The following is a 57,671-nucleotide window of genomic DNA, read 5'->3' on the forward strand; positions in this document are numbered from 1 at the left end:
TACTTTCTCCTCCACTACAACAATTTAGTTTTTAATGCTTCGGTATATTTCATAATCGCTTCGCGTAAAACGATTTTGGTGCCTTTTTCAAAAATTAAATCGTCCACGTTTGAAACTAATAAACATGTAGAAATCCCTAACTTTCGGACGATGATTAAGTCACAAGTTTTATGTTTCATTGCTTCATAATTTTCACGTAAAACTTGCAAGACCATTTTTCCTTCTTCTAAACTAATCTCTCCTGATTGTAGTAATTCTTCTAACATGTACACATAAAGAATGTCTACAAATTGAAACTCTGCTGTTTTATTCGTTTGTTCTATGAAAAATTGTAAAACTGGTTCTGATGCAATTCCCTTGCATAAAATGTCTTCCTTTGTTAAAAGAATTTCTCTCACACTCGGTGAAAACATGTTAGCTAGTTCATCAAGTGATAAATCCTCTTTCATCGTTTGGATTTTATCGATACGCTCTAATATCTTTTCTTTCGGAAAAAATGTCTCTTGACCTGTAAACGTTGATTTTCGTACAAACCAATCTTCCGGAATTAAATTTTTTCTTTTCCACCTATATAACTGTCCGTATGAAATACCAGTTAGTTCTAATAAATCTTTTTTTGAAATTAAATCTGTACTCAACTGTATAACACTCCTTCCTGATAACAATGTAACATAACACTGTTACGCTGTAAATAGACTTTTATCACAAGTAGCGTAACAATGTGTAAAACAAACCTATTCTCACATACAAAAAGGCTCTTACACATCTTATGAAAATGTGCAAAAGCCCTTATATATCAAGATTTAAACCAAATATTATAAAAATCAATCCAACCTTGTGAATTAATCATTATATTTTGAACTTTTTCATGTGTACTTACCTCTTGTTTATTACGATATAAAGGAATAATATGAATTTGACGTAACAAAGTATCCTCGATATCGCGTAACAGTGTAACTCTTTTCTCTAATTCTTCTTGTCTAAAATAAGGAGACAACTTTTCATGAAAGTCCATGCTGCTTTGTCCATGAATAAAACTATTTTTTGTAAGAAACATATATAATAAACTATCTTCTATTCGTTCACTTATTGTGGCACTATCATGCATCATATCGGCCTTTTGTATCGTACTTACTTCCAATAGCTCTTCTATCTCAAGAAAATTATTTTCTACACGAATCCCGTACTTCGCACACTCTTTTTGTATCCATTGTGCATCTTCAACATGATCTCGTCCTGTAAATGTGTAGAGTTGTAGCACTTCACTATGATAAGTACTCCTTTTAATTAAACTTTCGATATCTTCGTCAATATCTACTATGCTTTCATTTGCTAATATTAGTTTCTTTGCCACTTCTCCACGTTCTCCGCCGAGTTCTTGAACGATTGTATAACCATGAATGATGTTATATAACGCTTTCCGAAATAACGCATCTTGCATTGGTCCTTCTTTCGTAAGATTACATGTTATATATGTCACGTTCGACTCAAGCCGGGACAATTCTTTATTATGTTTTTCTTTATCTTTATACTGCGCCTTTACTAAAACATCGTATGTACTTACACCTTGTTCTACATTCCACAACTCAACACGATCTAAAAAAGGTCTTTCACGAAAATATAAAGGATGTCCTTCTAAAATGAACAGATTTTCATTACTTTTATATAATTGAAAAGGCCCGGTTCCAATTAGCCCTCCTGCTTCATCTTCATTCACGATAGAACACTGTTCTGCACTTAGCATATGTAAAAACATTCGATTTTCTGTATGTAATTGAATTTCGAAAACGTAGTCATCCACTGAACGGATACTTTCAACGTGTTGTAACATCCATGCGTGTGCATTATTTTCCAGCTTCATAAATCGATTCAACGAGTATATAACATCATGTGCAGTAAGTTGTTTTCCATTATGAAAGTGAACTCCTTTTCGTAAGTAAAACGTCCATATTTTTTCAGCGTCATTATATTCCCAGTGAAATGCAAGTCTTGGCTCTATAATGTTTGTATTACCGTCTACATACACGAGTGTGTCGAATATATGTTTTACCATATGGCATTCTGAGCGCATTGTAGCGTATACAGGATCTAATGTGATATCTAAATTCATTTGTACTTGCAACCGGAGTACATCTCTTCTCCCTTCAGATGTCATTTCAACCTTATGACCAAATATTGAATCCACCCAGGAATGATATTCTCCCTTTACCGATGGAAAATGTGAGCTATAGCGTTCCACAAATATACTTCCGCTTTTCACATCCCCTTTTTTCGTTATTTCTTTTCCTCTATCTAAAAGTAAAGATATCGGGTGCTTTTGAAATATTAACTTAGACCGATTTCCTCTGCCGCGACCTGGAAACCACTTAATCCAATTTAACTCATCTAATTTTTTTATAATTAATTTACTATTGCGCTCTGTACAAAATAATGTACCAGATATATTTTGCACTGTTACTTCCAATCGTTCTCCCTCTTTTTTTCCTTTTCCATAAGCAATCCATAGTTCAATGTATTGATCTAAAATAAACATCATACTCCCCCTAAAAGGTGAAAAATCCTCCCTATAGTTTCTACCCTTTTTCCAACTCTCCTTTCATCTTATCATTTCAATATAGAAAGGAGGAATTAATATTGAATTATCTCTTACTTCGTTACAATAAACCTATTTTTATTAGATTGTGTGGTGAATTATTAACCCGAACGACTGAATCTATGTTAGCTCTCATTATGATTATTTACGTCAATAAAATGTTAAACGGCAATGTAATAATAACTATGCTAATTTTCGGATTACAGCCACTTTCAGACATTTTATTTACACTTATTGCTGGAGGAATTACTGATAAATATGGCCGAAAAAAGATTATGTTACTCGGATTATTACTACAAGGTGTTGCAATCGGTAGTTTCGTTTTCGCTCAATCCGTTTTTATATTTGCACTGTTATATGTCATTAATGGTATTGGCCGTTCCTTATATATTCCAGCTCAACGTGCACAAATTGCTGATTTAACAAAACAAGAGCAGCAAGCAGAAATTTTTGCTCTCCTACAAACGATGGGAGCAATCGGATCCGTAGTCGGCCCTTTAATCGGTGCAAGTTTTTATAATACTCACCCAGAATATTTATTTATCGTGCAAAGTGTAACTCTTACGATATATGCCGTTGTTGTTTGGACCCAGCTCCCAGAAACTGTTCCACCTATAAGTAAGTCGAAACAAACAGTTGAGGCAAGTTCACCAAAGCAATTTGCTTTTAAACATTACGCCATATTCGGTCTTATGGTTTCTACACTTCCTATTAGCTTTTTTTATGCACAAACTGAGACGAATTATCGTATTTTTGCAGAACATGTATTTCCTAATCTCGTATTCATACTCGCATTTATTTCAACATGCAAAGCCATTTTGGAAATCATTCTACAAATCTTCCTCGTAAAATGGTCTGAACGATTTTCTATGGCGAAAATCATCCTTATTTCTTACGCCTGCTATACAATAGCTGCAGTTGGCTTTAGTTATTCAACGACGATATTGTCGTTATTCTTCACCTTACTCTTTTTAGTCATTGGAGAAAGTATTGCTCTAAACCATTTATTACGATTCGTTTCAGAAATTGCACCTCATGATAAACGTGGTTTATATTTTTCAATTTACGGTATACACTGGGATATATCTCGAACGTGTGGACCAATTATTGGTGCAGTTATATTAAGTAAGTTAAATGGAAGTATACTGTTTTATATTTGTGCTAGCTTCTTATTAGTTGGAGGTATTGTTCAAGCGCTATTTGTTCAAAGTTTGGAACGTAAAAAAATCGTGAACCATCCTACACATAATTTATAGGTTACTACTTTTTCAGTAGATCAATATTTCTTATTGGATGAATATTAAAAAACAAAAGTGAAGTATTTTGCATATGAAAGTATGTTTTATATGACAGGAGACGTTCCTTGTTTACAACTAAAAACACCTCACTTCAAGAAAGTGAGGTGTTTTTGAAATCACTTAATTTCTTATCCTGCCATTTTATTAATACTATCCTCTGGCGAAAATACGGAAATATGATCGACCTTACCAGTCGATTTTGGAATGACAAATTTCAATTCATACTGGTTATTTACTTTGTATACATATATTTTATCTTCACCATTCTCTTTAACTGAAGATGGTTTTCCTAATGCTTTTTCAATTTCTTGTAATGTAATCAATTTTAGTTCTGCATGATATGAGCGTACATCAAAAACTTGTGACCCTTTATTAAATCCGAAAACAACATTTTTATTTGTAAAAGTTGCGTACATTCCATTCCCTGCATATTCGGTTTTATTTGCTTTCCCCCACGCTTTTTCAATTTCTTCAATATCCCCTGTATGGGCTCCAAATGGCACATTAGGTACCTTTCCTTCTTTTGCTAGTTCAAACAAATCTTTAACGTGGTTAATTGATTTTTGATTAAGTGTTCTATCTTTCGAATCTTGCTCAGCTGATGGTTTTATTGTTTTTTCATTACTTGGTTTTGCTTCAAGATTTTTCTTTTCTTCTGAAGAATTGCTTTGTTCATTTTTATTATTTTCCGAGGCTGGATTTGCTTCCTTTTTTTCGTCTGTCCCTTTACATGCTGCTAATGCAAATGTGCATGTAAAAGTAAGAAATAACATAACTATTTTCAAATATACCTTCATCATTTTTACCCCCTATTGTATTTTATTCATTTCGATAATCAACCGGATGCGAAGTATAGTATTAATTAAGGACTTCTAATTCTAAATCGTCACTTTCCCATAATTTTAAAAAACTTGGAATTATATTGTTAATCATCGTATTCATCTCCTTCTTTAAACCTTCTCTTCTCAATGATAATATCCTCTATCTATACTGTCACAACAGCTCCTTGAAACAAAAAAACCAGTAGGAAGTGATTACTCTTTTCCTACTGGTTGAAATGAAATTAAACGGTAAATCTTAGCTTCTTAAAAAATGTAGCGATAGTGTTTTTTACTGTTTCAAAATTATAAGCAAACGTGTTATCTCCACTTAATGATGAAATACATGTTAAACCTGCAGCTTTAATAAAAGCTTTTACATCTACAAGCATAGAATTAGCCTCCAAGAATTTAATTACAATCATTATAACAGGTGTTTTAAGACGCTAACATGAAAGTAATAAATAAATTTCTATTATTAATTTATCCCGCTATTTGCCGGGCAGTAAGATCCCCACCTCAAAATTCAGCGGAAACAAAGCAGTTAGGTGGGGGCCCTGCTGCCCGTAAAAGCTAAATTGGTGAGGGCTGATAATCAGTGGGAATGAACAAAACCCCCACTGATTAAAATTTCACCTTATTTAGCTTACAGTACACCATTTCAATGTCATATAAAAAAGCTGCCCAAAAAGAGCAGCTTCAAATATGTATATTACACTTCGATTGATTTACCATCTTCAACAATATGATAAAGTAAATGCGCTAAATGATGAATTGGACCGTATTCTTCCTCTTCCTCATCTGTTTCGCCTTGGAATTCAAGATCGTTTAAGTATAGTGCTAAAAATTGATAGTATAGTTTTAAATCAAATCCGTAGCATGCAGTTGGTTCTTCATGATCCCCTTCATATTGTAACATTAAGTATTGATCATTTCCTTCTGCATCTTCTGCATCAAAGAATACGAAGAAGCCAACGTTTGTATCTAAATCAAATAAATGACGAGTACCTTTTTCAGTTGCTTTATTGAAGTCCTCTTCACTTAATTTATGTACTGTTGTCGCTTTTGCATTATCTTCTTGATGGAAATTTACTGTAAATGATTTCAATGCTGACACCTCCTGATTGTATAATACTAGCATAACATATAAAAAGGACTGCTTACAAATGTAAACAGTCCTTACATTCATTTTCGCATTGCTCGTAATAAGAAGCTTACGATGAAAATTAAAATAATCGCACCGATTAAAGCTGGAATAATTGCATATCCGCCAATGACTGGACCAAAACTACCAAGTAATTTCGAACCAACCCAAGAACCGATAATACCAGCAATAATATTACCAATTACACCACCAGGTACGTCCTTTCCAGTAATTAAGCTCGCAAGCCATCCTAATATACCACCGACGATTAAAGACCAAATCATATAATAACCTCCTTTACATTTCACCAATCAAAATATAATTAGAAACAATTGCTTACCATTAGTTATGTGACATTTTTCATAAGTTATTCATGTTGTTCAACTTTAAGATTTTTGAGAATAATACACACAGATTAAACCTTTTTTTGAACTAACGATTTATCCGACTTGTTATTACACACATTAAGAACAATCTGGCTTCAATATTGTTCGCATAAACTCTTCTTTAAAAGCTGCATAGTTAAAACCAACAGCAATTCTTTGAATCGGCCGATCATCAAACCTTGTTGGCTCAGCTATTTTTCTAAAGTCTGCTACACTTTGGCCCCTAGTCACATCATTTGTCGTACTAATCCACACTGCCGATTTTTTATATTCGAAAATACTGTCATTTATAAACGAGATAAACGGTAGTAAATCGTGTATAGGACTTCCACCAATACCCGGATATTCTTTTTTATAGAAATTCTCATAATAAAAATCAATCATTGGTTTAATGAGTTTCGCCTGTCCAGTTCCTTGTTTATCTATTATATTGGCCATTTCAGGCGTAATAAGCGCGCCCTGTGTTACATTTAACGGGTATATGCTAGCGTTTTTCGCATATTTCATAACAATATTTGCTGCAATTGGATCACCATAAAAATTCGCTTCAGATACTGGTGTAACATTACCTGGAAATAGGAAAGCGCCGCCCATTATATAATACGAACAAATACGATCCATTATATTTGGATACAATAAAAATAACGTAGCAAGCGTCGTTAGTCTCCCTGTCGCCACAATTATAATATCTTCTGGACAAGGTTCGATTAATTTGATTAATTCACAAAAATTTTCTCGTTTACAAATTCTCATCTCAGGTGGAATAATAGGACCTAAACCGTGATCCCCGTGGATTTCAGGGAAAAACAAAGGCTCTTCAGCTGTCATCGGTCTACTCGCACCTTCAATAATTTTCACTTGTGTAGCATAGTACCTTTCTAAAAAATAAACATTTTCCGTAACGATATCTCGTGATACATTCCCGTACTCAGCAACAATACCTAGAATATCTAATTTACATGTTTTATTTGCATAAATTAACGCTACGGCGTCATCAATACCAAAATCTCCAAAAAAGATAATTTTCTTATTAACTATTCTCACCCCTCTTAAGCATAATCTACTATTATTATTATTATGTGAAAAAGACAAGGCGGTGAAACAGCGCAAACTAAAAAAGTCGCCTATTTATTGGCGACTTCAATCTTTTTATAAGACAAATATGCAAGTACATTTTTACTTGAATCGTATTTCGGGTTATTTCCTTTTCTCGGCTCTCTCATATGTGTCTTTTCAAATCCAGGAATGTCTGGCATTTTCCCCATAAATTCAAGCATTTCTTCCTCAGAACCTTCAATGCGTACACGAATCATTATAACTATTCCTCAATTCTCAGTTTCTCTGTACTAAGTATATCGTACTTCAGAAAGACTGCAACACATTTATCTTTTTAACGTTGTACTTTTTTTACATATAAACATAGCCATTTCAGTATAGAACGATTCTACTTTATTATTTTTAAATTGAATATTAAAATATCCCTTCATTTCGTTTGGTGCTTTCATCATACATTCTGTTAATTTTTCACGCTTTTGTAAAGGGACATCCATCATATTACACCACCAGTCAAAATCAAACTTCTTATCAAAAGTAAGACATGACTGCATTTGCAAACCGTTTTTTTCTAATAAAGTAAGCCATTCTGTCTTTTTTAGAGCTCGTTCATGACTTGGGTCTCGCTTTTTTTCTATAAAATTATAAAATGTATCATATTCATTATTTTCTGGCGAAACATTATCTGTTAAGATGAATAATCCATTATCCTTCAATGTACGATTTACTTCATAAATAAATTGAGCCGGATTCGTAAAATGATGGGCTGCAATCCGGCATGTGATTGTATCAAAAAAATGGTCTGCAAATGGTAAATCCTCTGCGTTTCCTGCTACAAAAGATACATTTTCATGCCCATTCTGCTTTATAAAAACTTTTGCTTTTTCTAACATCTGTTCTGTTAAATCAAGTGCAACTACTTCTTCAAACATGGGTGCTAACATATTTGCCACATGTCCGCCACCAGTAGCAACATCAAGAAGACGATTATTATGACGAGACTCAACTTGTTGAACTACATATTGTAAATCCAGTCCTTTAGCATGTATTTTACTATTTACATATTTATCTGCATTACTGCCAAACTGTTTTTTCACAAGCTCTTCTTTACTCATATTATCATCTTCTTTCTATTGTTATTTACATATACGACTCATATAATTATTACAATTCTCTTCATGTATTTTCAAATCCTCTTTTCATCTCACTTCTCATCACGTTCCCGTATAATCAAAATAATATGATTATACGTTATTTCATTAAACAAAAAAAGGCTACGGGAACTTGCCCCCTAACCTGACTAAATATTTACTACATTTTTATTTCTTCATATATATCTATATAATATAAATCCTCTTTCAACTTCATAATAACATCTACTTCGTTATAAGTAGCCTCACGAGCATGTAAACCAAATTGATCCATACCAATCCATATCCACCCAGGTGTAAGATATAAAACATCTATATTAAAATAATCTAACTTAGTAAGCTCCGATGTAATAAATTTATCTTTATTAGCGATTTGTTTATCTATTAAACCATATTCTTTTCCATTTTCAAATAGCGATATAAATTTCCCTACAATCGGATGTTCACGAACAATAAAATGATATTCTTTTTCCTCTATATTTACCACAATCAAACGAGAAACAGATAAATCAGGCCCTGAATTCGACATATTTGTTTATTCACCTCCTTATATAGGCTTCTTAAATATGATAACAAATGAATATTCGAATTAAGTTAATATAATGTAAAAAATAAAAAAGCTGAATCCCCTTTAGAAATCAGCCTTTATAATTCGATCAACTTTATTCTTTTACAAATTATTATAATGTTTCTTTTTCCTCATCATTTCCGGAAACTAAATTTCCTATAGCATCCGCTGTTACTTCCACTACAAACTCACAAATACCTGCTACAACTTCTCCAATTACTTCATCCATCTTTTTACCCCCTTATTTTATGTAACTTATTTGTAGTATAGAAGAAATTAGCGAATGTAAACTATCGAAAAAGGTGACATAAACCTTACAGAATTGTAAGCTCTTTCATCCCTCTGCTTATCCCCTTTGAAACTTCAAGTATTTTTAGCAGACATATAGGCCATCATAAATATGAAGCAAGTAATAATCTAGTGTCAGGAGGCGTTTAATATGTATTACGTAAAATTAATTAAAGGTCAATCTTTCTACGCTTTTGATCATCGTTTCTTGGTGTCTGAAGAAGAAGAGGTTTCAGAGAAAATTTATAATTACTTACGACGTAATGAATTTTTTGAAGTACGTAAAGAAGAATACTCTGCTTAATTACAAAAAGCATTAAGAAGCATATCATCTTATTGTGATATATTCTTAATGCTTTTATGTGAATTTCTTCTTTTCAATAATTGTTGTTGACTCTATTAAATAATCTAGTATTTGTCCAAGCTAATTCTTCACTATTTTCATATTCTAGTATATGAGGAGGTGAAGAATATGACTCATATCATTGATTACCAAGCTACTCAACCTATTAGTAAAACTGGTGAAACAACTTTTGCAATCCCAGCTTCTCCAAATAAAGCAATTTTAGCAAATTTGAAATTGAGAATTTCAAGTAGAGATTCACGTAATAATCGAGTAGAATTAATCGCTACAATTGGTGTAGAAGGTATAACTGAGACTTCACAAGTTTTATTCCGAATTTTCCGTGATAACATTGAAATTTTTAATGCGCAAGTAGGTATTGAATCTACAGATTCTGAACAATTCTACGTACAAACATTTCAAGCTATAGATCAAAACGTTAGCAGTGGAACACACGAATATTCATTAACTGTAGAAAACCTTACTAGTGGTGCAAGCGCAGAAGTTGTTGGCCAACTATCTTTTAGCGCTTTAGCTATTGGACAAGAGCGTAAATGTTGCTAAGTGAATCTAATATTTAATTTTGTACTTGAGAAAAGCGAGGCGTAGTTATACGTTCTTGCTTTTTTATATGTATCCTTACTTTCTATTAGCTTTAATCATAATTTTTTTACGTTTTGATTCACTTATTTCATCAATTAACACATCAAATTTTTGACCAATCAAAAAGATTGAAATCCAATTATGAAACACGTAATATAGACTCTGACTCTAAAAAAGTTCGTATGAAAAGAATACATAAATAAGGAGGTTTTATATACGAGTTTTTCATTTTAAAAGACGGAGAGGTTTTAATGTTATGTGGCGTAATAAAAACGTTTGGATTGTTTTAATTGGGGAGTTTATTGCAGGTCTAGGATTATGGCTTGGTATTCTTGGCAACCTTGAATTTATGCAAAAATATGTCCCTTCTGATTTCATGAAATCAGTTATATTATTTATCGGACTATTAGCCGGTGTTCTAGTTGGACCTATGGCTGGCCGTGTCATCGATCAGTATGAAAAGAAAAAAGTTCTTCTTTACGCTGGGTTTGGTCGAGTTTTAAGTGTTATTTTCATGTTTTTTGCTATTCAATTTGAAAGTATCGCATTTATGATCGCATTTATGGTTGCTCTTCAAATTTCAGCAGCATTTTATTTCCCTGCATTACAATCTGTAATTCCACTCATCGTACGTGAGCATGAGTTATTACAAATGAACGGTGTACATATGAATGTTGGTACAATTGCTCGTATTGCAGGCACTTCACTAGGTGGAATTCTTTTAGTTGTGATGAGTTTACAGTACATGTATGCCTTCTCAATGGCAGCATACGCCTTATTATTCCTCTCGACTTTCTTCCTACAATTCGAAGACAAGAAATCAACAACACCAAGTAAACAAGCTGCAAAAGATAATAGCTTTATGGAAGTATTTCGTATTTTAAAAGGAATTCCTATTGCTTTTACAGCACTTATATTAAGTATCATCCCTCTATTATTTATAGCTGGGTTTAATTTAATGGTTATTAACATTAGCGAAATGCAACATGATCCTACGATTAAAGGGTTCATATATACAATTGAAGGTGTCGCATTTATGTTAGGTGCCTTCGTAATTAAACGTCTATCTGATCATTTCAAACCTGAAAAATTACTATATTTCTTCGCAGTTTGTACTGCTTTTGCACATCTGTCATTGTTCTTTAGCGATATAAAATGGATGGCTCTTACATCATTTGGTTTGTTTGGGTTTAGTGTTGGCTGCTTCTTCCCTATTATGTCGACGATTTTCCAAACGAAAGTGGAAAAAAGTTATCACGGTCGCCTCTTCTCATTCCGTAATATGTTTGAGAGGGTTATGTTCCAAATCGTCTTACTTGGCACAGGCTTCTTCTTAGATACAATTGGGTTACAATATATGGTTCTCATCTTTGGAGTCGTTTCATTATTGATTATTTCTATTTCCCTTTCTAAGCAGAAACATTATGAAAAACAGCATTCGCAATCTGCAAATTTATAAAATAAACAAAGAAGTATGGGTCTAATATTGAATCCATACTTCTTTGTTTTATAATACGCCTATTTATTACGTTTATTGAAATTACCTAAAGGAGTATCCCCCTTTTATTTCGAATAGATTATAAAAAGTACTCTTTATAAAAGGAGTGGTAAAATGTCTGATGGCATCGAAGTATTTATTGTCCTGCTCTTTGCAATTGCTCTGTTTAGCATCCTAAACTTTTTAGCCATTTCCTTATCTGGACATAGTTTTAAAAAAAGAATCGTGGCAGGTTTCATATTTTTACTACTGACTCCCATTATTTTTTTGACTATCGCAACATTTGCTTCTATATTCGATAAAGCAGGATTTGGCGCAGGTACGTTAGCCTTTATGATCGCAAGCGTATATATATTAAATGGAATAGTGATTCTGCTTTCCTCTTTATTTATCCTCAAAAAAGACATAACATAGGCTATAGTACTAGCATGAATCTGACTTTACACTAGATTCATGCTTATTTAATTTCTCTTAAATTTTTATATGAAATTAAATAATTCTTTAAAAAAATTTAAACTTTATTTATTATAATATCCCTATCGTATTCGCACGTTTATTCAAATTTAAAAGAAAGGAGCACAAAATGAAAAAGGTTCTACTTACAATTCCTATACTAATCATCCTACTTAGTGGATGCAGCAATAACGATATATACGGTTCTTGGGAAGTCGTTGACAATAAAAAAGGTGAATGCCCTGTATATTATAAATTTGAAACAGTTGTCAAAAAAGAAAATAAAGAGGAAATTGTGCAAAATTTAGTAGAAATGCAGACAACAAAGAATAAAGACGATTTATATAAAGGCTCATTTGTCAAAAATTCTAATGTATATCACATTGATTATGGTAATTCATTTACATCGGACCAAACTTTAAAAGTTGCCGACGGTACATTAAATGTATACTTTTTGACAGCCGAAAAATTATGCACATATAAAAAGAAATGATTACATTTCAGAGGAGACGCAGAAAATATTTTCTGCGTTATTTCACTTTAGAAATCGGCCACAAAAATAGCCCTTGTTTTCGTATTCTTTTTCATTCAAAACATGAGAAATATACTTAATAAAAACTAGAAAATACCTTAAGTTATATAAAATGAATCCTATAATAGACATTTCAATTAACACATCTACGCTATTTACATCGATACTTTTCAAAATAGGCTAATCCTTCCTCTAAATTTGTCAATCGTTTTAATTTTCATAAAAAAATGATAAAATATAAACATGTGTTTTCAGAATAATTAAAAACGCAGAATGAAAGCACTGTTTTAGGAGGGGTTTTGATGACTTACACGTTAGCAACTAGAATGAAAGCATTCCAATCTTCTATATTTAGTGAATTAGGAGCCTATAAAAAAGAAAAAATTGCAGCAGGTCATAACATGATTGATTTGAGCATCGGAAATCCTGATATGCCGCCCGCTGATTTTGTAAGAGAAACAATGGTACATACAGCGAGTGAGAAAGAGAGCTACGGGTATACATTATCAGGTATTCAAGAATTTCACGAAGCTGTAACTGAATATTACAACAACACTCATAACGTTTTATTAAATGCGGATAAAGAAGTTTTATTATTAATGGGTTCACAAGACGGGCTCGTTCATTTACCTATGGTTTATGCAAATCCAGGTGATATTATATTAGTTCCTGATCCAGGATATACAGCTTATGAAACAGGTATTCAAATGGCTGGTGCAACATCTTACTACATGCCTTTAAAGAAAGAGAATGATTTCTTACCAGACTTAGAAGTCATCCCTAAAGAAATTGCCGATCAAGCAAAGATGATGATTTTAAACTTCCCAGGGAATCCCGTTCCAGCAATGGCTCATGAAGATTTCTTTAAAGAAGTAATCGCATTCGCGAAAAAGCATAATATTATCGTTGTCCATGATTTTGCTTATGCTGAATTTTATTTCGATGGTAATAAGCCAATTAGCTTCCTCTCTGTACCTGGTGCTAAAGAAGTTGGTGTAGAAATCAATTCTTTGTCAAAAAGTTATAGTTTAGCGGGTAGCCGTATTGGATATATGATTGGAAACGAAGAAATTGTTCGTGCACTTACTCAATTTAAATCTAATACCGATTACGGTGTATTTTTACCAATTCAAAAAGCGGCATCTGCAGCACTAAGAAATGGCGCTGCATTTTGTGAGAAAAACCGCAATATTTATCAAGAACGGAGAGATACTTTAGTCGATGGATTCCGAACATTTGGCTGGAATGTCGATAAGCCAGCTGGTAGTATGTTTGTCTGGGCAGAAATTCCACAAGGGTGGACTTCTCTAGACTTCGCTTATGCATTAATGGATCGTGCGAATGTCGTTGTTACACCTGGTCATGCATTTGGACCTCACGGAGAAGGCTTCGTACGTATTGCACTCGTTCAAGATAAAGAAGTGTTGCAACAAGTTGTTGAAAACATTAGAAATAGCGGCATTTTCGTTCTTGAAAAAGTAAATGAATTAGTTAAAAATTAATTCCGACTCCCCTGCTTAACTTTAGCAGGGGTATTATTAATTGGAGGTACTTTCATATGCATATTAAAGACACACTTCCCCATCGTTATCCATTTTTAATGATTGATAAAGTAACAAATGTAAAACAAGATGAATTCGTTACAGGATATAAACTCATTACAAATAACGAATGGTTTATAAATGATAGTCACAAACATATGCCTCATATGTTAATTGTAGAAGCACTTGCTCAGCTTAGTGCATTTGTACATACAAGTGATTCTGAAGGACTAGGATTCCTCTCCTCTTTAGATGGAATTGAATTCCACGGAAAAGCATATTCCGGTGATAAACTTGATTTACATTATGAGCTAACGCGCAATCGCCGAGGTTTTGTTCTTGGTAAAGGTATTGCAACTGTAAACGACCAGCCTATTGTAACTATAGAAAAACTATTAATATATCAAGCAGATTAAAATGTTCCTTATATCAGTTGGAAATATCTATTCTCAACCAATTAAGTAAATAGGAAAATATATTACGTAGTTAGGAGCAGGAAAATGGAACGTACTATCGGTATCGATGCTGGAGGCACATTAACGAAAATAGCTTATTTTAACAAAAAAAAGCTATTAACTTTTGAAAAATTTTATTCGCATGAACAACATAAAATAATAGATTGGATTAAAAACAACAATGGCATAAAACAAATATGTATTACGGGTGGTAAATCGAAACTATTACAGCAACTGCTTACAGGTTCATATAAAATAATAGAGCTAAGCGAATTTGAAGCTACTCTTGCAGGTGTCCAATTCATATTAAAAGAAGAACAACATACTATAAACAATTTTATTTTAACCAATATCGGTACAGGTACTTCTATCCATTATGTTTATAATGAACAATATATTCGCGCTGGTGGAACCGGAGTTGGCGGTGGGACTATTATGGGACTCTCAAAATTGTTAACAAATATAGATCATTTTGAAGATATAATACCTCTAACAAAAGTAGGATCTAGAAAAGAACTAGATATTACGGTTGGAGATATTTATGGTGGTATTCTTTCCCCTATCGATAATAACTTAACTGCTAGTAACTTCGGAAAAGCAGCCATTACAGAATCAAATAATAGTAGCTCCGATATACTAGCTACTGTACAAGGACTTGTCGGTGAAGTCGTTACTGCATTAAGCCTTCAATTCGCTGAAACAAAAAACATTGAACATATTATTTATATTGGTTCGACTTTATGTAATAACGTACAACTTCAACATATTATTAGTAGCTACACCGAATATCAAAATAAAACACCAATCTTTTTACAAGATGGTGGTAATAGCGGTGCAATTGGTGCATTACTTCATGCTACGAAATAAAAAGCTGACTTTTGTCAGCTTTTTAGAAATGGCACTTCAAATTCAATAATTGATTCCCCGTTCTCTCCAATTCGCTCCACGCTTATTCTATCAATCAAACAATTTAACTTCCCATGAAAACTAGGAATCTCCTTCACTACTTCAGCAGCTAATTCGGCACTTTCTTTTCTTCCGACTGTTACATGCGGGATGTACGGAATGTCTTCTTTCAAAAATTGTAATAAAGGTCCTGTATATAGAATATTATGTAGTTCCTCTATTTGTTCTTTCCCCTTTTCAACTCGTAAAAACAAATATTCTCTTTCACTTGTAATTTGATTCGTAAATTCAATTTCTATATTCTGTATCGGTTTTGATACATTTATAATATGTAATTTCAGCTCATCATTTGAAATCGAACTTTCAAATGGGAATACGATTGTTATATGCGGTGGAATTAATCCAACTAAAGGATCATGTTTATGTCTAATGTTCTCTATTTTATCGATGGACATGTTGTTTAGAAAAAATAAAATTGTACGCATTTTTATCCCCTCAACTTTTCCTCATTATAATATGTATCATATTCTATGATAGCCTGCCCTTCAACAACTTGTTTTGCTTACCTATAAAAATAAAAAAACTTCTCAAATGAGAAGTTTTCATATAGCATGATTATTATTTTCCCGCCAAACTTTTCTAAACTTATACTTTGAACTGTTCCACCACCGGGTAAATGATTAACAATTGCAACCACATCTGAATTATTACCAACGTATGTCCCAGTATATTTCTTAAAATCATCTGACCTAACATCATATATATCTTTTATTCTTTCTCCGTTAGAACAAGCCGCAATGAATAAAAAAATTGTTAGCATAACGATCATGTTATGATGCATATATTTCATTTAGCATCCCCCATTTTTATCGATATTTCGTTAATTACAATATTTACTTTCAAATCCCTTTTTTAATATACGCATTTTAATCAAAATTAAAAATTTTCATTTTTTATGTTTACAATTATCCATTAATTGTATATACTTACTAACGTAAGAAAAAAATTCTAAAAGGAGGTCGAAGGAAATGATGAAATTACAATTACATGCATTAACTTTAGCGTTAACTGCACCTGTGTTTTCTGGACAATTAAATATGAATTCGACCACCCTAATGGAGAATTGAAAATCGTACTTTATTTCATTTAATTCATAAATTCGCCACAGGAGGTCGTATACTTTCCTGTGGCTTTTTCACGCCCAGCCATAGGAGAACTGTATCTTCCTGTGGTTTTTTTGCGCGATTTTTTAGTCTCTTACATTATTTTTCTAAGAAAGGAGCAACATTCAATGACTATTAGCGTATTGTTTTTAAGTATTACGATTCAAAGAAATACAATTTCCAAAGATGAAATTCTTCATAATGAGCAAATTGAAAAAGCTATGAATGATGTTAAGGAGCGCCAAGCACTTTACTGTGATCACCTGTAATTCCTTTTCGAAAGGAGGAATTCATTTATGACTTTTCATATTTTCTTTTTTACGACTGCACTTCAAAAAAATACTTTATCTGAAACTGAAATCAATCGTAAACAACAGTTAAAACAACTGACTGATAAAATAACTGACATTAAAAGTTCATACTACACTCAAATGTATTAAAAATATATTTTAAAGGGGTAATATATTCATGAAATTTAAAGCATTCTTTTTAACAATCACTATTCAAAAACGTAAGCTCTCACAGAAAGAGATTTTACGTGAACAACACATTCAAAATATTATGGACGAAGTAAAAGAGCGTCAATCTTCTTATTACACTCGTCTTTTCTAAATCACTTATAAAGGGGTAATTATTTTATGAAATTTAAAGTATTCTTTTTAACCATTACCATTCAAAAAAATAAATTTTCCGAGTCTGAAATGCTTCATGAGCGACAAATTAATCAGGCTATGGATTCTGTAAAAGAAAGACAAAGTCATTACTGTAGTCACCTATAATTTCTTATTACACTCGTTTTTTCTAAATCATTTATAAAGGGGCAATTATTTTATGAAATTTAAAGTATTCTTTTTAACCATTACCATTCAAAGAAATAAATTTTCTGAGTCTGAAATGCTTCATGAACGACAAATTAATCAGGCTATGAATTCTGTAAAAGAAAGACAAAGTCATTACTGTAGTCATCTGTAATTCCAATTCGAAAGGAGGAATTCACATATGAAGTTTCACCTTTTCTTTTTAACGATTACGATTCAAAAAGAAACAATATCTCAAAATGAATTAAAACAAGAAAGACAATATAAACAAGTTATTGATGAAATTCGAGATCGTAGAAGCAAGTACTACACTCACCTTTAATCGTTTAACTATATAGAATTGAAAGGAGTCGATTATGATGTTGATAGCACGCTGTAAGGAAATGATTTGGATAGTTCAGAGGGATTCCACATAGTTTTATAGAGCTTATATCACACAAGTTTATCACTGAATTTGATGTATAAAAAATATATAATAAAATCAAATCAACCCGCTTTTAATTATTTATTTATAAACAAAAGATACACCACTTAAAAAGCGGTGTATCTTCCTCAGTTTTTACTATTTTCGGTTACTTCTCTTCGTCTTAAACAATCTCACTAAGTTCGAAACAACTGTTTTTGTTACTGCATAAACTGGTACTGCTAAAATCATTCCGATGATTCCAGCAAAGTTTCCTACCCCTAAAATTAGGATAATAATTGTTAATGGGTGGATGTTTAATTTCGAGCTCATAATACGTGGTGAAATAATATTACTTTCAAACTGTTGTACAATTGTTACGATAATAATTACGTATAAGGCTTGCATCGGAGATACGAACAGTCCTACAATAACAGCTGGTGCTGCCCCGATAAATGGACCTAAGTTAGGAATGATGTTTGTAAATGCTGCGATAATTCCTAAAACGAAAGCGTACGGTAAATCGATAATTAAATAACCGATAAAAGTAAACGCACCTACAAATATACAAACGAGCGCTTGCCCTTGAATATATGCAGATAATGTTTCGTTCGTTTCCTTAATGATACGAAGCCCCTCTTCACGGTAAGACTCTGGTAATAAACTTACCGCTTTTCCTGGAAAGGCATGTCCATCTTTAAACATGTAAAATAAAATGAACGGTACAGTAAATACAACTAATGCAACGTTCGTGATAATACCAAATAAAGCCGTTGCACTCGACGTAATTGTATTTGGTATATCTTTTAAGTATTCAATCGCATTTTTTTCAATTGTTTCAATGGAAACGTAGTTTTGTGTAGATAACCATTCAAACAACCTATGATGTGATAATTCTTGTATGTATACTTTTCCCTCTTTTATGTAGCCTGGCATATTTTTTACTAAGTCCATTAGCTGTTGTGAAATCGTAGGAACAACTACTCCAACGCCAACCGCAGTTAATGTTATGATAAAAAGATATAACAGCAATATCGCTAAATTTCTAGGTACTTTTTTATTCTCCAAAAAGATTAATACAGGATTAAATATGAAGTATAAAAAAAGCGCGATTAAGATTGGGAAAAATAATGTTGATATGAAGATACCAATCGGTTGAAATAAAAATGATATTTTTGTGCAAATAAATATGATTCCTACAACCATTAGCACTTCTAATGTCCAAAAGTGCACTTTTGATTTCAAAAAAATGGCCTCCTTTAAACTAGCACTTCTCTTCATTGTACCAAAATAAGTATGAATTTCACATAATATTTTCCTTTACAATATTCCAAAATACCGATAAATACACTACAATGAGATTACATACAAATTTGCAGGTAAAGGTGATAAAAATGACACAATGCATCATTTGCAGAAAAGATACGAAAGAACTTAGTGAACAATATGTCATTCCAGAAATATTATGTGGATATTATTTCACAAACTCAATTTGTGATACTTGTCATGAACAAATGACAACAAATATTGATCGTCCTTTAATTAGGCATAAATTGAGTCAATTTAAGATTGAACAAATGAAAAGACAAATTGATTCCCCACTCTATACGAATGAGCACGGTGAGGAACTTGCGGCTGCTGAGACTGATGTTGTCGAAGTAAGCGACGAAATTCTTTATTCTAATGCATTAATTATGAAACTATGTAAAAAGCACGATATTTCCTTACATAATGAAATTTGGAAAGAGGAACGTGTAACGAAAGTAGCGAGTTCTATTCAACGTGAATTACTATTAGATAACCGTAAATATAAAATGAGTATATTAAAAATGGCTTATACATTCGCTGTACAAGCAGTTGATGGCTACTTTGAAGATCAAGATGCAATTGATATTTCTACCATTCTCTCAAATGCAGATTTCGTGGAACTAAAAGAAAAAAGCATTGTACGTGATTTAAGCAAAAGTTCTTTATGGAATACGCTAAATACAAGTAGTGAAAATCATTACTTTATTTTACTTAGCGATAAAGACGGTCTGTTTTGCTTCATTCGCTTGTTTGACATCTTTGATGTTGTCGTTCATTTATCAGAAAAAAGATTTGACCTTCCATCACCCATTGTCGGTGTAAATAATGTGAATACACAGAAATTTTATGTCCAAAGTTTAAAACAGTATATGGATGGGCTGTTTAAAGAAAAAGCACCTACTATATAATAGTGACCAGAACATACGGTCTCCTTTCTTGATGAAAAGACACTGTGTTATAATGAGTATGAAAAGAACAATACAATCACATAAACCAATTATAAATTGTATATAAATAAAAAAGACTAGTGTGCGGCTACACACTAGTCCACGTAACTTAGCAGATTGGATTGTTCATTTATCCTATTTGTTTCTTACAAACAAAACAACCCACATTCTATAGGCATAGGTGGGTTGTTATTTTTTGAGCTTGTCTATTAAAACGACGACGAACGTTAACAATGCAACGAGAAACAGTCCACCTTGCAGTAGCAACGCTATTTCACTCACGTATTATCACCCCCCTCCTACTCGGAGAAGTGATAATTGAACAACCAACCGCACCTTAAGTTACCCTTTAATTTTACCATATTTTCTAATAATTTACGATGAAAACCCGCAAGCGAATAACTTGCGGATTTTTTATCCCGTATTAACAGGCAGTAAACAAAATGAAGCAATAAATAAGTGAAACTTTATTTCTCACTATCTTTTTAATGCATATGCATCAGCAATCATTTCACCAACAATTTTATTTTCTTCTTTCTTCTTGTCTTTCAATAATGGGAATAACAATTCTGCCACTTCATACGCTTCTTCTAAATGCGGATATCCTGATAAAACAAACGTATCAATTCCTAACGATTCATATTCTTTTATCCTTTCTGCTACTGTATGCGGATCGCCTACAAGTGCAGTACCTGCCCCACCTCTTACAAGTCCGATTCCAGCCCATAAATTAGGGCTTATCTCTAACGACTCTCTCGTACCTTTATTTAAATGTGTCATCCGTTTTTGACCAACCGAATCATATCTTGCAAATGTCTTTTGAGCAAGCTCAATTGTTTCATTATCCACATATTGAATTAAACGTTCGGCCTCTTCCCATGCTTCTTCTTCTGTCTCTCTTACAATTACGTGTAATCTAATGCCAAATCGTACTGTACGCCCCTTCTCTTCTGCAAGTTTTCTTACTTCTTCTATTTTCTCTTTCACTTGCTCTGGCGGCTCTCCCCACGTTAAATATACATCACTATGTTCAGCTGCTACTTCTTTTCCAGCAGCTGATGATCCTCCGAAATATATAGGAGGATATGGCGTTTGAACTGGTGGGAATACAACTTTACTATCTGTAACTTTAATATGTTTTCCTTCTAAAGAGATCGTTTTACTTTGCAATGTCGATTTCCAAACTTTTAAAAATTCATCCGCTGCTTCATATCTTTCATCATGATCAAGATATAATCCATCTCCTTGTAGTTCAACTGGATCTCCTCCAGCTACTACATTAATAAGCAATCTCCCATCTGAAATTCTATCAAATGTAGATGCCATCCTCGCTGCAACTGTAGGTGACATTAGTCCTGGCCTCACTGCTACTAAAAATTTTAGTTTTTCTGTTTCAGCAGCAAGAGCTGAAGCTAACACCCAAGGGTCTTCACATCCTTGACCAGTTGGAAGTAAAACACCCGTATATCCTAAATAATCAGCTGCCGCAGCAACTTGCTTATAATAACCATATTCAGCTGCTCTTCCTCGTTTTGTCGTTCCTAAATATCGACCATCTCCATAAGCCGGAATAAACCATAATAATTCCATACCTTTACACACCCCTTATTTATTTTGAAACGTATACTAACACATTCTATATAAATTACCCCTAATAATTTATATGTTAATTCCCAGTCTCACCTTTAAAATTATCTCGCCATCTTAAAAACTTCACTTCTAGTAAACGTACTAGAGAGTCAGAAAACTTCCCAACAAATGCAAAGATAATTATGCCGACAAATACGATATCTGTATTTGAAAATTGCCTTGCATCCATAATCATATAACCAATACCTTCTGTAGATCCCATAAGTTCTGCTACTACTAAACTCACCCATGCAACACCTAACGATAACCTTGCTCCTAGTAAAAGGTTAGGCAATGCAGATGGTAAGATGAGTTTCGTAATTAGTTTTCTTTTGCTAAACTCTAACACTCTCGCAACATCAAATAACTTTGAATCCACACCTCTAATACCTAAAAATGCGTTCACGTATAAAGGAAAAAATGCACCATCTGCAATTAATAACACTTTCGATGTTTCACCAAAACCGAACCATAATACGAAAAGTGGCGCAACAGCTAGATGAGGTACAGTTCTTAACATTTGCACAGATGGATCTAAATATTGCTCACTTCTCGTTGAAAATCCAACAATCGTTCCTAAAATGATTCCTAAGCCCCCACCAATAAAGAAACCAGCCGCAGCCCTGAATACACTAATACTTAAATGGCCGAATAACTCTCCTGTTTTAATAAGCTCTTGGAAAGCTAGAAAAATATCTAATGGTGTTGGTAAAACTGTTTTAGAAACAAGACCGAATACGCCAGCTAACTGCCAAATTATTAATATAATAACCGGTATAGTAATCGCCCTTACTAAAACTTTTACATTTAACTTTCGCACATTCTTAACGCTGTTTTTCTCAATCGTTATACTCGCTGGTTTCATAACAGCTTTCGTATTTTCCACTTTACAAAACCTCTTTTCACTTCGCTTTCAATGCTTTTTCTACGAAAGAATTATCTACAACTTTTTCCGCCTTAATTTCTTTCTTTATAGAACCGAGCTTATATTGAAAATCCGCTGTCTTTTGTTGTTCTGCTATTATTTCCTTCGTTACCGGAACTAAAATTGGTTTGTCGTGATTAAACACTTCTTTTACGATCTCCGCATCTATCTTTTTTACAGAAGTATATACTTTTATTGCTTCATCTAAGTTAGCATCTTGCCATACACGTGCTTTCTCATAAACTTCGAGGAATTTCTCAACTAATTCTGGATGTTCTTTCGCAAATTTTGTTCTCGTAATTAAAAATTCTGGCGAAGAGACATTTAATGTTTCACCGTCTGCAATCACCTTCGCACCTTTATTTAACGTATGTAATGATATGAAAGGGTCCCAAATCGACCATGCATCTACTGATCCTGATTCGAATGCAGGCTGCGCTTCATCTGGTTGTAATTGAATGACATTTACCTCTTTTGCATCAATCCCTTCTTTATCAAGTGCTCGATACAATAAATTAAAGGCACTACTTCCTTTTGCTACTGCAATTTTTTTACCTTTTAACTCTTTTACACTCGCAATTTTGCTATCTTTTTGAACGAGAATTCCAGTTCCTTTTCTTGCATAACTTGTATTGGCGATTTCGGTAAATCCAATACCTGCTGCTTGCGCTGAAATGACTGGAGAATTCCCTACTTCACCAAAGTCTAATCGGTTTGATGCGATTGCTTCAAAATAAGGAGGTCCACTTTGGAACTCTGTCCATTTCACTTTAACTCCTTCTTTTTTAAACTCCTCTTCAAACCACCCCTTTTTCTTTGCTAGTAATAGCGGGCTTAACCCTTGCTGTATACCAATTTGTATTGTTACATCTTCTTTCTTACTACTTGCTGTACTTTTTTCACATCCTAATAAACATACTGATATAGCTAAAGCAAAAGAAAGAATTTTAAATTTTTTATACATATAAAATCACCCTTTTCCTATATACTTGTTTGAATCAACCCTCCATATTCAAACTGCTGTAATACTTTCGTTCGAAGTTGTTGGAACGATTGAGAAGTTTTATTTCGCGGATAAGGCAAATTATTTTCAATCACTTTATGTATTTTCCCTGGTTTTGCACTCATAATGATGATTCGGTTTGAAAGATATATCGCTTCGTCTATATCATGTGTAACGAATATCATTGTTGTTTTCTTCTGCTCCCAAATATTTAGCAATACTTCTTGTAAATGACTTCGAGTAAAAGCATCCAGCGCTCCAAAAGGTTCATCAAGTAATAATACATTTGGATCTCTTAATAACGCTCTCGCTATCGCAACACGTTGTGACATCCCACCTGAAATTTCTTTCGGATACGATTTTTCAAAGCCATTTAACCGAACGATTTCAACCCATTCTCTCACCTTATCTTTCACATACTTATCTTTTAACGACAAATCAGCTGCAACATTTTCTTCCACTGTTAGCCATGGAAACAATCGATGCTCTTGAAATATAAATCCTTGCTTCTTACTCGGTTTTGTTATACGCTCCCTATCAATAGTGATCTCACCTTCAAAATCGCTGTCTAAACCTGCAATGATTTTTAGTAATGTACTTTTTCCGCAACCACTCGGACCAATTACTGTAACGAAATCCCCTTTTTCTAATTGAAAATTAATATTCTCTAATACTTGAACCGTACCAGTTTGTTTCGAAAAATATTTTGATACCCCATCAATTGAAACAGTCATTTCTTCCCCTCCTTAAAATGATTCATATAAATGAACAGATTCAGTATTTATGCAATAAAAAAACCAAAGGCATTTTATCTGTTGATAAAATGCCTTTGGTTTCTCCAATCAGCAATACGTTATGGAATTAAGTACATATTATACAAATATTTCCGATAAGTCAACTAGGTTTTATTAAAACATACATATGATTTGTTTGAACATTTTACTTTTGATTATTTAAACGATATCGTTTACTTACTATTTTTTCTGATCTTTAATCCACTGTAACCAATAAGAAAACTCACACGCTAAATGCATTTGATGGGATTTAATTAGACTATTAGGACAAAGGGCTGGGAACTCAACAACTAGACTTACTTCTATCCCTGTATCAGTATCTTTAAATTGATGTCGAACTCCACCAATAGTAGTACCATCTTTCATACGTGCAACACCTGTTGATTGATATTGATAAGATTTATCTCTTGGTGTTTTCAATCCAGTTTCGTCACCAAAAACAATGAAAAATTGAACTGGAAACGGAGAATTACCAGTAGTTTCGATAACCTCTAATTCATTTTCCCCAAAGGGTCTTAGTACATAGTGATCAGGACAAGCAGATAAATTCACTTTGTTATTTTCACGTGATTGTTCAAGCATAAAACTATCAATTCCATGTATGGCTTCTTCTGCTGTAATCCCGTCTAAATAAATACTAGTTTTTGAAAATTTTCGTCTATCGCCAGATAAAAGAGTACAGATACGCATACCTATTGCACTTAATCTAAGTTTTGATTTCAACTTTTCGTACATTTCATTGTATGTATATCGCAACTTTATTTCCGTTAGCTGTTTTATCATAACGTCTGTATCATTTATTTCAGGCTCTTTATGTCCTAATATATATAATACTTTTTTTATCCGTTCTCTTTTCCATTTTATAAGTTGCTCTTGTGAGATATTATTTTCATCGATAATAATCTTCATATACTCTCTCCTTCCTTTTGATTGTATCGTAGTGTAGTTAATACTAAATTAACCATTTCTTGTTTTGTATCTAGATTCAACTTTACTTCTGAATGAGCAATACTGCTAAGACCGTATAAAATAAACCCAGAAGCTAATAATGAGTTATCAGTATAAAAAATCCCTGTTTTCACTCCCTCTTCAATTACTTGTCTAATTAACGGTTGCATACGTGCGAATAATTTCTGTTCCAGTTGAAAATGTTGTTCCGTCTGAAACGAACTCACATTTTTATAGGGTGCTAACTTTTCAATAAATGTCCAAAATATATCTAGTGAATCTTTCATCTTTTGCATGACAGACCGTTCATTTGAAATAAGTATTTCTTCAATTAACTCCATATTTTTCACAATAAAGTCATTTAAAACTTCATCAACAAAATTCTCTTTAGACTTGAAGTAATAATAAAATAAGCCCGTTGCTACACCTGCATGATTCACAACATCTTTTATGCCAAATCCTTTCATACCATTTTTCATATATAGTTCAAAACCAATATCCATTAACTCTTGGCGTCTTACATCTGGTTCTTTTGATATTCTTTTCATACGTCATCTCCTACAATGTTTTCACCACGACTGAATCTGATTCAATCATAAACGACTGAACTTGATTCAGTCAATATTATTTCATAAATTTAAAATCGATTTAATAACTAAGCGACGAAATTTCTACAAAAAAAGAGTAATCTCAAGAGATATGCTACTAACCTTAGTTTTATCAAAAAAGTTAGATCATATAACTTGAGACTACTCATTCCCATTCAAAATATTTATGTAATTAAATTTTATTTCCTCTGCACCCTGGCTGTCTCCAAAACTATTGGTGGCAGCTCTTTTTGAATGATTTCTTTTAATCCATAAAGAGCTTTCTTCACATAACCACCTTCGAAATTTCCTAATGGTTCTGGTAATTCATCCTCATCCAATATGAAGTATTCTCCATTTGGAAGTACCATAATATCGATGATTAAATCTTCAAAGGAAACCACTTCATCTTTTATTTGTGTGTTTTTTACGATATTAAAATAGGAACCTAAATACTTTCCTTTTATATCTCTCCATACGTATAAATTGTACGGACGATCTTTCCAGTAATATGCGATTGTATAACTCCCTTTTGGGATTATTAACTTAGTATCATTTGCAGTCATTGTAAATGAATACTGCACCTCGTGAAATAAAACGATACTTTGTGATTGCTTTTCAAGTAATAAGCAATTGTGATCTACTATTGTTGAGTTATACCGGATTTTTCTTTCTATAATTTCAATTTTCGATGTAAGTAACTTATTCATTATTTTGTTTCCCCTTATGCTAGTTCTATCCTCAATTATATCCATTTATGTAGTAATAAAGAAGTGTATAGTTTTTTATATAATGATTTATACAAGTACATAATAAAAACTCCTTCTTATTTAGAAAGAGTTTTTCACTATCCATGTTTCATATTTTTTCACTTCTAACGGAAGCTCATTTGTTTTTATGCAACTAACAGTACTATTACTCATGTTTTAACTTTTCCTTAACCGCATCATAAAATTTTCGTTCTTCATCAACATTTAAGTAAACACGACTTACTGTTTTAGAAAAGCCGTATAACAACTGCGCTTTCACTGGCTCTTTTAATGTTATTTCAAAAGTAGCAGGTTCTTTTATGAACTCCATAACAGTTGCATCCAATACCTGTCTCCCTTCTTTTGCCGTTAGCAATTCACCCTTGTAGAACGCAATATTATCAATTTGTGTAAATGGCATAACAATTTTCTTTCCTAATCCGATTTGAATGATTACTTGTTCTTCTGTTACGACAAGTGGATTTTTGCGCATCGCTTGTATTTCAGCTATAAAATAAATCATCGCGTATACATTTAAAATAAGTAAAATCCATGCTATTACTGGATTCCACTGATGTAGTAAATAATGAAAACCAATGCTTTCAATTGCTGTTGCGTGAATAATCATGATATACACACCTATAGCACCAGTCTTTTTATGATATGAGTATACAGATTTACCTGTTGGTACTTTTTCACGCCACGATAAAAACGCATAATAGATTAACTTACACTCTGTTAGAATGACATCTATTAACTTACCTCTTTTCATAGTAGCGTCAAACGCTGCATCAATTGCATAAGAAAAGGAATACTTTTCTCTTCTATATTCTTTATATTTTTTTATTATTTTAGGAAGCACTCTAACAATTTTATAGAGAAGGAATAATTCTAAACCTACAAATGCAATTTCAGCCGCAACAATAATATAAGAGATGAATGAAAAAGTTTGTAAATAGTCACTTGGAATAATAAATCTTGCAAAAATATAACCAGCTATTACAACAGGAACTATATATGTTAACGAGTATCTTTTTTGAATAATGAAGAAATACGTGATGATTGGAATGACAAACATGCAATCTAATAATGACCCAAGCACAACTTCTTTCGGCGCAACTGATACAATTGGAAGGGCATACAATAAATAGTTTGATAGCATAATTAAAGAGACGAGTCCAATCCAAATACCTTTTCGCCTTCGTGATAGTGTAACCTTCATACGTTCACTCCTTTATTTAAAAACCTCATTTAAATGGTCTTTATAAAATGAAATGGCACGTTCAAATTCTTTTACTTCCTCTACTTTCACGACAGTTTCAAGTAATAATTTCATCGCTGATTCGTGATCGTTTACGTTATATTTTGCTAATGATAAAAATACTTTCATTGGAGCGTTCTCTGGGAATTTTTTCACCCCAGCTTCTAATACTGTAATTGCCTTTTCATATTCCCCTATACAACGATATGTACTTCCTAAACCAATATAAGCACCGCAAAGCGATTCGCCATCAAGTCCATTTGCGATTGCCTGCTCATAATACGGAACTGCTTCTGTTTCTAGCCCCATTACATCATGTATCCACGCACACTGATACAGTACTTCTGCATCCTTTGTAAAGTTTGTTAATCCTATAAGCATCTCTTTAGACTGCGCATATTTCTTTTCATTTCTAAGTTTAATAGCTTGCTTTAATAAATGTTCCATAGAATCCACTCCTCACCAATTATTCTGTGTATAGCTCTTGATTGGTATACGCTTCACATTCGTGTAAAAGTAAAATTCCCACCAATTAAAGTTTCGCTTACTTATTACTATGCGGATTCATTCTCATCTAAAAACTTAATTTTAAAAAGCAGTGACACGATTACATAATACCTCTAAGCTTTTGACAATTTCTTTCGCTGTTTCATCTTTCCCATTACACAACTTCCCTTTACCATCCTGTCCAATTACATAATGCACAGCCCCGCGCGAATATAAAGAATGTGGTGAATTCGCAATCATTACATTCGCCCTTGCTTCTTTCATTCTATTTTTTGCTCTTTCAAACAGTTCCTCTTCATTTAAATCACTTTCAAGTTTAAAACCAACAAGTACTGTTTCTGGGTCCCATTCTTTTATTTGTTTTAATACCTTTGGAGCCTTTTGAAAGTGAATAATCGGTGCTATATCACTTGAAATTTTTCCGTTCATATTAAGAACATTACCATCTTGATCACAAATTTTCTCTACAATCCAATCTGATCCAGCTGCTGCCATAATGACTGCATCAACCTTTTCATGTGATATGATACTTTTCATTTTATCTTGTAAATCAACGATTCCTTCAAATGGATGTAATTCTAACCCTCTATGTATATCACTCGGTTTCTCCGCAAAATAACCGTGTAAATATATAACATGTGCCCCTTTAGTTAGAAGTTCTTCTGCGATTATCCTTCCGATTGTACCTTTGGCCATATTCGTATGCCCGCGTACTTGATCCCATTTTTCTAGACAACCACCGCTTGTAATTAATACCTTTTTCCCCTTCATTGTAACCATCCCTTACTAATTTTTCTTACGAAACCATTCTGTTCCAAAGTCAACTATATCACGCTGTTTCATTAGACGACACGTTGCATTCCCTATCTTCCCATTTTTTACAGTTCCTTTTCGCTCAAACTCCACACCAATTTCTACAAACTTCTCAGATTCGTAATCCATTTCAACAAACTCTTTCCACACTCTTTCACCGTTTTCTATAATAGGTGCTCCTACTTGTATTAACTCACATGCACCAGAACGCACCTCGGATAAATGAACAGATGTATTGGAATCATATCCAACACCAATTAATAATACGTACCCGTCTAAATCATATATTTTTCTTAATGGAGATTCTTCTCCAAAGCTCATTGATAACGAATGGTTCATTGTTATTTCTACTGCATGTTTTCCCCATGCAGCAAAACTTCCTAACGGATGATTACTACGTACTACATTCGGATATGTACGAAAACATTCAACTATTTCACCCATTCCCCTTGTTGGGGTTATACGTGAATCAAATGCTGGGACGTTATCTCGGATAATTTGCCACCAGTCTTCCGGTACAGGTGGTCTTGACCAATGTTTCGGATCGGACAAATCCGAAGATTGCGTTGGCATTATTATCGTTCCTTCTTCCGTAACAACTTTCATTAATGCTTCTACTACAGCAACCGCACCACCAGATATCCACCCGATAGAACTTAGTGATGAATGAACGATAATTGTCATTCCTTTTTCGACTCCTAATGCTTTTAAATCTTTTGTGATTGTTTCGATTGTATTTGGAAATTGTGTACTTGCTACTATTTCATTCATTTTCATATTGGTTCCCCCACTAGCCACGTAAATTTAAACTTTTATATAAATATATTATCATATTTTTCTTAATTTTTAACTTAATCATTTTTCATATCTATAAAAAATGGTAATATTATTACACAAAAAATTTTTAAATTATAATATCCAGATTTAAAACACAAAAAGAAAGTGAAAATTTTACATCCAACCATAAAAAGCTGTTTTATACATAGACGAAAGAGCTCATCACAAATGATGAGCTCTTTGTTTATTTTATCCTTCAATTGTAACCCCAGTAAACATTGATAAGTTTCCCGTTATTTTCTCACCTACACGTAAAAATAAGCCTGCTGCTCTTCCGCTTATACAGTGAGAGCCAATTAATAGTTTACCAGTATATGGACCATCCCATGTGTCAATGGTATAGTCAGGCATTTCTATGTATTGCTGGTATATCTTCCTTTGTTCAAAGTAATACTCTGTTTTATCTTCAGCTAATAATTCATCATTTTCGTATATAGATACTCCGCCACCTTCACGACCAAATACAGGTTTGGAAACGTATGATTCATGTCTTTCTAGAAATCGCTTATTTGAAAAATATGTTGGTAGAAAGTATTTATAAATAATGTCTTGCTCTTCTTCTGTAAAGAAAACACTTTCTTCATAAAGCTTCCAAATTAGTGCGAGTACACTTTTGTTTTGCATAACAAATGCGGCTGGCGGATTAATAATTTTCACTCTTTCTTGCGCAATATGATCTAAAAATTGTAAACCAATCCTTTTTCCATTCTTATCAACGTCCGTTACTAAATACTCTATTGGATACAGTCTATATAAATATTTTATTTTTTCTCCACTCGGCGTATATATACCATCTTCCGCAACGACAATGTCTTGTATTCCTACATAGTCCGTTGACTGATTTAAGCAATACGTTCTTAAAAACTGAACCGTTTGACTATCTTCATCGTGCCAATCATAACTAGTAAAATATATCGTCTCTTCAGGGCCTATATGATAGTCATGTTTAATTTGTTCCCATGCCTGCACAATATGCTCTTCTATATGGTTTGGGTGATTTACATCATGATAACGGCATAACACTTCATTTGCGACAGACGGTTCTAAATAGCCTGTTGGCGTATCACAATTTACTTCTATTAATTTTATATCGTCACCATTTACGATAAAATCAAACCTTGTAAAATATGAAAATAAACCATTATGTTTCATTCTCGCCATTTCCCACGCTTCAGCTGGGAATCCAAGTTTTTGAAAATCTTCTGTCGTATTTACAATATATTGATACGTTCTATATAACACATACATGATTTCTTCTGTCGCTTTTGAGATAGCAGTATAAGTTTTTGCTGGCATGCGATACATCCCTGTTGCCATATATTGATTCCATTCTTCATTCTCTAACAGACTAGGCCAAGTGAAACCATTCCTACTAGCCTCTTCTGCAAGTGAAAACCATACTTTCATATACTCTTCTTGCTCTCGTTCTGTATACATTACTCCATTACCCTTTCGTTTTAGGATCCTGCTGGCGCTTTTGCGTTTCCAATTCCACTTGAACCAGAGTTTACTTTCGGTGTTTGCGTAGTAGATGATTTTGGCGTATTTGTATCTGGTGTTACTTTATTGGATGGATTTGGCTGCTGTTTATTTAAATCTACTTTATTGGAAGTATTATTGTTACCGTTAGAACCACCAGAATAACCACCGCTACTACCGCCACCTGTTCTACGCTCATCTTTTTCACGATATGGAATAACATTATTTGCATACGGTTTCTTCATTAAATTTGGTTTTGCTGTATAATTCATATTTGAAGTTCTACTCGCTAATAAATATCCTGCTACAAATGGAAGTATCGGTAAATGAGAGTTTTCATGATAAGATGAAAATGACGGATTATTTTCCTTGCATAACTCATCTTTCTCTACATTTTCATTGGTTGGGGTTTTATCATCACAATTTAATGTTTCTTGCTCATTTCTTTGTTTTGCACCATCTGTTTTAACAGCTGTACTTTCTTGCTGAGCAGTTTCTTCTTCATAATCACCACAACCTGTTAATAAAAAAGATGACACCCCTATTGAAGTAGCTATTTTTATAAACTTACTTTTATCCATTCTCACTTGTTATACACCTATCTTCTTTTATCTATATTTTTCCAGATACCTATATTATATAATGAAATTATTATTTTTTTCAAACTATATTCAATATGTACAATTGTATATTTTCATGCTATTTTTCCATGTAACAATGAAATCTTTCTATCCCTGGATATTTTTCTCCTAAACTTTTAACTTGAAAACCAATTCTTTTATAAAATTCTACCGCCCCATCGTCTGTCTCCGCTTCTATATAAGTCAATTGATATATCCTTACCACTTCTTTAATCATTTGCAGTGCAATTCCTTTTTGACGATAATCTGGAGCCACTGCTATATGACATATGCGTGCTTTAGTTTCTCCGATTATTTCAATACCTAGACAAGCTTTTTCTTCATATTTGTACAAAGTCCCTTTATTACTTTGATAAAATATTACTGCCTTCTTTAAGCTTATTTCATTTGGACCGACGGCATATTGTAGCACATTTAATATTGAATCTTTCTCAATTTGTTTAACACACTGTAAATTCATACTTTCATCCCTTTCTATGAAAAAAGACTAGCTCTTAATAAAAAGAGCTAATCTCATTACGCCGTTATTTTTTCTTCTTTTTTTACAACGACAGCCACATAACTATGAAGTATCATTCCAATAATAACGAGACTCATACCAATCCAAGATAATGATGATGGAATTGGTGCAGATAACCAGATCAACTCTCCTACTAGCGCAAATAAAACTTCACCAGACTGCGTCGCTTCCACTGTTGCTAATTTTTGCGGATCATCTTTCACAAGATCTGTTGCAAAGAAAAATAATACTGTCGCGATTAACCCAGAGCTAACTGCTACAATAAAACATTGAAAAACTTGGCTACTTGACGGTAATCCGCCTGTTGATACTTCGTAACCAGATAATAAAAACCAAAATGGTAAACTTGCTAATGTCATACCGAGTACTCGCTGAAATACATCTAATTCCCCTTTACAAACTTGCATCATTTTTCTATTTCCAAGAGGATACGCAAATGCTGCAATAAGTACAGGAACTACACATAAAACGGTTTCACGAATACCTAATGAAGAAGCATGTTCTGCTTGCATGAGAACAACACCGAATAAAATAATGCCCGACATTACTAATTCCTTCATCGGAAGTTTTTTATGTAGTGGATCCACCGCAAAAAATGGTGTTAACAAAATCCCTGCAACGATTGTAATTTGCCATGTTGATGCAACGAGCCAACCTGGTCCGAACGCTCCAGCAAAACTAAGCGGTGCATAAAAGAGACCAAATCCAACGATACTCCACACTAACCATTCTTTCGGATTGTTTTTCATATATTGAAAGAGTTGCTTTAAGTTCCCTCTATACATAACAATAAGTAATAGCATTGGAACCATAAAATAATACCGTAATGATGCACTCCAAATCCAGCTTCCACCTTCTAAGTCCATTGCCCTGTTTAAAACAAAAGTAAAGGCAAAGAAAAATGATGCCAGTATCCCTATAACAATTGCTTTCATTGTAAAACCCCTTGTATTTAATTTTTTATCTCTATGACATATATTTTAGTATACGCGATGAAAAATCTACATTCAAACTTACATTTCACTTTAGGATGATGAAGGAATTGTAGTAGATTTACATGGGAATAAAGTGCATTGGTATGAAATCGAGGCCATTACATGTCAAAATTTTCAACGGTCAAAATCTACTTTAATCTCGCCCCACTATACTTACCATGAAAATATACGCATCCGCTATAAAAGATGGCTACCAACTATTGCACATTCAATTTACTGGTTTTCTATTGAGAAACCAAAAGATTATCATAAAAATTTAATGATAGCTTGGGAAGAAAAGCGAACGAATAAAAACAAACGCCTCCTTTAATTATTATTTAGGGGCGTTCGTTCATTAAAAAATTAAAGAATATGTAGTTTATATTCTCTGTATAATTTCCTCAATCGACTTATATGAGCTTGATGATACCGATTATGATCTGCTATATGCCATATTCCCCATCTTATTGTCGCAGTTTCGCCTTTTTCATACAAAACTTCCTCTCTTAAAAGAACAACACCATATGTTCATCATCACTATACACACCATTCATTTTTATAGCCCTTTTTTCAATTCCGTATGTTTTAAATCCCATTGATTCATATAATCGTTTGGCTGGTTCGTTCGTTGACACAACCCCTAAATTCAATTGCTCTAGCTTCATCTCTTTTGCCCTTTCAATTGCTTTACGTATTAAATCACGTGCAAGACCACTTCTTCGATTTTCAGTATCTACATACATTGCAACGATATGTCCTTTATGCTTATATGCGTCTTTTTCTTCTGTTAATAAAGTAACAACCCCCAACTAAACGATTTTCATTATTAAAAGCACCAAATGTAAAACTACTGTTGGATGAAAGATTACTAGCAACTCGTTCAAGAGGGTTTTCTTGACGTACTGCTTCTTCATAAGTCGTTATAAATGCTTCTGGATTTACTTGTAGTGCTTGTAAACGCAACTCCCAATATTTTTTTGCATCCGCTTTTGTAAGTAATCGAATCATTTTATTTTCCCCTTTTTAATTTACATAATATTTTTATAGGTTATTATTTTTTGATTCATACTCTTCTTTTAATATACTGTAACGATAGCGATGAATGAACTTTCCCTGTCTCAATCGATCATTTCTCATTAACCCTTCGCATACAAATCCGGCACTTTCATAACTCTTTTTAGCTTTTGTATTATCTTCATCTACACGTAACCAAATTTTCTCCAATTCAAACTGAGAAAAACCTATTTGTAACATGCTGTTTAGAGCTGCCATTCCAAATCCTTTACCCCAATAGTCTTTATTTCCAATCGCAATTCCTAGTTCAGCATTTTTATTTGTTTTATCAAAATTTTTAAGGTCTACCCATCCAATATGTATACCTGTCTCAGTAACGATTGCCCTTTGTTCATAACCATTTTTTCGGCTTATACAAGCTTCAATCCAGTTTCTCGTATCTCCACGAGTGAACGGAGGATATTGATCTGGTACAACTAAATGCTTTGTTACATCTCTATCTAATGACCATTGATAGCGATCTTCTACATCATCTAGTGTCAATTCTCTTAATTGAACATATGGTACATTCATTTTTTTCTCCTCTCTTTATTTACCAATAGAAAATCCTTCGAACACTCTTCCACCATACTGTTCTAACGTCTTTTCTATAAAATGAATTAATTCATTTTTCCCTCCCGTTTTATAAAAATGATCAAAAGCGGCTACAAATTTGTTTGCATATTGCTCATCATATCTTTTTAGCACTCTAATAAACCATTTTGAACTCCCAAGCCACTTACCATTTACTCTTAATACATATTCATGTACTAAATCGGCTAATAAATTAGCGATAAACAATTCTTCTTCTCTTTTTGTTGCACCAATAAAGTCATCTAAAGTATCCGTAATAAAATATCGCTTCTGCTTAATCGTTTCTTCGGTCCATTTAGCCGGTCCTTTATGTAGTAAATCATTCGCTTCTTTTTTTAATTTCTCAACAATTTCCTGTTCCCCTTTTAAGGCAATCCCTTCTGAAACTAATTGTGGTAACGACGGTCTCCCTCGATCACAATCCATTTTGAAAAAGGTTTTATATGTTTCGAAATTATGAACAAACACCTCAACAGGCCATCCATTACTATAGAAAGATTCTCTATAGCAAGAAGTTAAACTTTGATCGACTATTACAATGTCAAGGTCAGATGTTTTCGTCGCTTCTCCTCGTGCAACGCTTCCGCCGAGTAAAGCTACATCACAATTCGGAAATTGTAATGTAATTATGTTTTGTGCTGCTTCAATTGGTTTCATAACCGATCCTCTTTTCTTATTTCACTTTCTTTTTTTCAGCTCTTTCTCTCGCTTTTTTTATATAGCTTTCTGCATCTGGTGTTTTACATGATGTTGCACCATGATCAACCTCTATTTTTCCAATTTCACTTGCAATTTCAATCGCTTGTCGCTCTAAGTCTTCATTACGAATTCCTATTGCGATTAAAGCACTATTCATCGCTTCTTTTTTTCTATTTTTTTCATTATGTATATTTTCTTTAATCTCTTCTAAGTACGGAGAGAAGAAATCATCATGTAACGTTTTATTTTTAATCGCTATATTTGCTAATAAAGACCAGCCAGCTCTTCCAATCCATTCATCATTAGACTTTGTCCACTCTTCCATTCTTTCTATTGCAATTGGCGAAGTACATATAGATGTCATAAGAACATCCATTAAACAGTAATAATCAACATCCTGAATCCAACTATTAAGCTGTTCTGTCGTTATTTTTTTCGGGTCTAAAATATAAGTTGCTAATGTCATTGCGTCCATATTTTTCGTTTCCCACAATTCAACTGCTAAATCGTGATCTTTTTTTATCTTCTTTTTTAACAATTTTAAATTCGCAAAACTAACTCCAAATAACGGCTCTTTCGCTCCGTGGTTTTTATACGTTTTTCGATTTTGTTCTGTTCCATATTCCTCTAGTTGCCGCATTACTTCCTCAAGTAACATATACCCACCTCTTTATCTTTTATGTTGACTGTATATATGTATGTACGATATATTCTACATTACTTTTTGGTTTTCCTATATTTATTTTTAAAATACGGTATGTGAAATTTTTAAACATTGCACAGCTATACCATCAAAAAACTATACATGTTAAACATACAGTTTTTTGATGGTATCAATTTTCCGTAGAATAAGATATAAACTACGAAAGAACTTTTAATGAGATGTGTATTTCCAACATGTTTAGAAAACTCTTTAAAATGGTTTACTATCATACTTTTATACCTCCTTCATAAATTATGTTTATTACATTTATTCTTAGCCAAAATCTTTCTACATTTTAATAACTCTCTCAATAAGATTTTCTTATATAAAAATCCCTACAAACACTGTAGGGATTTATGTGTAAATCATTTTGTTACACTCTATTTCATATGAAAATAGTTTCATTCAGATGCATTCATAAGCACAATTCTCCAACCATCTGGATCCTCTATTGTGGTTCCTTTCTCTATCCAATATGGGTTTTCTGGTTCCACCTCATGATAACCCATATTACGTAATCGATTTACTATCTTTTCAATTTCATCTTTATTAGGCATATAAAAAACTAGTAAATTATCTTTTGTCGGTGCCGGACATGGACTTCCATTAACATGTGTAGTAAACTCCAAATGATACTCTTCATCTGGTAACCCAAACATAACCCCGTCATATCCTTCATGATTGTGAAATTCCCCTATACGTTTTAATCCTAATCCTGTTTCATAAAAACTTATCACTTTTTCAAATCTATCTGTTGGTCTTGCAATTCTAAATTGAACCCAATTCTTCATGCAAATCTCCTCCTTTTTATTTTCCAAAGCTTTATTACTATATTCCCTTTAACATCCCTCATTAGGGTAAGCTTCCTAAGTTGAAAGAACTATTAGTTAATAAACAATAGGACTTTAGTATAAATTGCTATTTTGCATTGTTTCTAATGTTATCCATGACTGCCCAATTGGATTAACATACTGTCTTTCCTCATTACAAATTTTACAGCGAGAAGGTGCTTCTTCATTTTCGGGATACTATACTCCACATGTAGTGCAAATATAATTATTCATATTCCCACTCCTTTTTTCATGTAATTGTTTCTTTACCAATATTTTAATAAAAATCAAAAATATTCGAATCAATAATTGGAACGAAAACGAAGTGATACGAAAGTATGATTTGGTGATTGAAAGTTTAAATAATAAAGTTTAAATTCATCCTACTTTTCAAAACTGCAATTGATATAAAATCTTGCATACTTTTGAGTAAACTTTTTTACACTTGTAAAAAAGTTTTTTTGCATTTCCCTACCTATAATTGCTAATATAGTAGAGTAGAACTTTTATAGAGAGAAGGAAAATTATGCACAATGGAATTCGAATGACAACTTTAGTAAAAAGGGCTATGTTAGTTTGTGCGGGGGTATTATTCACATACGAAGTAGCTTTTGGATCAGTACATACTGCTCTAGCTAGTACAGAGGATGAAGCAAAATCTGTTCAACTTGTAAGTGAGATTCAAACATCTCTTGCTCCGAAAGAAGCTCCAAAACATTATAACGGGCAAGTTAGAAAAGTCGCTTATTTAACATTTGATGACGGTCCTGGAAAATACACAGCTGAGCTTTTAGATATGTTAAAGAAAGAAAATGCAAAAGCAACATTCTTCCTAATTGGTTCAAACGTAAAAGCTTTCCCTGATCTTGTAAAACGCGAAGATGCTGAGGGCCACTACGTTGGGATGCACAGTATGACTCATAACTACAAGAAACTTTACACTGAAGGTCATTACGTAGATGAAATGAAGGAAGACCAAGGCTTAATCGCTGGTGTTTTAGGTAAATCACCAGTATTAACTCGTCCATCTTACGGCTCTATGCCAGGATTAAACGAAGCTCTTCGCAACAAAGTTGTAGAAAATGGCTTAAAAGTTTGGGATTGGACAATTGATTCTTTAGACTGGAAATATAACAAAATGCAAGTTGATGCTGCATCTGCTAAAATTGTAGAAAACGTTCTAGCTCATTCTACAAATCCAACAGAAGTTATCCTTATGCATGATATTCATCCACAATCAGTAAAAGCAGTACCTGGAATTATTAAAGGACTGAAAGAAAAAGGATATGAATTAGAAGCATATAATGAGAACGAACACTTCCCATTAAACTTCTGGCATGATAATCGTATGTAATGAAAAGACTTGATTTCCTTTAGCTGGGAATCAAGTCTTTTTATCATTTTGGGAATTACTCCTCGTATATTCGACTCAAACTCCCCCTTCTCTAATATCAATAAAAATTCAAAATCACATGTTATACTATAATTTAGTTTAAATAAGTAGGTGCCATATGATCGTATATACAGTACAAACTGAAGAAGCATGGAAACAATTTAAGAAACTTGGTTATTTAGAAGGTAATAAAGAATTCATCGATCCGGACGATGTATATTCATATGACTGGATGGTGCGCGTCGCTAAAACAAGATTGCCTCATTACGAAGGTAACTACCCTATTTGGGTCTGGGAAGCAAATAATTACCCAAATCGAAATCATAAGGCTTGGGGTAGAACAAATTCAAAAATGGTAATTTTAACACTAGATGTACCGAAAGAATGGGTACTATGGAGCTATTTTGACTATTGGTGCTGTGCTATGACTGATGGATCAACATATTTACATACAAAAAATAAGTGTACTTTAGATGAATGGTATACATATATGGATAAGGAATACGGGATAATATTTGATTTCGACTATTTATTATCTCATCCTGATTGGTGTCTAGGTAAAGAGGATTCGTTAGAAAAACAAGGTGTTATCGGCAAAATACCCCTTTCCTTCGTGAAAAAAGTAAGACGTTTTCGTGCTAAGACAGATAAGTCTATTAGTAAAATCCGAAGTGATAACTGGGATAATAGAAAAGAAAACCGCATTAAAAAGATGAATCGAAAATTAAGAAAGCGAAACGATAAACAAAAAAGAATACAAAAGCGACTTATACGAAATTAAAACATATATCAAAATACAGTAAGAAATTATGGATTGAATATACAAATTCAATCCTATTTTTTATATTATCAACACTTTAGCACATATTACTCTTAAGGAGTGATATGTATATGGATTTTCTTTCATCTGAATATTTGTCTGCCTTGCTTGCCATTATTGTAATCGATTTAGTGTTAGCCGGAGATAACGCCATTGTAATTGGATTAGCAGCAAGAAGATTACCGAAAGACCAACAAAAGAAAGTTATCATTTGGGGAACCATTGGAGCAATCGCTATTAGAGCTCTCGCTACCTTAGTTGTCGTTTGGTTATTAAAAATACCTGGATTACTCCTAATTGGTGGTGTACTTCTTATTTGGATCGCTTACAAGCTGATCGCTGAGGGCAAAAATCATGATATTAAAGCCGAAGAAGGATTTTGGTCTGCTATTAAAACCATTATTATTGCTGATGCGTTAATGGGCATTGATAATGTACTAGCTGTTGCAGGAGCTGCCCATGGTAACTTTTCTTTAGTAATCATCGGATTATTAGTGTCTATTCCAGTAGTCGTATGGGGCAGTACATTGATTTTAAAATGGGTGGATCGTTTTCCTGTCATTATTACGATCGGAGCAGCCGTTTTAGCTTATACTGCCGCGAAAATGATTGTAGATGAGAAATGGTTCGCTGGATTTTTCGAAAGTAACCCTTTCGTTAAATGGGCATTTATCATTATTATTATCGTCGGTGTAGTTTTCTTCGGAAAGGCAAAACAAAAAGCAACAGCTGGTTCTGTCTCATAATGATGGTATATTTACAAATAAAAGGCGCTATTCATATGAATAGCGCCTTTTATTATTTATTTAGCTTCCCCTTCCGGAGTCGTTTTTACCTTCGTTTTGTTTTTATCGCGGTTGTTATAGTTATACTTCGAACGATCTACTGGAGTGAATCCTTCCGGTGTGTAGAATCGTAATAAGTCACCATTTACGACTTGGTCAGAGTATTTTAGTGAGTTTTGAACCATTTGTTCATTTTTCTTTATTTCATCTGTAAATTCTACAGGTTTTCCAGTAGTTGTATCATAGTATTTGCCGTTTAGTGCAGTAACTGTTGGGCTTACGTAGTTACCGTTACGGAACGCAACGACTTGTTTATGATCTGGTGATAATAAATCAGAACCGAATTGAACATAGTTTTTTGTATCTGTACCTAGTAAGTGTAATAGCGTTGGGAGAACGTCAATTTCACCACCGTATTGATGTTGTACGCCACCTTTCACTCCTGGTACACGAACGATTAATGGTACACGTTGTAACTGTGCATTTTCAAATGAGTTCATTTCTTTACCCATTACTTTTGACATTGCTGCGTTATGATTATCTGAAATACCGTAATGGTCTCCGTACATAACAATAATTGAGTTATCATATAAACCAGATTGTTTCAAGTAATCGATGAAGCCTTTTACAGATTCATCTAAATAGCGTGCTGTTTGGAAGTACGTATCTACTGATGAATCACCTGTTGTTGCTGGTTCAATCGTTGCTTCTGCCTTATCGATTGGATAAGGGAAATGGTTCGATAACGTAATAAACTTCGTATAGAACGGTTGTTTCAACGTTTGTAATAACGGAATAGATTCATTAAAGAACGGTTTATCTTTTAATCCGTAGTTTACTACATCTTTTTCATTCATATCGTAGTATGACGCATCAAAGAATTTATTAAAACCAAATGATTTATAAATATCGTCACGGTTCCAGAATGTTTTGTAGTTACCGTGGAATACTGCTGATGTGTATCCTTGTTGTCCTAAAATAGCTGGTGCTGATTGATACGTATTATGAGATTTCGTTGTAAAGACAGAACCTTGCGGTAAACCAAACATTGAATTCTCTAACATAAACTCCGCATCAGATGTTTTCCCTTGTCCTGTTTGATGGAAGAAGTTATCAAAATAAAGTGTATTCGCATCTTTTGTAAATGAGTTTAAGAACGGTGTAACTTCTTGACCATTTAATTTGTAATCAATTAAGAAGTTTTGGAATGACTCTAAATGAATGTAAATTACGTTCATTCCCTTTCCTTTACCGAAATACTCAGGGTTTGGACTTGCATAAGTTGATGTTAAATAATTTCGTACTTCTGTCATATTATCGCCATCAGCTAATGCTCGTTCTGTCGATGCTTTCGCACTTTGAATTCCATCATAAATTGTGTAGTTGTATGCACCTAAATATTTCACAATATAATTACGGTCAAACGTTCTTGTTAATAATTCAGGACGGTCAGACTCTGCAAGACCTAAGTTAACACTGAATAATAAAATACCTGCTACAAATACTAGAGATAATTTATGCTTCGCAACACGAATTGGTTTTGGATTTGCAAATTTTGTTGCGACTAACACAATTAATATAATCGTGTCTAAGAAGTATAATGGATCATAAAGATGTAGCAACGCAAGAATACTACCACCTAAATCTCCAAAGTTATTCGTTTGTGTTAATGTCGGGAACGTAATAAAGTCACTGAAAAAGCGATAGTATACTACGTTTGCGTATAAAAGAATCGACAATAACAAATTAATGATAATTAACCAAATATAAGATCGTTTCCCTTTTGCAAATAATGCAAGTCCTAAAAATAGAACTGCTGAACTAAGCGGGTTAAAAAACAGCAAGAATTTTTGAATTGTGTTTGAAATTCCTAAATTGAATTCCGTTACATAAGCTGCATATGTTTTGAGCCACAATAAAATAACGGCAAACAGAAAGAATCCAAAATGATTGCTTAACACACTTTTGCTCTTTAATAAGAACTGTTTCATTTCTCCACCTCTTTTGATCATCCAAGGCTTATTTTTTATAAGTCTGTCTCTCTATTCAGATTTTCTTCTTCAAATAGATTATCTTTATTTAACTATATGAAGAATATTAGTAATTATAATTTGAAGCTAGTATTTATTCAACTATTTCTTTCTAGACATTTTGACCTTGGTTTCTATTTAACAAAATAAATTTGTAACATTTCCTGTTTTCTCCCAAGATTCATCCATTAATTATGACACCCCATACTATATACCTTTATAAACTCATTCGCAAACTATTCTATCTCCAAATTTGGTACATATTTCACATGACAAAATAATACGATTTGATTATATTACTCCACTTACATTTCCCTTCTTCAACTAACTCTTTAAATCTTAAAGTCATTACATCCCTTCATACATGAAAAAATTCTCCTGTTCATTAATATTATATTTGAATAATTATTCATTTGACCGACCAGCGATGTTACGTTTTCTCGACAAAAAAACTCGCTCTAAAAAGAGCGAGTTTTTTCATTATATATTATTGACCTTTGTACATTGCATCTACTTGTTTTTGAAGTTCCTCATTTTCTAAGAACTCATCATAAGTAGCCTCTTTATCGATTACACCGTTTGGTGTTACTTCGATAATGCGGTTTGCAATTGTTTGCACGAACTGATGGTCATGAGATGTGAATAAGATTGTACCTTTGAATGCAATTAAACCGTTATTTAATGCTGTGATTGACTCAAGGTCTAAGTGGTTCGTTGGATCGTCAAGTGTGATTACGTTCGCACCACTTAACATCATTTTAGATAACATACAACGAACTTTTTCGCCTCCAGATAATACAGAAACGTTCTTCTTAACTTCTTCACCTGAGAATAACATACGGCCTAAGAAACCACGTAAGAAGCTTTCAGACTCATCTTGTGGAGAGAATTGACGTAACCATTCAACTAAGTTGTAATCACTGTTCTCAAAGTACTTAGAGTTATCTCTTGGGAAGTAAGATTGAGAGGTTGTAACACCCCATTTGAATGAACCGCTATCCGGCTCCATTTCACCCATAAGAATTTTAAATAATGTTGTCATCGCAATATCGTTACGGCCGATAAATGCAACTTTATCACCTTTATTTAAAGTGAAGTACACATTATCTAACACTTTTTCACCATCAATTGTTTTAGACAGACCTTCAACAGTTAATAAGTCATTTCCTACTTCACGCTCAGGTGTGAAGCCAACGAATGGGTAACGACGTGATGACGGTCTAATATCATCTAATGTAATTTTGTCTAATAATTTTTTACGAGAAGTTGCTTGTTTCGCTTTAGAAGCGTTTGAACTAAAGCGTGCAATGAAGTTTTGTAACTCTTTTACTTTCTCTTCTTTTTTCTTATTAGCATCTTGTGTTAATTTTAAAGCTAATTGGCTTGACTCATACCAGAAGTCATAGTTACCAACATAAAGTTGAATTTTACCGAAATCAAGGTCAGCCATGTGCGTACATACTTTATTTAAGAAGTGACGGTCATGGGATACTACGATAACTGTGTTTTCAAAGTTCATTAAGAAGTTTTCTAACCATTGAATCGCTTTTAAGTCCAAGTGGTTGGTAGGCTCATCTAATAATAGAATGTCAGGTTGACCGAATAAAGCTTGAGCAAGTAATACTTTTACTTTCTCTGCCCCAGTTAATTCTGACAATTTCTTATCATGAAGGTCTTCACCAATACCTAAACCTTTAAGAAGAATTGCAGCTTCTGACTCAGCTTCCCAACCGTTAAGCTCAGCGAACTCACCTTCAAGTTCAGCAGCGCGCATTCCATCTTCATCACTAAAGTCTTCTTTCATGTAAATAGCATTTTTCTCTTGCATTACTTTGTAAAGTTGCGTGTGACCCATAATTACTGTTTCTAATACTGGGAACTCTTCATATTCGAAGTGGTTCTGTTTTAATACTGCTAGACGCTCACCTGGCGTAATATGTATGTCACCTGTTGATGGTTCAATTTCTCCAGATAAAATCTTTAGGAATGTAGATTTACCAGCACCGTTTGCTCCGATTAAACCGTAGCAGTTACCTGGCGTGAATTTTATGTTAACATCTTCAAATAATTTGCGATCCGCGAAACGCAAACTAACGTTACTTACTGTAATCATTTGTGTCCTCCTACTAATACCGCTTATTTCAGCGTTTTCTCACCGATTGTCTTAAAAAATCGCATATTACGACTCAATTATTGTAGACTATAGCTATTATATAGTAGAAGCTGGATGAATAGCAACGGTTGATTACCTTTCTACAATGAAATCGGATAGTTTTTGTCCATTCCCCTAGCTATTGTATGTATATCATCGACCTCTTTCTCATATAACCTTTCACTGCTCATTCTGTAATATATCGGATTCATTTTCATCTGAAATATTATATACCGAAAAAACTGTAGAGAAATCATTCCCTACAGTCTCTTCTTATTTCGTATTTATTATTTTCTCTTTGTAACTCTTCATTTTACTCGTTAACCCTATTAACGCCGGTAATAATATCGGCATCACAATTAAAGCTAATAGAAGAAGTGCAACGCCAACTACTGATGCAACTTGTATAAGTGTTAATACACCTGATGGAATTAATGCCGCAAATGTCCCGCCTAAAATTAGCGCCGCTGATAATACAACTCCTCCTATATGACGAGATGCAGTTACAATTTTCGTTACCGAATCCCCTTCTATCTCGTTATAGCGCATCATTACGAAAATACTATAATCCACTCCTAAAGCGACAATCATAATGAAGCTAAAGAATGGAACATTCCAGCTTAATGAATCTACATGTAATACATGTGCACTAATTTGTTCGCTTATACCGAGTGATGCGAAGTACGCTAATAGTAATGAGCCAATAATAAATATTGTGTTTAGTAATGAGCGTGTAATTACGATTAATACAATCGCAATTCCAATTAACATAATTGTAGCTGTACGTAAGAAATCTTGCCCTGTTACTTCTTTTAAATCAACGTTTCTAGCTGTTGTTCCGCCAATTGCTGTTTTCGCATCATGTAATTCCGTTCCCTTTACAGTGCCATCGATTGTTTTATTGATTTCTTGAATAATTGGCATCGCTTCTTTTGAATACGGATTTACATCTAAAATGATAGTCATTTTAGCAATTTTTCTATCCTGTGACATGTACGTGTTCAATGCTTTTTGGAAATCCTCTCCCTCTAGCACTTCTTTTGGAATATAAAACTTCTCAGAGCTCTTCGATTCATTGAGCTCCCCTAAATATTTTTGTGCGTCATGCAGGCCATTACTTACTTTTCCAAGCCCTTCTGTACTTTTAGATAAACCGGATTGTAATTGCCCCATCTTTTCTTGCAGGTCTTTAAGGCCCGTTAAAAGTTGTCCTTGCCCATCGTTTATTTTCGTTAATCCAGATTGTAACTCAACTGATTTATTTGCAATTTGTTTTGAACCTGAAGAACCTTCATTTAATCCATTTTTAAGATCGGCTGCTCCCTTTTGTAACTTATTAACTCCATTGCTCATTTCTTTTAAGCCGTTATCCACTTTCAGTAACGATTGATTCGCTTCTTTAAATGAACTCATCGCCGTTTTGTGCTGTGTTGCTAATTGATTTAATTCATTTGAAAGTACGCTTAATTTCTTTTGAGCCTCTTTAGCAATTCCTATCGTTTGTTGTATGTTTGGATCATTCGCTAATTCTGGTTTCGTTTGAACGAAATTGGTCATTAACATTTCAATTTGTTCATATCCCTTTTTCGCACCATCAATCGCTTGAGAAATACTTCCGAAGTATTGATCGTAAGAGTTTAAACCTTTTTCTAACTGTGCATAACCAGCATGCAGCTGCGACGTTGCATTAGATAGGACATTTATATTTTCGTTTACTGAAGCTAAACCACTCTCAATTTGCTGTGCTCCTTGTGCACCGTCGTTTATGCCATTTGATAATTGATGTAAAGCTGTTCCTAATGCTGATACCCCGTTTTTCGCCTCGTTCGTTCCATCAATTAATTTTTGAACATTCGCAAGACTATTTGAATCATTACTTCCCATTTTATTTTTCGCATCTGTTAATCCATCATTAATTTCCTTTATGCCACCATCGGCATCTCCTAATCCTGTATTCAATTCTCCCGCTTGCTTATTTAAATATAATTCTTTTATCTTCTCACCAGTTGGACGTGTTGGTGCATATACTTCTGACACACCTTTTACTTTCAAAATCTTATCAGTTAGTTCATCTAAAGTTTGAAGCGAACTCGCCTCATCTAACTTGTTATTCGATTGAATGACTAACGTACTTGGTGAAGAAAAACCAGGTGGAAAATGTTCTTCTATTACGTTAATCCCCATTTTCGACTCATATTTATTGTCTACTTCAAATAAATCGTTGTAATTAAGTGTATTAGAATACTTTAATATGAAAGGAATTGATATCACGAATACAATAATTAAAGCTACAAATGGTCTCACTACTGAGTTTTTCGCAAAGAATCCCCATAGACGACTGTCTTCATGACCTTTAAATGTTTTAACGGGATAAAACATCCCTTTTCCTAAAAGCACCATAAAAAACGGATTTAACGTAGTTAATACTAGTAATAAAACTGCGACACCAATTGCTACCGCTGAAGTAGATTGATATAATTTAAAACTTGCTAACGCAAGTGATGCAAAACCAATTAGCACCGCAATTCCGCTATATAATACAGTTTTACCTGCTGATTTAAATGTTTCTTTTGTAGCTAAAAATGCATTTTCTTGTTTACTTAATTCTTCTTTAAACCTCGTATATAATAAAATATTATAATCTGTTCCTACCCCAAACAGGACGACGACTACGAACACTTGTGTAAAGTTTGAAAATGGAAAATTAAATTGATCTACAAGCTGAGCAATAATCCCCATTGAAACTAAATACGATATACCAACTGTAAGAAGAGAAACAATTGGAACAACTGGTGAACGGAATACGAGGATTAATACTACAAGAATGAAAATGATTGAAATAACTTCTGTCTTTTTCACTCCCTCTTGAGAGGATTTAAGAAAATCACCCGCTATTAAGTCACTTCCTGTTAAATACGTTTTTACCTCTTTCGTTTGCACTTTTTCATGAAGATTATTTGAAACCTTTGATATTTCACCGTGTTTTTTATCTATCGATATTTGCGTTAAAATAGTCGTATTATCTTTAGAAACTAATTGTTTCTCCAAGTCTTTATTGTCTAAATGTGAAACAACTTCCTTAATTCCTAATTGCTCTTTTTCATTTTGCAGGGCGTTGATTGTTTTTGTTATTTCCTTCTTTTGTTCATCTGTTAAAGCTGCCTTATTGCCACTATTAAAAACGGCTATAATTTCATACTTTTCAACCCCTTCTTTATCCATCTCTTTCATCATCTTGTCAGCAATACTGCTTTGCTTTGTATTAGGGATTGTAATTTTCCCTTTTTCCTTCACTAATTTATCCATATTAGGCATCGTTACGACCATTGTAATAGTAATAACTATCCATAATAGAAAAGATAAACTTCTCCAACTTTTTAACTTGCTCATTTGAATCATCTCCCGTTTTGAAAGTTTCACGTTAGTAACGGAATGAACGTTCATTCCTATTATTCTATTACGTTATTTTGTAAATTCTATTAAACTAGCCTTTCCGGAATGAATGTTCATTCCCTTAGTTACACAAATATCCTTTCCTACTCTCATTTTTTTAAATCTATTTAGGAATGAATATTCATTCCTGTCCTTATAAAGCTATAGAATCAAATAATTCTAATAGCGTTCCAAGAGCTTTCTTCTAATTCTTTTACTAACTCTTTCGAGTATTCTAATTGCCCTGTTGCAATTACTTTCGTTAATTTTTCTAGCGGTTGATATACAATAATAATTAAAGCAACTGGAGGCAATGGACGAAGAAAACCTTTTGCGATTCCATCTTCAATAATATTCATAAAGAAGCCTATAAAATCATCAAATATTTTCTTACTCTGTTCATCAAGAAAATAACTATCACAGTGAGAATTTGTAAATAAAAAAGCATCTACATTGTTTCTCGCAAATTCAAATAAACGGTTGTACGTATGACTAAACTGTTCACGAATATTTGCTTCAACAGGAAAATCCGTTTTTATTATTTCAGAAAGCTCTAACATACTTTTTGAAAATAATGAGTTAACAAGTGCCTCTTTATTTTCAAAATAGCGATAAATAGTACCCGCACCGACTTTTGCCTTTTCAGCGATCATTGGAATTGTCGTACCATCGTAACCACGCTCTGCAAAAAGTTGCATCGCAGCATCAAAAATATCCTCTTGTTTGTTTTTAGCCATTTTTTCCACCTCTATTTTCAGGAATGAAAATTCATTCCGTTTTTAATTATAAATTACAGGGAATAAAAGTCAAGTGCGTGACAACGTATAGTTGCGATTCTATTCTCTTGTATGTGAATAAAATTATATCAGCGATTTTCAGGATATATCAACTTACCGACAAAAATTAATACGATGAGATGGAGCTATCCCAAAATTTTGTTCGAAACAACTCCATCTTATATGCAAATTAAAAGAAATCATAAATAAACGGCTTGCGCACTGGTACTACATTCTCAAATGCCCGTATTTCCTCTTCGCTTCCGCTAATTAATTCTAATTCATTTAGTTCTAATGGGCGTTTGTATCCAAGCAGTATTGTGGATAGTGCATTTATATCTAGCTTGATCCCTTTATCCATTGGTTCTTCTATAATTGCTATTTCATAATTTGCAAGTCTCACCGATACATTATTCCACGGTGCAAATGAATCTGTAATATGTAAAATGACTTCTTGTTGTACATTGTTCCAGTTTAACTCATACTGTTTTAAGAACTGCTCTACATCTACAATTCTTCCCATAAAATATGGTTTTATTTCTGTTTTCACACGTGGTTCTTGCAATGTATATAACAACTGTTCGTTTTCACTTACTTTCATTTCAAGCTCTTTAATCATAGAATCATGCTGGCAAATAAAATTCCATAGACCATTTCGTGCTTCATTATGCAGTGGTACAAATTCTTCTACTGTCATTTTATAGTTTTCTATTTTGTATAACATGTAACCTGCTGCCTTTTTATTTTCATCATAGTAAATCGCTAATGTTAAATCATCATAAACCGCTTGTAACCACCAGTTCTTCTCTCGAACTAACATACATGAAAAACGTTCTGCAAATGCTTCATAGAGCTTCTCGACTTCTTTTGGATGATTTTCTTTATTAAAACGTTTCACAGTACCATTTACTTGTTTTTTCATCACTAAATCGCTCTTACTTATATGACATTTGAGTAGATTCGCACAAAGTTCCCAGCCGTATTTACGGTAAAATGAAACAGCAAATGGGTGTAACATAGAGACTGTATAGCCATCTTTTTTCATTCTTTGAAGTGAATGTTGAAGTAGCTCTTTTACATACCCACTTCTTCTGTACTCTGGATACGTCGCTACTCCTGCAACGCCACCCATTTTAAATTTTTCTTTACCTATGTAAATATGAAACGGGATGAGGTGTAGTTTTGCAGCTAAGTCTTTCCCTTCCATAATGCCGTATATTTCATGACTTCCCTTCATTTTTGTAAGTTGCTGCTGTAATCGTTCCTCATCTACTTTATATTGAAAAGCGTATTCTGATAAACGTAATGCTTCTCTGAATTTATCTTCTTTTAATTGTATGACATTCATATAATTCTCCTCCATTCCCTTTTTGAATTGTATCATAATTCTCACTATTATAGTTCGGTAAGTGAAATTACAAGGACGTTTTAACAAAAAAGCAGATACATCACGTATCTGCTTTCCACCCTTTTTATTTAGCTAACTTTTGAAGTTCGTCAAAGAATGTAGGATATGATACACCTACTGCTTCTGCATCTTCAATAATTGTTTTTCCTTCTGCTAGGCAGCCAGCAATTGCAAGCATCATTCCGATACGGTGATCACCATAACTATTTACTGTATTGCCTTTTAGAGCTGATTTTCCGTAAATGATCATACCGTCATCAGTTGCTTCTATTCGAGCTCCTAGTTTCGTTAACTCAGCAACTACTGTATCAATACGGTTTGTTTCTTTTACTTTTAATTCGTGTGCATCTTTAATTACTGTAATTCCTTCTGCTTGCGTTGCCGCTAATGCGATTACAGGAATCTCATCGATTAGTCTAGGGATAATATCTCCGCCAATTTCAATTCCTTTTAATGAAGATGTTTCGATTGTAATATTTGCAGCTGGTTCTGATGCCCCTTCGTTAATTAGGTCTACAGTGAACGTAGCACCCATTTTTTCTAAAACATCAATAATACCTGTACGGGTTGGATTCATTCCTACATTTTGTAATACTAGTTTACTATTTGGGATGATTGCACCTGCTACTAAGAAAAATGCTGCTGATGATACGTCACCGGGCACTTGAATGTCTGTTGCTGTTAATTTTTGTCCACCTGACAGCTTCACTGTTTTCCCTTCGCGAGTTACTTTAACACCAAATGCTTCGAGCATTCTTTCCGTATGGTCGCGTGAAATATGTGGTTCTGTAACAGCTGTTACACCTTCTGCACGAAGACCTGCAAGTAAAATAGCTGACTTTACTTGTGCACTTGCAACAGGAGAAATATATTCAATTGCTTTTAAATCTCCGCCACGTATTGTTAACGGTGTAAATGTTCCTTCTTCTCGGCCGTCTATGTTTGCGCCCATTTGTTTTAATGGGTTTGTTACACGCTTCATCGGTCTTTTTGCGATAGATTCATCACCTTGTACGCAAGAGAAAAATGGTGTGTTAGCTAATATACCTGACATTAATCGGATTGTTGTACCAGAATTACCAACATCTAATACAGCTTTTGGTTCTTGTAAACCTTCTAATCCTTTACCAACTACAGTAACCTCATCACCGTTTTGCGTAATTTCTACTCCCATTTCTTTAAAACATGAAATCGTACTTAAACAGTCTGCACCGGGCAAGAAACCTTTAATTGTTGTTTTCCCTTCTGCAATAGAACCGAACATAACAGCACGGTGTGAAATGGATTTATCACCTGAGATTGTAATATTGCCATTCAATCCGTTATTAACAGGTTGTATTGTTCTTTCTTTCACGTTTTTCACCTTCTCATTTAAATTGTTTCATAAGTTTGGTATTCTTCTTCTCCAAGCGCTAGTTTTGCTTTCATACGATCTTCTTCCCTTTGGAAGCTAATACGTAATACCCCAAGCAGTCCTTCACGCGCTTCTAATATTTGCAAGTTCGTAATACTAATTTCCTCGCGCGCCAAAATACTCGTAATATGAGCCAATGCCCCCACCTTATCTAATACATCGACGTATAAGTCGTGATAGGCAGGAATTGCCCCTCTCTTTCTTACTGGTAAAGAATCACGGTATTCTTTCGCATCTGCAAAATAGTTTTGAATCTCGCATGCATCTCCGGTAGAAACTGTTTTATATAAATCTTCCATTTCAGAGATCCACTCTTTTAATAATACCATTAAATGCTCACGATTTTGCTTTACAATATCACTCCACATTTTCGGACTACTAGATGCGATACGTGTAATGTCTTTAAACCCTCCAGCAGCTAGCTGATGAATGAGCGGATTATCTCCTGCATGTTTCTCTACTTGCTTCACTAAACCTGCTGCGATAAGGTGCGGGAAATGACTAACGATTCCTGTTACATAATCATGTTCTTCTGTATTTAAAACAAGGAAATGTGATCCCGTTCCTTTTAACCAATCTTTTAACTCTTCCACATGTTCATTTGGCACATGATGCATCGGTGTTAAAATGTAAAATGCATTTTCAAATAAATGCGCTTTTGCACTTTCAACTCCCGTTTTATGAGAACCTGCCATTGGATGTCCACCAATGAAAGATACTTCCTTTGAAAATAAAGTTTCTGCTTCATTCATAATCGTGCCTTTTGTACTACCAACATCAGTCACTATAACATCTTCTCGTAAACGGAATGACGCAAGTTTGTGTAATAGCTTCTTTGTTTCTTCAACTGGAGAAGCAAAAACAATTAAATGTGCCTCTTCACATGCATGCTGTAAATCAACTGCTATTTCATCTACTACGTGTAATTCTTTTGCACGCTCTACTTGTTCTTGAAATATATCATAACCTGTTATCGTTACATCGTGCTCTTTCTTAATTGCTAATGCGAGAGAGCCTCCGATTAAACCAGTTCCAATTAATACTACCTTTTTACGCATTTTCCTCATCTCGAGACTTTCTTTTTTTATTTTCAAAGTGTTGTTGTAACACTGAAATCACCCCTTCATTTTGCTCCCTTGTTCCGACTGTAATACGGATACCATTCGGGAACGGACGAATAATAAATCCTGCATGTGCACAAGCTTCATAAATCTCTCCAGCATTCTCAACTGGCAAGAAGATGAAATTTGTTTGCGATGGATAAAATGGAATATCATTTTCCCTACAAAAGCTCTCGTATTGTTGTAATCCTTCTGTATTCACACGAACTATTTCTTCAATAAACTCGTCATCACCAAAAGCAATCGTCGCTGCTTTTTGCGCTAATGAAGATACGTTAAATGGCAAACGAACGACATTTAATTTTTCGATTAATTCTTCCTGTCCAACCGCATATCCAACGCGGAAAGAAGCTAATCCGTACGCTTTAGAAAATGTTCTAAGTACAAGAATATTTTTATGTTTTTCTAAAAGCGGTAATGTCTCTGGGAAATCTTTTGCTGTTACGTATTCATAGTACGCTTCATCAATGACAATTAACGTATTTTCACTAATACCTTCAATGAATTGAGTCAATTTTCGGTCATTCACATATGTGCCTGTTGGATTGTTCGGGTTACAAATCCATACAATTTTTGTATCGTTATCTACTACTGAAGAAATTTCTTCTAAGTCGTATACACCGTTATTTAACGCAACTTCCTTCACTTCGCAACCTTCTATAATGGCATGATGACGATACTGTGGGAATGTTGCACCTGTTGTTACAATGTTATCTCCCGCTCGTAATACGGCGCGGCTTATTATTTGAATGATTTCATCTAAACCACTACCACAAAGTACTTGTTCCATTTTCACATGTAACTTATCTGCGATTGTTTGACGGAGCGTTGTAGCACCTCCGTCAGGATATAAAGCATGTTCCAACCACGATTTTTGCAACTCATCTAAAACACGTGGCGAACAGCCGAATGGATTTTCATTCGATGCTAATTTCACAAACGAATGATCTCCGTACACTTCTTTCATTTGTTCTGGTGATTTACCTGGTTTATATGGTTGTAATGATGATAGTTGATCTTTTACTTGCACGTTAAACCCACCTTTTTATTAAAATTCTTTTGCGTAGTTATTGTGTTGCATAATGTTTTGTTTTAATAATTCCATACGATCTTTTCCGAATTGTTCGACTAGTGCATCTGCAAGTTCCCATGCCACAACAGATTCAGCTACTACACCCGCCGCTGGTACTGCGCAACTATCAGATCTTTCAATACTCGCTTGGAATGCTTCTTTCGTATCAATATCAACGCTTGCTAACGGTTTGTATAAAGTAGGAATTGGCTTCATCACGCCTCTTACGATAATTGGCATACCTGTTGTCATACCGCCTTCTAAACCGCCGGCATTATTCGTTCTTCTCGTGTATCCTTTTTCTTCATCCCACAGAATTTCATCATGCACTTTGCTTCCTGGTTGTCGTGCCGCTTCAAAACCTACGCCGATTTCAGCACCTTTAAATGCATTTATACTCATAATTGCACCAGCAAGTTTTGCATCTAATTTACGATCGTAATGGACGTAACTACCGACGCCAATCGGCATACCTTCTACAATGACTTCCACAATACCACCGATTGAATCTCCACTACTTTTTGCGTTGTCAATCGCATTCATCATTTCTTGCTCTACTTCTTTATCTAAACATCGAACTGGTGAGTTTTCAGTAATTGTTTGAATTTCTTCAATCGATAAGTTTGAAATATGTTTTGCTTTTACTCCACCAATTTCAAGAACATGTCCTGCAATTTCCACGCCTAATTCGCTTAAAATTTGTTTTGCAACTGCACCAGCAGCTACACGAACTGTCGTTTCTCTTGCAGATGACCGCTCTAATACGTTTCTTATATCACGATGACCATATTTAATTGCTCCATTTAAATCTGCATGTCCGGGACGTGGTTTTGTAATTGTACGTTTCATGTCTTTACTTTCTTTTTCCGAAATTGGCTCTGCACCCATTACTTTCGTCCAATGTTTGAAATCATCATTTTTTACAATTAACGTAATCGGTGATCCAAGTGTCATCCCGTGACGAACACCACTTACAATTTCAACTGTATCTGTTTCAATTTGCATACGTCTTCCGCGTCCATGACCTTTTTGTCTTCTTAATAATTCTTTATTAATATGTTCCGCCGTAAGTGTCAAACCTGCTGGTACACCTTCTAAAATAACTGTTAACTGCGGTCCATGTGATTCTCCAGCTGTAATGTATCTCATTTCTCTTGCCCCTTTACTATTTTTTTGTACAAAAAAGTCCCTACTGAGCGCTCAGTAGGGACGATGTTTATCGCGGTACCACCCTAGTTGTAGACTTCTTTCGTCTACCTCTCTTCTTCTTTAACGATCGTTTGACCGTCTTACCCTCCAAAAGTTGTCGGGAAAGATGCTCCAAGGCTGTAATTCATGCTTACCTTTGTACTGATTCACACCGACCATCAGCTCTCTTTAACAGTGAGATAAGCACTACTGTTTCCTCTTCAACGCATATATGATATGGAATTAAGATAATTTATTTTTGAAACCTTTTAACTCATCCATGAATCTATGGAATTCTGGAATGTCCATTTGTTGTGCAGAATCTGATAATGCAACTGCTGGATCTGGATGAACTTCAGCCATTACTGCATCTGCGCCAATTGCAAGTGCCGCTTTCGCTGTTGGTAATAATAAATCTCTGCGTCCAGTTGAATGTGTTACATCAACGATAACTGGTAAATGTGTTTCTTTCTTTAAAATTGGTACTGCAGAAATATCTAATGTGTTACGTGTTGCTCTTTCGTATGTGCGGATACCGCGCTCACAAAGAATAATTTGATCGTTACCTTGCGCAATGATGTATTCCGCTGCGTTAATGAACTCATCAATTGTTGCTGCTAATCCACGTTTTAATAATACTGGTTTGTTAACTTTACCTACAGCTCGTAATAAATCGAAGTTTTGCATGTTACGTGCACCAACTTGAATTACATCAACGTAGTCTAATGCCATTTCAACATCGTTCGGATTTAAAATTTCACTAATAATTGCTAAGTCAAACTCGTCTGCTACTTGACGTAAAATTTGAAGTCCTTCTACTCCCAAACCTTGGAAATCATATGGAGAAGTTCTCGGTTTGAATGCACCACCGCGCATTAATTTTAAGCCTTGGTCTTTCATCGCTTGCCCTACTTGACGAACTTGTTCTAAACTTTCTACTGCACAAGGTCCCATGATGAACGTTTGTGTTCCGTTTCCAATCAATTCACCTTTTACATCAACGATTGTATTTTCTTGTTTCTTTTTACGTGATACTAGTAACGCTTTACGGTTATCATCTTCTTGTAACTCTAAGCTTGCTTTGAAAATCGTTTTGAAAATATGTTGAACTGTTGATGTTTCGAATGGTCCTTCGTTATGCTCTGCAATCATATCAAGTACTTCACGCTCACGTACTGGATCAAAGCGTTTCGTACCTTGTACTTGCTTTTGCTCTCCAATTTTTTGAACAATTTCACCACGTTTGTTTAAAAGGTGTAATAGTTGTAAGTTAATTTCATCTACCTGTTTACGTAATTGATCTAATTCATGATTTGCCATTTGGAAATCCTCCTCTAATGTTTTAAAAGTATAGTAAGAGAATAAAAAATTCTCTATTTTCTGAACTGACTAATTATACAAATTCATAGTGGAATCGATACCTCTTCTTATTTTAAACTGATAATTCTTACAAAGACATGAACTACTAGTTAAAAATCCACTTTTTTGTACAAAAAAGCCCTACTGATCCAATCAGTAGGGACGATATTTATCGCGGTACCACCCTAGTTGTAGACTTCTTTCGTCTACCTCTCTTCATTGTTAACGATCATCTGACCGTCTTTCCCTTCATAAAGACAATACTATCTTTACTACGAAAAAGATGCTCCAGGACTGTAATTCGCTCTTGTTTATGTACTGGTTTGCACCAACCACCAGCTCTCTGTTACAGGGAAACAACAACTACTGCTTTTCCTTTCAATGCATGACTATTTAATTTTCAAGTTGAACCACTAAAATACAAAAAGTCCCTACTGAATAAATCAGTAGGGACGATATTTATCGCGGTACCACCCTAGTTGTAGACTAACTTTCCGTCTACCTCTCTTCACTGTTAACGATCAATTGACCGCTTTTTCCTCATAAAGACAAACTATCTTTATTACGAAAAAGATGCTCCAAGACTGTAATTCATGATTATCCCTGTACTGGTTCACACCAACCACCAGCTCTCTGTTACAGTAAGACTAACCACTACTGTGATCTCTTCATTGCACTTTGTTTATTCAAATGTTTTTGAAATTGAATAAGTATGATTCGTATTATAGAACGCTTTTCAAAACACTGTCAACAACTTTTTATATATTTTTTTAAATTCCACTTTCGTCCTATAATTCTTTTTGTAAATCACCCATTACAATTCCTATGCGAATTATTTCATTTTCTAGTAAATGTAAAACATATTCCTCTACTTCATACTGAACTAATAATTCTTTTATTTTTATG

62 protein-coding genes, 4 pseudogenes and 3 other annotated features (2 of these 69 running past the window's edge) are annotated in these 57,671 nt (G+C 33.8%); of the genes and pseudogenes, 19 read left to right on the plus strand and 47 right to left on the minus strand.

The window, feature by feature from the left end; translation table 11 throughout:
- The 3 genes from V6946_RS15105 to V6946_RS15115 all read right to left on the minus strand — a co-directional run.
- Position 1, minus strand: a 1-nt sliver of a protein-coding gene (locus V6946_RS15105) for a polymer-forming cytoskeletal protein (protein WP_001258384.1). The gene continues 710 nt to the left of window position 1, outside the view; just 1 of its 711 coding nucleotides falls inside the window; only part of the start codon is in view: it crosses the left edge, with 1 base visible at position 1; its stop codon lies off the left edge, out of view.
- Positions 2-14: 13 nt separating this feature from the next.
- Positions 15-638, minus strand: coding sequence for a YhbD family protein (locus V6946_RS15110; protein ID WP_000102241.1), 624 nt, complete (start codon positions 636-638; stop codon positions 15-17).
- A 158-nt stretch (positions 639-796) separates the two neighbouring features.
- Entirely contained in the window at positions 797-2,533 is a 1,737-nt protein-coding gene (locus V6946_RS15115) for an ABC transporter substrate-binding protein (protein ID WP_366981468.1), read from the minus strand.
- A 101-nt stretch (positions 2,534-2,634) separates the two neighbouring features.
- Here V6946_RS15115 and V6946_RS15120 point away from each other — a divergent pair, with 101 nt between their 5' ends.
- Entirely contained in the window at positions 2,635-3,849 is a 1,215-nt protein-coding gene (locus V6946_RS15120) for an MFS transporter (RefSeq protein ID WP_001108463.1), read from the plus strand.
- 170 nt (positions 3,850-4,019) lie between these two features.
- Here V6946_RS15120 and V6946_RS15125 read toward each other — a convergent pair whose 3' ends face one another.
- The 8 genes from V6946_RS15125 to V6946_RS15160 form a co-directional block, all read right to left on the minus strand.
- Positions 4,020-4,691 carry a YjgB family protein gene (locus V6946_RS15125; protein WP_002204763.1) on the minus strand — a complete coding sequence of 224 codons (672 nt, stop codon included), beginning with the start codon at positions 4,689-4,691 and terminating at the stop codon, positions 4,020-4,022.
- A 263-nt stretch (positions 4,692-4,954) separates the two neighbouring features.
- Positions 4,955-5,101 carry a hypothetical protein gene (locus V6946_RS15130; RefSeq protein ID WP_000959548.1) on the minus strand — a complete coding sequence of 49 codons (147 nt, stop codon included), beginning with the start codon at positions 5,099-5,101 and terminating at the stop codon, positions 4,955-4,957.
- A gap of 320 nt (positions 5,102-5,421) precedes the next feature.
- Positions 5,422-5,817, minus strand: coding sequence for a hypothetical protein (locus V6946_RS15135; protein WP_000834883.1), 396 nt, complete (start codon positions 5,815-5,817; stop codon positions 5,422-5,424).
- A 77-nt stretch (positions 5,818-5,894) separates the two neighbouring features.
- Positions 5,895-6,137: a GlsB/YeaQ/YmgE family stress response membrane protein gene (locus V6946_RS15140; RefSeq protein ID WP_000638306.1), complete on the minus strand. Its 243-nt coding sequence runs from the start codon at positions 6,135-6,137 to the stop codon at positions 5,895-5,897.
- Between the two features lie 180 nt (positions 6,138-6,317).
- Positions 6,318-7,283, minus strand: a complete 966-nt coding sequence (locus tag V6946_RS15145) for a nucleoside hydrolase (protein ID WP_001223682.1) — start codon at positions 7,281-7,283, stop codon at positions 6,318-6,320.
- A gap of 80 nt (positions 7,284-7,363) precedes the next feature.
- Positions 7,364-7,552, minus strand: coding sequence for a DUF3970 family protein (locus V6946_RS15150; protein WP_000621873.1), 189 nt, complete (start codon positions 7,550-7,552; stop codon positions 7,364-7,366).
- A gap of 69 nt (positions 7,553-7,621) precedes the next feature.
- The gene (locus tag V6946_RS15155; RefSeq protein WP_000031301.1) at positions 7,622-8,407 is read right to left on the minus strand and encodes a class I SAM-dependent methyltransferase; all 786 of its coding nucleotides are present in this window, start codon (positions 8,405-8,407) and stop codon (positions 7,622-7,624) included.
- Positions 8,408-8,603: 196 nt separating this feature from the next.
- Positions 8,604-8,972 (minus strand): hypothetical protein, encoded by a 369-nt coding sequence (locus V6946_RS15160; RefSeq protein ID WP_000071478.1) that lies wholly within the window; start codon positions 8,970-8,972, stop codon positions 8,604-8,606.
- 478 nt (positions 8,973-9,450) lie between these two features.
- On the opposite strand from V6946_RS15160, the gene V6946_RS15165 reads away from it, so the two are divergent.
- The 8 genes from V6946_RS15165 (at position 9,451) to coaW (ending at position 15,591) form a co-directional block, all read left to right on the plus strand.
- Positions 9,451-9,603, plus strand: a complete 153-nt coding sequence (locus V6946_RS15165; RefSeq protein ID WP_000291905.1) for a YqbF domain-containing protein — start codon at positions 9,451-9,453, stop codon at positions 9,601-9,603.
- 168 nt (positions 9,604-9,771) lie between these two features.
- Positions 9,772-10,206, plus strand: coding sequence for an exosporium protein ExsC (gene exsC / locus V6946_RS15170; RefSeq protein WP_366981465.1), 435 nt, complete (start codon positions 9,772-9,774; stop codon positions 10,204-10,206).
- A 295-nt stretch (positions 10,207-10,501) separates the two neighbouring features.
- Positions 10,502-11,704, plus strand: a complete 1,203-nt coding sequence (locus tag V6946_RS15175; RefSeq protein WP_000269261.1) for an MFS transporter — start codon at positions 10,502-10,504, stop codon at positions 11,702-11,704.
- 153 nt (positions 11,705-11,857) lie between these two features.
- Positions 11,858-12,157, plus strand: coding sequence for a hypothetical protein (locus tag V6946_RS15180; protein WP_001279462.1), 300 nt, complete (start codon positions 11,858-11,860; stop codon positions 12,155-12,157).
- Positions 12,158-12,326: 169 nt separating this feature from the next.
- Positions 12,327-12,689, plus strand: coding sequence for a hypothetical protein (locus V6946_RS15185; protein WP_000757017.1), 363 nt, complete (start codon positions 12,327-12,329; stop codon positions 12,687-12,689).
- A gap of 341 nt (positions 12,690-13,030) precedes the next feature.
- A complete protein-coding gene (locus V6946_RS15190; protein WP_000222701.1) occupies positions 13,031-14,230 on the plus strand; it encodes an LL-diaminopimelate aminotransferase in 1,200 nt (399 codons plus the stop codon).
- Positions 14,231-14,286: 56 nt separating this feature from the next.
- Complete coding sequence (locus V6946_RS15195) at positions 14,287-14,685, plus strand: 3-hydroxyacyl-ACP dehydratase FabZ family protein (protein WP_000547648.1); 399 nt, start codon at positions 14,287-14,289, stop codon at positions 14,683-14,685.
- Positions 14,686-14,769: 84 nt separating this feature from the next.
- Complete coding sequence (gene coaW / locus V6946_RS15200) at positions 14,770-15,591, plus strand: type II pantothenate kinase (RefSeq protein ID WP_000442501.1); 822 nt, start codon at positions 14,770-14,772, stop codon at positions 15,589-15,591.
- A gap of 14 nt (positions 15,592-15,605) precedes the next feature.
- Here coaW and V6946_RS15205 read toward each other — a convergent pair whose 3' ends face one another.
- Positions 15,606-16,115 carry a 2'-5' RNA ligase family protein gene (locus tag V6946_RS15205; RefSeq protein WP_006920226.1) on the minus strand — a complete coding sequence of 170 codons (510 nt, stop codon included), beginning with the start codon at positions 16,113-16,115 and terminating at the stop codon, positions 15,606-15,608.
- Between the two features lie 134 nt (positions 16,116-16,249).
- Positions 16,250-16,480: pseudogene (locus V6946_RS15210) on the minus strand (DUF4825 domain-containing protein); the annotation flags it as partial.
- Between the two features lie 441 nt (positions 16,481-16,921).
- Between V6946_RS15210 and V6946_RS15215 the strand changes: the two are divergent.
- Genes V6946_RS15215 through V6946_RS15240 form a run of 6 tightly spaced genes read left to right on the plus strand, consistent with a single transcriptional unit; the run spans position 16,922 to position 17,933 of the window.
- Positions 16,922-17,062 carry a YrzI family small protein gene (locus tag V6946_RS15215; protein ID WP_000156193.1) on the plus strand — a complete coding sequence of 47 codons (141 nt, stop codon included), beginning with the start codon at positions 16,922-16,924 and terminating at the stop codon, positions 17,060-17,062.
- Positions 17,063-17,089: 27 nt separating this feature from the next.
- On the plus strand, positions 17,090-17,233 hold the full coding sequence (locus V6946_RS15220; RefSeq protein ID WP_000142708.1) for a YrzI family small protein: 144 nt from the start codon (positions 17,090-17,092) through the stop codon (positions 17,231-17,233).
- A gap of 28 nt (positions 17,234-17,261) precedes the next feature.
- Positions 17,262-17,405 (plus strand): YrzI family small protein, encoded by a 144-nt coding sequence (locus V6946_RS15225; RefSeq protein ID WP_000668963.1) that lies wholly within the window; start codon positions 17,262-17,264, stop codon positions 17,403-17,405.
- Between the two features lie 26 nt (positions 17,406-17,431).
- Complete coding sequence (locus V6946_RS15230; protein ID WP_000669805.1) at positions 17,432-17,572, plus strand: YrzI family small protein; 141 nt, start codon at positions 17,432-17,434, stop codon at positions 17,570-17,572.
- A 52-nt stretch (positions 17,573-17,624) separates the two neighbouring features.
- The gene (locus V6946_RS15235) at positions 17,625-17,765 is read left to right on the plus strand and encodes a YrzI family small protein (RefSeq protein WP_000669816.1); all 141 of its coding nucleotides are present in this window, start codon (positions 17,625-17,627) and stop codon (positions 17,763-17,765) included.
- A 27-nt stretch (positions 17,766-17,792) separates the two neighbouring features.
- Complete coding sequence (locus V6946_RS15240) at positions 17,793-17,933, plus strand: YrzI family small protein (protein WP_000668497.1); 141 nt, start codon at positions 17,793-17,795, stop codon at positions 17,931-17,933.
- 240 nt (positions 17,934-18,173) lie between these two features.
- Here V6946_RS15240 and V6946_RS15245 read toward each other — a convergent pair whose 3' ends face one another.
- Positions 18,174-19,259: an AI-2E family transporter gene (locus V6946_RS15245; RefSeq protein WP_000837892.1), complete on the minus strand. Its 1,086-nt coding sequence runs from the start codon at positions 19,257-19,259 to the stop codon at positions 18,174-18,176.
- A 149-nt stretch (positions 19,260-19,408) separates the two neighbouring features.
- Here V6946_RS15245 and V6946_RS15250 point away from each other — a divergent pair, with 149 nt between their 5' ends.
- Positions 19,409-20,230 (plus strand): HNH endonuclease, encoded by an 822-nt coding sequence (locus V6946_RS15250; RefSeq protein ID WP_000189709.1) that lies wholly within the window; start codon positions 19,409-19,411, stop codon positions 20,228-20,230.
- Between the two features lie 228 nt (positions 20,231-20,458).
- Here V6946_RS15250 and V6946_RS15255 read toward each other — a convergent pair whose 3' ends face one another.
- The 22 genes and pseudogenes from V6946_RS15255 to V6946_RS15360 all read right to left on the minus strand — a co-directional run bounded on the left by V6946_RS15255 (position 20,459) and on the right by V6946_RS15360 (position 37,776).
- Positions 20,459-20,551, minus strand: coding sequence for a putative holin-like toxin (locus V6946_RS15255; protein WP_001289320.1), 93 nt, complete (start codon positions 20,549-20,551; stop codon positions 20,459-20,461).
- 195 nt (positions 20,552-20,746) lie between these two features.
- The gene (gene ssuD / locus V6946_RS15260) at positions 20,747-21,859 is read right to left on the minus strand and encodes an FMNH2-dependent alkanesulfonate monooxygenase (RefSeq protein ID WP_366981463.1); all 1,113 of its coding nucleotides are present in this window, start codon (positions 21,857-21,859) and stop codon (positions 20,747-20,749) included.
- A gap of 76 nt (positions 21,860-21,935) precedes the next feature.
- A complete protein-coding gene (locus tag V6946_RS15265; RefSeq protein WP_000432131.1) occupies positions 21,936-22,784 on the minus strand; it encodes an ABC transporter permease in 849 nt (282 codons plus the stop codon).
- 16 nt (positions 22,785-22,800) lie between these two features.
- Positions 22,801-23,787, minus strand: coding sequence for an aliphatic sulfonate ABC transporter substrate-binding protein (locus V6946_RS15270; protein WP_366981462.1), 987 nt, complete (start codon positions 23,785-23,787; stop codon positions 22,801-22,803).
- Between the two features lie 17 nt (positions 23,788-23,804).
- Entirely contained in the window at positions 23,805-24,560 is a 756-nt protein-coding gene (locus tag V6946_RS15275) for an ABC transporter ATP-binding protein (protein WP_006920219.1), read from the minus strand.
- A 240-nt stretch (positions 24,561-24,800) separates the two neighbouring features.
- Complete coding sequence (locus V6946_RS15280) at positions 24,801-25,529, minus strand: hypothetical protein (RefSeq protein WP_006920217.1); 729 nt, start codon at positions 25,527-25,529, stop codon at positions 24,801-24,803.
- Positions 25,526-26,116 carry a TetR/AcrR family transcriptional regulator gene (locus V6946_RS15285; protein ID WP_000822633.1) on the minus strand — a complete coding sequence of 197 codons (591 nt, stop codon included), beginning with the start codon at positions 26,114-26,116 and terminating at the stop codon, positions 25,526-25,528. Before V6946_RS15285 ends, V6946_RS15280 begins: the two co-directional genes overlap by 4 nt.
- Before the next feature lie 239 nt (positions 26,117-26,355).
- Positions 26,356-26,865 (minus strand): DUF402 domain-containing protein, encoded by a 510-nt coding sequence (locus tag V6946_RS15290; protein ID WP_001037874.1) that lies wholly within the window; start codon positions 26,863-26,865, stop codon positions 26,356-26,358.
- A 205-nt stretch (positions 26,866-27,070) separates the two neighbouring features.
- Positions 27,071-28,126 (minus strand): hypothetical protein, encoded by a 1,056-nt coding sequence (locus V6946_RS15295; protein WP_006920214.1) that lies wholly within the window; start codon positions 28,124-28,126, stop codon positions 27,071-27,073.
- A 12-nt stretch (positions 28,127-28,138) separates the two neighbouring features.
- Positions 28,139-28,612 (minus strand): tetratricopeptide repeat protein, encoded by a 474-nt coding sequence (locus tag V6946_RS15300; protein ID WP_000400636.1) that lies wholly within the window; start codon positions 28,610-28,612, stop codon positions 28,139-28,141.
- Between the two features lie 141 nt (positions 28,613-28,753).
- The gene (locus V6946_RS15305; protein ID WP_006920212.1) at positions 28,754-29,443 is read right to left on the minus strand and encodes a phosphopantothenoylcysteine decarboxylase; all 690 of its coding nucleotides are present in this window, start codon (positions 29,441-29,443) and stop codon (positions 28,754-28,756) included.
- 15 nt (positions 29,444-29,458) lie between these two features.
- Entirely contained in the window at positions 29,459-30,262 is an 804-nt protein-coding gene (locus V6946_RS15310; RefSeq protein WP_000783346.1) for an aminoglycoside N(3)-acetyltransferase, read from the minus strand.
- A gap of 249 nt (positions 30,263-30,511) precedes the next feature.
- Positions 30,512-31,759 (minus strand): glutathionylspermidine synthase family protein, encoded by a 1,248-nt coding sequence (locus V6946_RS15315; protein WP_000287883.1) that lies wholly within the window; start codon positions 31,757-31,759, stop codon positions 30,512-30,514.
- Positions 31,760-31,779: 20 nt separating this feature from the next.
- A complete protein-coding gene (locus tag V6946_RS15320) occupies positions 31,780-32,388 on the minus strand; it encodes a hypothetical protein (RefSeq protein ID WP_006920211.1) in 609 nt (202 codons plus the stop codon).
- A 112-nt stretch (positions 32,389-32,500) separates the two neighbouring features.
- Complete coding sequence (locus V6946_RS15325; protein WP_001053115.1) at positions 32,501-32,902, minus strand: GNAT family N-acetyltransferase; 402 nt, start codon at positions 32,900-32,902, stop codon at positions 32,501-32,503.
- A gap of 56 nt (positions 32,903-32,958) precedes the next feature.
- Positions 32,959-33,897 carry a multidrug resistance efflux transporter family protein gene (locus V6946_RS15330; protein WP_000644587.1) on the minus strand — a complete coding sequence of 313 codons (939 nt, stop codon included), beginning with the start codon at positions 33,895-33,897 and terminating at the stop codon, positions 32,959-32,961.
- 402 nt (positions 33,898-34,299) lie between these two features.
- A pseudogene (locus V6946_RS15335) lies at positions 34,300-34,446 on the minus strand (DinB family protein); the annotation flags it as partial.
- Positions 34,443-34,944, minus strand: a pseudogene (locus V6946_RS15340) (N-acetyltransferase family protein). The pseudogenes V6946_RS15340 and V6946_RS15335, both read right to left, overlap by 4 nt.
- 33 nt (positions 34,945-34,977) lie before the next feature.
- The gene (locus V6946_RS15345) at positions 34,978-35,523 is read right to left on the minus strand and encodes a GNAT family N-acetyltransferase (protein WP_001102498.1); all 546 of its coding nucleotides are present in this window, start codon (positions 35,521-35,523) and stop codon (positions 34,978-34,980) included.
- Positions 35,480-36,240: pseudogene (locus V6946_RS15350) on the minus strand (nucleotidyltransferase domain-containing protein). The gene V6946_RS15345 and the pseudogene V6946_RS15350 overlap by 44 nt, the downstream one beginning before the upstream one ends.
- 16 nt (positions 36,241-36,256) lie before the next feature.
- Positions 36,257-36,940 (minus strand): DNA alkylation repair protein, encoded by a 684-nt coding sequence (locus V6946_RS15355; RefSeq protein ID WP_000923471.1) that lies wholly within the window; start codon positions 36,938-36,940, stop codon positions 36,257-36,259.
- A gap of 446 nt (positions 36,941-37,386) precedes the next feature.
- Positions 37,387-37,776 carry a VOC family protein gene (locus V6946_RS15360; protein WP_000800679.1) on the minus strand — a complete coding sequence of 130 codons (390 nt, stop codon included), beginning with the start codon at positions 37,774-37,776 and terminating at the stop codon, positions 37,387-37,389.
- 565 nt (positions 37,777-38,341) lie between these two features.
- Between V6946_RS15360 and V6946_RS15365 the strand changes: the two genes are divergently transcribed.
- From V6946_RS15365 to V6946_RS15375, 3 genes are all read left to right on the plus strand, one after another.
- Positions 38,342-39,169, plus strand: coding sequence for a peptidoglycan-N-acetylglucosamine deacetylase (locus V6946_RS15365; RefSeq protein ID WP_000551451.1), 828 nt, complete (start codon positions 38,342-38,344; stop codon positions 39,167-39,169).
- A gap of 157 nt (positions 39,170-39,326) precedes the next feature.
- Positions 39,327-39,989 (plus strand): DUF3841 domain-containing protein, encoded by a 663-nt coding sequence (locus V6946_RS15370; RefSeq protein ID WP_000637704.1) that lies wholly within the window; start codon positions 39,327-39,329, stop codon positions 39,987-39,989.
- A gap of 110 nt (positions 39,990-40,099) precedes the next feature.
- Positions 40,100-40,774, plus strand: coding sequence for a TerC family protein (locus tag V6946_RS15375; RefSeq protein WP_000346955.1), 675 nt, complete (start codon positions 40,100-40,102; stop codon positions 40,772-40,774).
- A gap of 56 nt (positions 40,775-40,830) precedes the next feature.
- On the opposite strand, the gene V6946_RS15380 is transcribed toward V6946_RS15375, so the two are convergent.
- The 11 genes from V6946_RS15380 to V6946_RS15430 all read right to left on the minus strand — a co-directional run.
- Positions 40,831-42,804, minus strand: a complete 1,974-nt coding sequence (locus tag V6946_RS15380) for an LTA synthase family protein (RefSeq protein WP_000808770.1) — start codon at positions 42,802-42,804, stop codon at positions 40,831-40,833.
- Positions 42,805-43,330: 526 nt separating this feature from the next.
- Entirely contained in the window at positions 43,331-44,956 is a 1,626-nt protein-coding gene (locus V6946_RS15385; protein WP_000633864.1) for an ABC-F family ATP-binding cassette domain-containing protein, read from the minus strand.
- Between the two features lie 312 nt (positions 44,957-45,268).
- Entirely contained in the window at positions 45,269-48,385 is a 3,117-nt protein-coding gene (locus V6946_RS15390; RefSeq protein ID WP_144596324.1) for an MMPL family transporter, read from the minus strand.
- A gap of 212 nt (positions 48,386-48,597) precedes the next feature.
- Positions 48,598-49,164 (minus strand): TetR/AcrR family transcriptional regulator, encoded by a 567-nt coding sequence (locus V6946_RS15395; RefSeq protein ID WP_001107299.1) that lies wholly within the window; start codon positions 49,162-49,164, stop codon positions 48,598-48,600.
- Positions 49,165-49,393: 229 nt separating this feature from the next.
- Positions 49,394-50,551 (minus strand): GNAT family N-acetyltransferase, encoded by a 1,158-nt coding sequence (gene eis / locus V6946_RS15400; RefSeq protein WP_366981460.1) that lies wholly within the window; start codon positions 50,549-50,551, stop codon positions 49,394-49,396.
- Between the two features lie 124 nt (positions 50,552-50,675).
- Complete coding sequence (aroA, locus tag V6946_RS15405; protein ID WP_366981458.1) at positions 50,676-51,965, minus strand: 3-phosphoshikimate 1-carboxyvinyltransferase; 1,290 nt, start codon at positions 51,963-51,965, stop codon at positions 50,676-50,678.
- Positions 51,966-51,982: 17 nt separating this feature from the next.
- The gene (tyrA, locus tag V6946_RS15410; RefSeq protein ID WP_001228137.1) at positions 51,983-53,083 is read right to left on the minus strand and encodes a prephenate dehydrogenase; all 1,101 of its coding nucleotides are present in this window, start codon (positions 53,081-53,083) and stop codon (positions 51,983-51,985) included.
- Complete coding sequence (gene hisC / locus V6946_RS15415) at positions 53,076-54,176, minus strand: histidinol-phosphate transaminase (protein ID WP_006928562.1); 1,101 nt, start codon at positions 54,174-54,176, stop codon at positions 53,076-53,078. Before hisC ends, tyrA begins: the two co-directional genes overlap by 8 nt.
- A gap of 18 nt (positions 54,177-54,194) precedes the next feature.
- Positions 54,195-55,367 (minus strand): chorismate synthase, encoded by a 1,173-nt coding sequence (aroC, locus tag V6946_RS15420; protein WP_006928560.1) that lies wholly within the window; start codon positions 55,365-55,367, stop codon positions 54,195-54,197.
- Positions 55,368-55,420: 53 nt separating this feature from the next.
- Positions 55,421-55,640: a binding site (T-box leader), on the minus strand.
- Positions 55,641-55,649: 9 nt separating this feature from the next.
- Positions 55,650-56,726, minus strand: a complete 1,077-nt coding sequence (locus tag V6946_RS15425) for a bifunctional 3-deoxy-7-phosphoheptulonate synthase/chorismate mutase (RefSeq protein ID WP_001273575.1) — start codon at positions 56,724-56,726, stop codon at positions 55,650-55,652.
- A gap of 194 nt (positions 56,727-56,920) precedes the next feature.
- Positions 56,921-57,156 (minus strand) — a binding site (T-box leader).
- A 54-nt stretch (positions 57,157-57,210) separates the two neighbouring features.
- Positions 57,211-57,446 (minus strand) — a binding site (T-box leader).
- 107 nt (positions 57,447-57,553) lie between these two features.
- Positions 57,554-57,671: the final stretch of a DUF4020 domain-containing protein gene (locus V6946_RS15430; protein ID WP_006928558.1), read on the minus strand. 3,365 nt of this gene lie beyond the right edge of the window; the window shows 118 of its 3,483 coding nt (coding positions 3,366-3,483); the start codon falls outside the window, past its right edge; the stop codon is at positions 57,554-57,556.

Source organism: Bacillus sp. PPSBB_2 (assembly GCF_045291115.1).
Taxonomy (GTDB): domain Bacteria; phylum Bacillota; class Bacilli; order Bacillales; family Bacillaceae_G; genus Bacillus_A; species Bacillus_A cereus.

Coding starts and splice junctions, on each gene's coding strand:
- V6946_RS15115 (WP_366981468.1), bottom strand. CDS start 2,533: ATGTTTATTTTAGATCAATACATTGAACTATGGATTGCTTATGGAAAA.
- V6946_RS15125 (WP_002204763.1), bottom strand. CDS start 4,691: ATGATGAAGGTATATTTGAAAATAGTTATGTTATTTCTTACTTTTACA.
- V6946_RS15130 (WP_000959548.1), bottom strand. CDS start 5,101: ATGCTTGTAGATGTAAAAGCTTTTATTAAAGCTGCAGGTTTAACATGT.
- V6946_RS15140 (WP_000638306.1), bottom strand. CDS start 6,137: ATGATTTGGTCTTTAATCGTCGGTGGTATATTAGGATGGCTTGCGAGC.
- V6946_RS15150 (WP_000621873.1), bottom strand. CDS start 7,552: ATGATTCGTGTACGCATTGAAGGTTCTGAGGAAGAAATGCTTGAATTT.
- V6946_RS15155 (WP_000031301.1), bottom strand. CDS start 8,407: ATGAGTAAAGAAGAGCTTGTGAAAAAACAGTTTGGCAGTAATGCAGAT.
- V6946_RS15160 (WP_000071478.1), bottom strand. CDS start 8,972: ATGTCGAATTCAGGGCCTGATTTATCTGTTTCTCGTTTGATTGTGGTA.
- V6946_RS15165 (WP_000291905.1), top strand. CDS start 9,451: ATGTATTACGTAAAATTAATTAAAGGTCAATCTTTCTACGCTTTTGAT.
- exsC (WP_366981465.1), top strand. CDS start 9,772: ATGACTCATATCATTGATTACCAAGCTACTCAACCTATTAGTAAAACT.
- V6946_RS15175 (WP_000269261.1), top strand. CDS start 10,502: ATGTGGCGTAATAAAAACGTTTGGATTGTTTTAATTGGGGAGTTTATT.
- V6946_RS15180 (WP_001279462.1), top strand. CDS start 11,858: ATGTCTGATGGCATCGAAGTATTTATTGTCCTGCTCTTTGCAATTGCT.
- V6946_RS15185 (WP_000757017.1), top strand. CDS start 12,327: ATGAAAAAGGTTCTACTTACAATTCCTATACTAATCATCCTACTTAGT.
- V6946_RS15190 (WP_000222701.1), top strand. CDS start 13,031: ATGACTTACACGTTAGCAACTAGAATGAAAGCATTCCAATCTTCTATA.
- V6946_RS15195 (WP_000547648.1), top strand. CDS start 14,287: ATGCATATTAAAGACACACTTCCCCATCGTTATCCATTTTTAATGATT.
- coaW (WP_000442501.1), top strand. CDS start 14,770: ATGGAACGTACTATCGGTATCGATGCTGGAGGCACATTAACGAAAATA.
- V6946_RS15205 (WP_006920226.1), bottom strand. CDS start 16,115: ATGCGTACAATTTTATTTTTTCTAAACAACATGTCCATCGATAAAATA.
- V6946_RS15215 (WP_000156193.1), top strand. CDS start 16,922: ATGACTATTAGCGTATTGTTTTTAAGTATTACGATTCAAAGAAATACA.
- V6946_RS15220 (WP_000142708.1), top strand. CDS start 17,090: ATGACTTTTCATATTTTCTTTTTTACGACTGCACTTCAAAAAAATACT.
- V6946_RS15225 (WP_000668963.1), top strand. CDS start 17,262: ATGAAATTTAAAGCATTCTTTTTAACAATCACTATTCAAAAACGTAAG.
- V6946_RS15230 (WP_000669805.1), top strand. CDS start 17,432: ATGAAATTTAAAGTATTCTTTTTAACCATTACCATTCAAAAAAATAAA.
- V6946_RS15235 (WP_000669816.1), top strand. CDS start 17,625: ATGAAATTTAAAGTATTCTTTTTAACCATTACCATTCAAAGAAATAAA.
- V6946_RS15240 (WP_000668497.1), top strand. CDS start 17,793: ATGAAGTTTCACCTTTTCTTTTTAACGATTACGATTCAAAAAGAAACA.
- V6946_RS15250 (WP_000189709.1), top strand. CDS start 19,409: ATGACACAATGCATCATTTGCAGAAAAGATACGAAAGAACTTAGTGAA.
- ssuD (WP_366981463.1), bottom strand. CDS start 21,859: ATGGAATTATTATGGTTTATTCCGGCTTATGGAGATGGTCGATATTTA.
- V6946_RS15270 (WP_366981462.1), bottom strand. CDS start 23,787: ATGTATAAAAAATTTAAAATTCTTTCTTTTGCTTTAGCTATATCAGTA.
- V6946_RS15275 (WP_006920219.1), bottom strand. CDS start 24,560: ATGACTGTTTCAATTGATGGGGTATCAAAATATTTTTCGAAACAAACT.
- V6946_RS15280 (WP_006920217.1), bottom strand. CDS start 25,529: ATGAAGATTATTATCGATGAAAATAATATCTCACAAGAGCAACTTATA.
- V6946_RS15285 (WP_000822633.1), bottom strand. CDS start 26,116: ATGAAAAGAATATCAAAAGAACCAGATGTAAGACGCCAAGAGTTAATG.
- V6946_RS15290 (WP_001037874.1), bottom strand. CDS start 26,865: ATGAATAAGTTACTTACATCGAAAATTGAAATTATAGAAAGAAAAATC.
- V6946_RS15295 (WP_006920214.1), bottom strand. CDS start 28,126: ATGAAGGTTACACTATCACGAAGGCGAAAAGGTATTTGGATTGGACTC.
- V6946_RS15300 (WP_000400636.1), bottom strand. CDS start 28,612: ATGGAACATTTATTAAAGCAAGCTATTAAACTTAGAAATGAAAAGAAA.
- V6946_RS15305 (WP_006920212.1), bottom strand. CDS start 29,443: ATGAAGGGGAAAAAGGTATTAATTACAAGCGGTGGTTGTCTAGAAAAA.
- V6946_RS15310 (WP_000783346.1), bottom strand. CDS start 30,262: ATGAAAATGAATGAAATAGTAGCAAGTACACAATTTCCAAATACAATC.
- V6946_RS15315 (WP_000287883.1), bottom strand. CDS start 31,759: ATGTATACAGAACGAGAGCAAGAAGAGTATATGAAAGTATGGTTTTCA.
- V6946_RS15325 (WP_001053115.1), bottom strand. CDS start 32,902: ATGAATTTACAGTGTGTTAAACAAATTGAGAAAGATTCAATATTAAAT.
- V6946_RS15330 (WP_000644587.1), bottom strand. CDS start 33,897: ATGAAAGCAATTGTTATAGGGATACTGGCATCATTTTTCTTTGCCTTT.
- V6946_RS15345 (WP_001102498.1), bottom strand. CDS start 35,523: ATGAATGTACCATATGTTCAATTAAGAGAATTGACACTAGATGATGTA.
- V6946_RS15355 (WP_000923471.1), bottom strand. CDS start 36,940: ATGTTACTTGAGGAAGTAATGCGGCAACTAGAGGAATATGGAACAGAA.
- V6946_RS15360 (WP_000800679.1), bottom strand. CDS start 37,776: ATGAAGAATTGGGTTCAATTTAGAATTGCAAGACCAACAGATAGATTT.
- V6946_RS15365 (WP_000551451.1), top strand. CDS start 38,342: ATGCACAATGGAATTCGAATGACAACTTTAGTAAAAAGGGCTATGTTA.
- V6946_RS15370 (WP_000637704.1), top strand. CDS start 39,327: ATGATCGTATATACAGTACAAACTGAAGAAGCATGGAAACAATTTAAG.
- V6946_RS15375 (WP_000346955.1), top strand. CDS start 40,100: ATGGATTTTCTTTCATCTGAATATTTGTCTGCCTTGCTTGCCATTATT.
- V6946_RS15380 (WP_000808770.1), bottom strand. CDS start 42,804: ATGAAACAGTTCTTATTAAAGAGCAAAAGTGTGTTAAGCAATCATTTT.
- V6946_RS15385 (WP_000633864.1), bottom strand. CDS start 44,956: ATGATTACAGTAAGTAACGTTAGTTTGCGTTTCGCGGATCGCAAATTA.
- V6946_RS15390 (WP_144596324.1), bottom strand. CDS start 48,385: ATGAGCAAGTTAAAAAGTTGGAGAAGTTTATCTTTTCTATTATGGATA.
- V6946_RS15395 (WP_001107299.1), bottom strand. CDS start 49,164: ATGGCTAAAAACAAACAAGAGGATATTTTTGATGCTGCGATGCAACTT.
- eis (WP_366981460.1), bottom strand. CDS start 50,551: ATGAATGTCATACAATTAAAAGAAGATAAATTCAGAGAAGCATTACGT.
- tyrA (WP_001228137.1), bottom strand. CDS start 53,083: ATGCGTAAAAAGGTAGTATTAATTGGAACTGGTTTAATCGGAGGCTCT.
- aroC (WP_006928560.1), bottom strand. CDS start 55,367: ATGAGATACATTACAGCTGGAGAATCACATGGACCGCAGTTAACAGTT.
- V6946_RS15425 (WP_001273575.1), bottom strand. CDS start 56,726: ATGGCAAATCATGAATTAGATCAATTACGTAAACAGGTAGATGAAATT.